The 55882-nt window shown below is 63.8% G+C and carries 58 protein-coding genes and 2 tRNA genes (1 of these 60 running past the window's edge); 42 read left to right on the top strand and 18 right to left on the bottom strand.

All coding sequences use genetic code 11. The annotated features are described in order from the left end of the window. From LY284_RS07115 to LY284_RS07055, 13 genes are all read left to right on the top strand, one after another. Nucleotides 1–1059, top strand: the 3' portion of a protein-coding gene (locus LY284_RS07115) for an EAL domain-containing protein (RefSeq protein ID WP_041730290.1). The gene continues 543 nt to the left of window position 1, outside the view; 1059 of the gene's 1602 nt are visible here — the last part of the coding sequence; its start codon lies beyond the left edge, outside the window; it ends in the stop codon at nt 1057–1059. 49 nt (nt 1060–1108) lie between these two features. Continuing rightward, complete coding sequence (locus LY284_RS07110; protein ID WP_014191028.1) at nt 1109–1510, top strand: hypothetical protein; 402 nt, start codon at nt 1109–1111, stop codon at nt 1508–1510. 248 nt (nt 1511–1758) lie between these two features. Next, a complete protein-coding gene (locus LY284_RS07105) occupies nt 1759–2448 on the top strand; it encodes an ABC transporter permease (protein ID WP_014191029.1) in 690 nt (229 codons plus the stop codon). Between the two features lie 22 nt (nt 2449–2470). Then, nucleotides 2471–3196, top strand: coding sequence for an ABC transporter permease (locus tag LY284_RS07100; RefSeq protein WP_014191030.1), 726 nt, complete (start codon nt 2471–2473; stop codon nt 3194–3196). Nucleotides 3197–3214: 18 nt separating this feature from the next. Further along, entirely contained in the window at nt 3215–4042 is an 828-nt protein-coding gene (locus LY284_RS07095; RefSeq protein WP_045450441.1) for an ABC transporter ATP-binding protein, read from the top strand. A 43-nt stretch (nt 4043–4085) separates the two neighbouring features. Then, a complete protein-coding gene (locus LY284_RS07090; protein WP_231927731.1) occupies nt 4086–5057 on the top strand; it encodes a GlxA family transcriptional regulator in 972 nt (323 codons plus the stop codon). Between the two features lie 127 nt (nt 5058–5184). After that, nucleotides 5185–6411 carry an aspartate aminotransferase family protein gene (locus LY284_RS07085; protein WP_014191033.1) on the top strand — a complete coding sequence of 409 codons (1227 nt, stop codon included), beginning with the start codon at nt 5185–5187 and terminating at the stop codon, nt 6409–6411. 16 nt (nt 6412–6427) lie between these two features. After that, nucleotides 6428–7474, top strand: coding sequence for an arginine/ornithine succinyltransferase subunit alpha (gene aruF, locus LY284_RS07080; protein ID WP_014191034.1), 1047 nt, complete (start codon nt 6428–6430; stop codon nt 7472–7474). Beyond that, nucleotides 7471–8499, top strand: a complete 1029-nt coding sequence (astA, locus tag LY284_RS07075) for an arginine N-succinyltransferase (RefSeq protein WP_014191035.1) — start codon at nt 7471–7473, stop codon at nt 8497–8499. The genes aruF and astA overlap by 4 nt, the downstream gene beginning before the upstream one ends. A 12-nt stretch (nt 8500–8511) precedes the next feature. Further along, nucleotides 8512–9984, top strand: coding sequence for a succinylglutamate-semialdehyde dehydrogenase (gene astD / locus LY284_RS07070; RefSeq protein WP_041730292.1), 1473 nt, complete (start codon nt 8512–8514; stop codon nt 9982–9984). Nucleotides 9985–10011: 27 nt separating this feature from the next. Continuing rightward, nucleotides 10012–11352, top strand: a complete 1341-nt coding sequence (astB, locus tag LY284_RS07065; protein WP_014191037.1) for an N-succinylarginine dihydrolase — start codon at nt 10012–10014, stop codon at nt 11350–11352. After that, the gene (gene astE / locus LY284_RS07060; protein WP_041730294.1) at nt 11336–12352 is read left to right on the top strand and encodes a succinylglutamate desuccinylase; all 1017 of its coding nucleotides are present in this window, start codon (nt 11336–11338) and stop codon (nt 12350–12352) included. The genes astB and astE overlap by 17 nt, the downstream gene beginning before the upstream one ends. A 243-nt stretch (nt 12353–12595) precedes the next feature. Beyond that, complete coding sequence (locus tag LY284_RS07055; RefSeq protein ID WP_375294237.1) at nt 12596–13411, top strand: ABC transporter substrate-binding protein; 816 nt, start codon at nt 12596–12598, stop codon at nt 13409–13411. A gap of 59 nt (nt 13412–13470) precedes the next feature. Here the strand turns inward: LY284_RS07055 and LY284_RS07050 are convergent, their stop codons facing one another. Genes LY284_RS07050 through LY284_RS07035 form a run of 4 tightly spaced genes read right to left on the bottom strand, consistent with a single transcriptional unit; the run spans nt 13471 to nt 18224 of the window. Beyond that, a complete protein-coding gene (locus tag LY284_RS07050) occupies nt 13471–14334 on the bottom strand; it encodes an HlyD family secretion protein (RefSeq protein WP_014191040.1) in 864 nt (287 codons plus the stop codon). Nucleotides 14335–14375: 41 nt separating this feature from the next. Then, complete coding sequence (locus LY284_RS07045) at nt 14376–14579, bottom strand: DUF1656 domain-containing protein (RefSeq protein WP_014191041.1); 204 nt, start codon at nt 14577–14579, stop codon at nt 14376–14378. Continuing rightward, a complete protein-coding gene (locus tag LY284_RS07040) occupies nt 14566–16767 on the bottom strand; it encodes an FUSC family protein (protein WP_014191042.1) in 2202 nt (733 codons plus the stop codon). Before LY284_RS07040 ends, LY284_RS07045 begins: the two co-directional genes overlap by 14 nt. Nucleotides 16768–16769: 2 nt before the next feature. Continuing rightward, a complete protein-coding gene (locus LY284_RS07035; RefSeq protein ID WP_231927716.1) occupies nt 16770–18224 on the bottom strand; it encodes an efflux transporter outer membrane subunit in 1455 nt (484 codons plus the stop codon). A 228-nt stretch (nt 18225–18452) separates the two neighbouring features. On the opposite strand from LY284_RS07035, the gene LY284_RS07030 reads away from it, so the two are divergent. Both LY284_RS07030 and LY284_RS07025 read left to right on the top strand, forming a co-directional pair. Next, nucleotides 18453–19391, top strand: coding sequence for a LysR family transcriptional regulator (locus LY284_RS07030; RefSeq protein ID WP_014191044.1), 939 nt, complete (start codon nt 18453–18455; stop codon nt 19389–19391). Nucleotides 19392–19512: 121 nt separating this feature from the next. After that, nucleotides 19513–19677, top strand: a complete 165-nt coding sequence (locus tag LY284_RS07025) for a hypothetical protein (RefSeq protein WP_175582455.1) — start codon at nt 19513–19515, stop codon at nt 19675–19677. A 9-nt stretch (nt 19678–19686) separates the two neighbouring features. Here the strand turns inward: LY284_RS07025 and LY284_RS07020 are convergent, their stop codons facing one another. From LY284_RS07020 to wrbA, 5 genes are all read right to left on the bottom strand, one after another. Then, nucleotides 19687–20397, bottom strand: a complete 711-nt coding sequence (locus LY284_RS07020) for an SOS response-associated peptidase (RefSeq protein ID WP_014191045.1) — start codon at nt 20395–20397, stop codon at nt 19687–19689. A gap of 49 nt (nt 20398–20446) precedes the next feature. Next, complete coding sequence (locus LY284_RS07015) at nt 20447–21250, bottom strand: metallophosphoesterase (RefSeq protein ID WP_014191046.1); 804 nt, start codon at nt 21248–21250, stop codon at nt 20447–20449. Then, nucleotides 21247–22701, bottom strand: a complete 1455-nt coding sequence (locus tag LY284_RS07010; protein WP_014191047.1) for an FAD-binding oxidoreductase — start codon at nt 22699–22701, stop codon at nt 21247–21249. Before LY284_RS07010 ends, LY284_RS07015 begins: the two co-directional genes overlap by 4 nt. A 160-nt stretch (nt 22702–22861) precedes the next feature. Beyond that, entirely contained in the window at nt 22862–23257 is a 396-nt protein-coding gene (locus tag LY284_RS07005) for a DUF2069 domain-containing protein (protein WP_014191048.1), read from the bottom strand. Beyond that, nucleotides 23254–23874, bottom strand: coding sequence for an NAD(P)H:quinone oxidoreductase (wrbA, locus tag LY284_RS07000; protein ID WP_014191049.1), 621 nt, complete (start codon nt 23872–23874; stop codon nt 23254–23256). The genes LY284_RS07005 and wrbA overlap by 4 nt, the downstream gene beginning before the upstream one ends. Before the next feature lie 106 nt (nt 23875–23980). Here wrbA and LY284_RS06995 point away from each other — a divergent pair, with 106 nt between their 5' ends. Further along, a complete protein-coding gene (locus tag LY284_RS06995; protein WP_014191050.1) occupies nt 23981–25288 on the top strand; it encodes a YihY family inner membrane protein in 1308 nt (435 codons plus the stop codon). On the opposite strand, the gene LY284_RS06990 is transcribed toward LY284_RS06995, so the two are convergent. The 3 genes from LY284_RS06990 to LY284_RS06980 all read right to left on the bottom strand — a co-directional run bounded on the left by LY284_RS06990 (nt 25289) and on the right by LY284_RS06980 (nt 27916). Further along, nucleotides 25289–25609, bottom strand: a complete 321-nt coding sequence (locus LY284_RS06990; RefSeq protein WP_014191051.1) for an Mpo1-like protein — start codon at nt 25607–25609, stop codon at nt 25289–25291. A 136-nt stretch (nt 25610–25745) separates the two neighbouring features. After that, nucleotides 25746–26582: an alpha/beta fold hydrolase gene (locus tag LY284_RS06985; protein ID WP_041730300.1), complete on the bottom strand. Its 837-nt coding sequence runs from the start codon at nt 26580–26582 to the stop codon at nt 25746–25748. Continuing rightward, on the bottom strand, nt 26579–27916 hold the full coding sequence (locus LY284_RS06980; RefSeq protein WP_041731003.1) for an O-acetylhomoserine aminocarboxypropyltransferase: 1338 nt from the start codon (nt 27914–27916) through the stop codon (nt 26579–26581). The genes LY284_RS06985 and LY284_RS06980 overlap by 4 nt, the downstream gene beginning before the upstream one ends. Nucleotides 27917–28164: 248 nt before the next feature. Between LY284_RS06980 and LY284_RS06975 the strand changes: the two genes are divergently transcribed. From LY284_RS06975 to aroC, 3 genes are all read left to right on the top strand, one after another. Beyond that, complete coding sequence (locus tag LY284_RS06975) at nt 28165–28617, top strand: CBS domain-containing protein (RefSeq protein WP_014191054.1); 453 nt, start codon at nt 28165–28167, stop codon at nt 28615–28617. A 198-nt stretch (nt 28618–28815) separates the two neighbouring features. Then, a complete protein-coding gene (locus LY284_RS06970) occupies nt 28816–30753 on the top strand; it encodes an MFS transporter (protein ID WP_233385418.1) in 1938 nt (645 codons plus the stop codon). Nucleotides 30754–30817: 64 nt separating this feature from the next. Continuing rightward, nucleotides 30818–31924, top strand: a complete 1107-nt coding sequence (gene aroC, locus LY284_RS06965) for a chorismate synthase (RefSeq protein WP_014191056.1) — start codon at nt 30818–30820, stop codon at nt 31922–31924. Nucleotides 31925–31967: 43 nt separating this feature from the next. Here the strand turns inward: aroC and LY284_RS06960 are convergent, their stop codons facing one another. After that, nucleotides 31968–33641, bottom strand: a complete 1674-nt coding sequence (locus LY284_RS06960) for an electron transfer flavoprotein-ubiquinone oxidoreductase (RefSeq protein ID WP_014191057.1) — start codon at nt 33639–33641, stop codon at nt 31968–31970. Nucleotides 33642–33821: 180 nt separating this feature from the next. On the opposite strand from LY284_RS06960, the gene LY284_RS06955 reads away from it, so the two are divergent. After that, on the top strand, nt 33822–34595 hold the full coding sequence (locus LY284_RS06955; protein WP_014191058.1) for an SDR family oxidoreductase: 774 nt from the start codon (nt 33822–33824) through the stop codon (nt 34593–34595). An 18-nt stretch (nt 34596–34613) separates the two neighbouring features. Further along, nucleotides 34614–35051 (top strand): thioesterase family protein, encoded by a 438-nt coding sequence (locus tag LY284_RS06950; RefSeq protein ID WP_014191059.1) that lies wholly within the window; start codon nt 34614–34616, stop codon nt 35049–35051. A 7-nt stretch (nt 35052–35058) separates the two neighbouring features. Here the strand turns inward: LY284_RS06950 and LY284_RS06945 are convergent, their stop codons facing one another. Beyond that, nucleotides 35059–35604 (bottom strand): LuxR C-terminal-related transcriptional regulator, encoded by a 546-nt coding sequence (locus tag LY284_RS06945; RefSeq protein ID WP_014191060.1) that lies wholly within the window; start codon nt 35602–35604, stop codon nt 35059–35061. A 220-nt stretch (nt 35605–35824) separates the two neighbouring features. On the opposite strand from LY284_RS06945, the gene LY284_RS06940 reads away from it, so the two are divergent. From LY284_RS06940 to LY284_RS06875, 14 genes are all read left to right on the top strand, one after another. Beyond that, on the top strand, nt 35825–36529 hold the full coding sequence (locus tag LY284_RS06940; protein ID WP_014191061.1) for a CoA transferase subunit A: 705 nt from the start codon (nt 35825–35827) through the stop codon (nt 36527–36529). Nucleotides 36530–36531: 2 nt separating this feature from the next. Further along, nucleotides 36532–37173: a CoA transferase subunit B gene (locus LY284_RS06935; protein ID WP_014191062.1), complete on the top strand. Its 642-nt coding sequence runs from the start codon at nt 36532–36534 to the stop codon at nt 37171–37173. A gap of 229 nt (nt 37174–37402) precedes the next feature. After that, the gene (locus tag LY284_RS06930) at nt 37403–38323 is read left to right on the top strand and encodes an alpha/beta fold hydrolase (RefSeq protein ID WP_014191063.1); all 921 of its coding nucleotides are present in this window, start codon (nt 37403–37405) and stop codon (nt 38321–38323) included. A gap of 63 nt (nt 38324–38386) precedes the next feature. Then, a complete protein-coding gene (locus LY284_RS06925; protein ID WP_014191064.1) occupies nt 38387–38740 on the top strand; it encodes a RidA family protein in 354 nt (117 codons plus the stop codon). A gap of 24 nt (nt 38741–38764) precedes the next feature. Next, entirely contained in the window at nt 38765–40987 is a 2223-nt protein-coding gene (locus LY284_RS06920) for a bifunctional (p)ppGpp synthetase/guanosine-3',5'-bis(diphosphate) 3'-pyrophosphohydrolase (protein ID WP_014191065.1), read from the top strand. Between the two features lie 96 nt (nt 40988–41083). Beyond that, nucleotides 41084–41160, top strand: a tRNA-Val gene (locus tag LY284_RS06915). A 295-nt stretch (nt 41161–41455) separates the two neighbouring features. Further along, on the top strand, nt 41456–43363 hold the full coding sequence (gene thrS, locus LY284_RS06910; protein ID WP_045450444.1) for a threonine--tRNA ligase: 1908 nt from the start codon (nt 41456–41458) through the stop codon (nt 43361–43363). Nucleotides 43364–43410: 47 nt separating this feature from the next. Next, entirely contained in the window at nt 43411–43938 is a 528-nt protein-coding gene (infC, locus tag LY284_RS06905; RefSeq protein WP_074168877.1) for a translation initiation factor IF-3, read from the top strand. Nucleotides 43939–44169: 231 nt separating this feature from the next. Beyond that, nucleotides 44170–44367, top strand: a complete 198-nt coding sequence (gene rpmI / locus LY284_RS06900; protein WP_004191477.1) for a 50S ribosomal protein L35 — start codon at nt 44170–44172, stop codon at nt 44365–44367. Nucleotides 44368–44392: 25 nt separating this feature from the next. Next, nucleotides 44393–44752 (top strand): 50S ribosomal protein L20, encoded by a 360-nt coding sequence (gene rplT, locus LY284_RS06895; protein WP_008350196.1) that lies wholly within the window; start codon nt 44393–44395, stop codon nt 44750–44752. 201 nt (nt 44753–44953) lie between these two features. After that, a complete protein-coding gene (pheS, locus tag LY284_RS06890; protein ID WP_041730307.1) occupies nt 44954–45967 on the top strand; it encodes a phenylalanine--tRNA ligase subunit alpha in 1014 nt (337 codons plus the stop codon). Between the two features lie 84 nt (nt 45968–46051). Then, nucleotides 46052–48484, top strand: a complete 2433-nt coding sequence (gene pheT / locus LY284_RS06885) for a phenylalanine--tRNA ligase subunit beta (RefSeq protein WP_014191070.1) — start codon at nt 46052–46054, stop codon at nt 48482–48484. A gap of 62 nt (nt 48485–48546) precedes the next feature. Further along, nucleotides 48547–48951 carry an integration host factor subunit alpha gene (locus tag LY284_RS06880; protein ID WP_014191071.1) on the top strand — a complete coding sequence of 135 codons (405 nt, stop codon included), beginning with the start codon at nt 48547–48549 and terminating at the stop codon, nt 48949–48951. A 91-nt stretch (nt 48952–49042) separates the two neighbouring features. After that, nucleotides 49043–49423 (top strand): MerR family transcriptional regulator, encoded by a 381-nt coding sequence (locus LY284_RS06875; RefSeq protein WP_014191072.1) that lies wholly within the window; start codon nt 49043–49045, stop codon nt 49421–49423. 106 nt (nt 49424–49529) lie between these two features. Here LY284_RS06875 and LY284_RS06870 read toward each other — a convergent pair whose 3' ends face one another. The 4 genes from LY284_RS06870 to LY284_RS06855 form a co-directional block, all read right to left on the bottom strand. Beyond that, the gene (locus LY284_RS06870; protein WP_233385416.1) at nt 49530–49910 is read right to left on the bottom strand and encodes a hypothetical protein; all 381 of its coding nucleotides are present in this window, start codon (nt 49908–49910) and stop codon (nt 49530–49532) included. Nucleotides 49911–49995: 85 nt separating this feature from the next. Beyond that, complete coding sequence (locus LY284_RS06865; RefSeq protein ID WP_014191073.1) at nt 49996–50250, bottom strand: hypothetical protein; 255 nt, start codon at nt 50248–50250, stop codon at nt 49996–49998. 87 nt (nt 50251–50337) lie between these two features. Then, nucleotides 50338–50414 (bottom strand) — tRNA-Pro (locus LY284_RS06860). Nucleotides 50415–50548: 134 nt separating this feature from the next. Beyond that, the gene (locus LY284_RS06855; protein WP_255724161.1) at nt 50549–51349 is read right to left on the bottom strand and encodes an AbiJ-NTD4 domain-containing protein; all 801 of its coding nucleotides are present in this window, start codon (nt 51347–51349) and stop codon (nt 50549–50551) included. 575 nt (nt 51350–51924) lie between these two features. Between LY284_RS06855 and LY284_RS06850 the strand changes: the two genes are divergently transcribed. From LY284_RS06850 to LY284_RS06820, 7 genes are all read left to right on the top strand, one after another. Next, a complete protein-coding gene (locus LY284_RS06850; protein ID WP_233385407.1) occupies nt 51925–52551 on the top strand; it encodes a recombinase family protein in 627 nt (208 codons plus the stop codon). 110 nt (nt 52552–52661) lie between these two features. Beyond that, a complete protein-coding gene (locus LY284_RS06845) occupies nt 52662–53255 on the top strand; it encodes a hypothetical protein (RefSeq protein WP_233385398.1) in 594 nt (197 codons plus the stop codon). Nucleotides 53256–53702: 447 nt separating this feature from the next. Further along, nucleotides 53703–54545, top strand: coding sequence for a hypothetical protein (locus LY284_RS06840; RefSeq protein ID WP_233385390.1), 843 nt, complete (start codon nt 53703–53705; stop codon nt 54543–54545). Between the two features lie 5 nt (nt 54546–54550). Continuing rightward, nucleotides 54551–54826: a hypothetical protein gene (locus tag LY284_RS06835; protein ID WP_233385388.1), complete on the top strand. Its 276-nt coding sequence runs from the start codon at nt 54551–54553 to the stop codon at nt 54824–54826. 20 nt (nt 54827–54846) lie between these two features. After that, nucleotides 54847–55017: a hypothetical protein gene (locus LY284_RS06830; protein WP_233385379.1), complete on the top strand. Its 171-nt coding sequence runs from the start codon at nt 54847–54849 to the stop codon at nt 55015–55017. Nucleotides 55018–55047: 30 nt separating this feature from the next. Next, complete coding sequence (locus LY284_RS06825) at nt 55048–55245, top strand: hypothetical protein (protein ID WP_233385371.1); 198 nt, start codon at nt 55048–55050, stop codon at nt 55243–55245. An 82-nt stretch (nt 55246–55327) separates the two neighbouring features. After that, a complete protein-coding gene (locus LY284_RS06820; RefSeq protein ID WP_233385369.1) occupies nt 55328–55777 on the top strand; it encodes a hypothetical protein in 450 nt (149 codons plus the stop codon). Nucleotides 55778–55882: the final 105 nt, after the last annotated feature.

Raw genomic sequence — 55882 nt, 5'->3', positions numbered from 1 at the left:
GGCGTCGGCGTCATCAACACCGAAGTGAGCCGCGTGATCGCGACCACGCCCGCCACCGACGCCGCCGCGATTCTCGCGGTGTATCGCACCGCGCGGCGGCCCGCCGCCGCGCCCGCATGCGACTGTCAGCCGTACGTCGTGCGGCGTTCCGCGTCGATGCCGCTCGCGGTCGTGGTGAGTGCGCCGCAGCAGAGCTTGCGCCAGCGTGCCCGCGCGCTGCCCTGGGGCTGGCTGCTCGGCGGCCTTGCGGCGGGACTGCTGGTCGCGGGCTGGGCGGCGTTTTTCATCGTGCGCAGGCTGTCGCCGCGCGGCCAGTTGAGCGATGCCGTGCGGCGGCATCAGTTCATCGTCGCGTATCAGCCGATCGTCGATCTCGGCACGCGGCGCTGCGTCGGCGCCGAAGCGCTCGTGCGCTGGAAATACCACGACCGCATCGTGCGGCCCGATCATTTCATTCCGCTCGCGGAGCATCGCGGGCTGATCCAGGCGATCACCGATCAGGTGCTCGACACGATCCTGCTCGAACTCGGCGAGTTTCTTAAGCGCTACCCGGAGTACTACGTGTCGGTGAATCTCTCCGCGCCGGATCTCACCACGCGGCGCTTTCTGGACGTGCTCGGCCCCGCCATCGCGCGACAGGGCGTGCGGCCGCAGCAGATCCGCATCGAGGCGACCGAGCGCAGCTTTCTCGACGCCGATGCCGCCAAGGAAGTGATCAGCGCGTTCCGGGACGCGGGCCACGCCGTCTATCTCGACGATTTCGGCACCGGCTATTCGAGCCTCTCGCATCTGCAGACGTTTCGCATCGACGGGCTGAAGATCGACAAGTCTTTCGTCGATACGATCGGGCAGGACGCGGCGTCGTCGAGCGTGGCGTCGCATATCATCGATATGGCCGCGACGCTCGACGTGCAGGTGATCGCCGAGGGCATCGAGCGCGAGGAGCAGGCGGTGTATCTGCATGCGCGCGGCGCGCGCTTCGGGCAGGGCTGGCTCTTCTCGCCGCCGCTTTCCGCGGCGGAATTCATCCGCTATGCAGGCAAGACGCGCGGCGCTTGATCGAGACTGAATCGTCCTTATTTAGGATGTTTCCAGACGAGGCCCCACCATGAACGATCAGACAGCCACCGCTTTTCTGCGCGACGTGCGGCATCCGCTGCTCGCGCTTCATCGCAGCGTGCTCGCGCATCTGCGCGCGCGCCACGAGGCCGAGTTCGGGCCGGTTTCGCCGGGCGAATTCCTGCAGATCGTGATCAACGGCTCGGCGTATCGCTGGCTCACGCCGCTCTCGACCCTGATCGCCGCCCTCGACGATGTCCTCGACGACGACGAAGCCACCGCCGAGGCGCGCATCGGGCACGCGAAGGCCGTCGCCGGCATGTTCAGCGCCGGCACGCGCGATCCCGTTTTCGCGGAGCAATTCCTGCCCTTGCTGCAGGACAGCCCCGACATCGCGGTCGCGAACGGGCAGGTTGCGCAGCTCGTGCGGTCTATCGAAAAAGCGACCTGAAAAGCGCAATTTCCGCACGCCGCGCGCGTGCGGGTTTTCCAGCCTGTCCCGTGCGCGGCGCGTTGCGCGGCGGGCGCCGGACCGCGGCGCGGCTCGCTTCGCCGCCGTGCTGCAATGCAACAAGAACGCGCCCTCGCAATTGAGCGTTTGATTTTCGCTTGCGAGTATCGCCGCCAATCGACGGAGCGGCGTTCACATTCAGTCACGCGCGCTCCGCTTCTTTCCACGAAAGACGATGGAGGCGCCTCTTGTTCCTATACGGCTTCGGTCCGCTCCTTTGGGCGGGCGCCAAAGAGACGCTCGCGCTCGCGGTGCTGTCTCTCGCGGTCTCGGTGCTGCTCGGCCTCGCGGGGGCATCCGCGAAACTGTCGCGTCATGCGCCGCTGCGCGGCATCGCCACCGCTTACACGACGCTCATCCGCTCGGTGCCCGATCTCGTCCTGATGCTGCTGCTTTTCTACAGCATCCAGATCACGGTGAATCATCTCACCGATGCGTTCGGCTGGAATCAGTTCGACATCGATCCCTTCACCGCCGGCGTGCTCACGCTCGGTTTCATCTACGGCGCGTATTTCACCGAGACGTTCCGCGGCGCGTTTCTGGCGGTGCCGCGCGGCCAGCTCGAAGCGGGCAGCGCTTACGGCATGAGCGGCATGCGCGTGTTCGGCCGCATTCTCTTTCCGCAGATGATGCGTTTCGCGCTGCCGGGCATCGGCAATAACTGGCAGGTGCTCGTGAAGGCGACGGCGCTGGTGTCGATCATCGGTCTCGCCGATGTCGTGAAGGCCGCGCAGGACGCGGGCAAGAGCACCTTCAACATGTTCTTCTTCATTCTGATCGCGGCGCTGATCTATCTCGCGATCACGAGCGCATCGAACCTCGTGCTGATGGCGCTCGAACGGCGCTATTCGATCGGCGTGCGGCATGCCGAACTCTGACCCACGCTAAACGAGACAAGCCATGATCCAGATCCTTGCCGAATACTGGCGCCCGTTTCTCTATTCCGACGGCATGCGCGCCTCGGGCCTCGTCGTCACGCTGTGGCTGCTCGTGGTGTCGATCGCGCTCGGCTTCTGCGCGGCGGTGCCGCTCGCCTGCGCGCGGGTATCGAAAAACCGCTGGCTCTCGACGCCCGTGCGCCTCTACACCTACGTGTTTCGCGGCACGCCGCTCTACGTGCAACTGCTCCTGCTCTACACGGGCATGTACAGCCTCGAATTCGTGCGCACGCAGTCGCTGCTCGAAGCGTTCTTCAAGAGCGGCTTCAACTGCGCGATTCTCGCGTTCGCATTGAACACCTGCGCCTACACGACGGAAATCTTCGCGGGCGCGATCCGCGGGATTTCGCACGGCGAAGTGGAGGCCGCGCGCGCCTATGGCATGAGCACCTTCACCATGTACCGCCGCGTGATCCTGCCGTCCGCGCTGCGCCGCGCCTTGCCTTTGTACAGCAACGAAGTGATCCTGATGCTGCACGCGACGACCGTGGCCTTCACCGCGACCGTGCCGGACATCCTGAAGGTGGCGCGCGACGCCAATTCGGCGACCTATCAGTCGTTCGAATCGTTCGGCATCGCGGCGCTTCTGTATATCGCGATTTCGTTTGCGCTGGTCGCGGCGTTCCGGCGCGCCGAGCAGCGCTGGCTCGCGTACTTGCGGCCGGCCGGCGCGGCCCGCCGCGTCTGAGAGTTAGAATTCGAAGCCATGCACCACACCCTGTCATCACCCGAGGAGAAAGCGTTGGAGCCAACCGCCAAAGACGTCGCGATCAAGCTCGTCGCCGAGGACATTCACAAGCGCTACGGTGACAACGAAGTGTTGAAGGGCGTCTCGCTCGCGGCCAAAGCGGGCGATGTCATCAGCATCATCGGTGCGAGCGGCTCGGGCAAGAGCACGTTCTTGCGCTGCATCAACTTTCTGGAGCGGCCGAACGCGGGGCAGATCATCGTCGATGGCGAAGCCGTGCGCACGAAAGCCGACAAGTCGGGCAATCTCGAAGTCGCCGATCACAAGCAGTTGCAGCGCGTGCGCACCAAGCTCGCGATGGTCTTTCAGCATTTCAATCTGTGGTCGCACATGACCGCCATCGAGAACGTGATGGAAGCGCCCATTCACGTGCTCGGCGTGTCGAAGAAGGAAGCGGAAGAGCGCGCGCGCGAGTATCTGGAGAAAGTGGGCCTGCCGCCGCGCGTGGAGAAGCAGTATCCGTCGCATCTGTCGGGCGGGCAGCAGCAGCGCGTCGCGATTGCGCGGGCGCTTGCGATGCATCCCGATGTCATGCTCTTCGACGAACCCACGTCCGCGCTCGATCCCGAACTCGTCGGCGAAGTGCTGAAGGTGATGCAGCGTCTTGCCGAGGAAGGACGCACGATGATCGTCGTCACGCACGAAATGGGTTTCGCGCGCAATGTGTCGAATCACGTGATGTTCCTGCATCAGGGCCGCACGGAAGAAGAGGGCGCGCCGTCCGACGTGCTCACCACGCCGAAGAGCGAGCGCCTGCGTCAGTTCCTTTCGGGCAGTCTCAAGTAACGTGACGCTGCAAGTTGCGATCGTCGCGCTGCCGCCGGTGTCGATGAGCGGCATCGCGCCGATCGTCGATACGCTGTCGCTCGCCAACGAAATCGACGGCCATCGTCTCTACGAGTGGCGCATCTGTTCGTGGGACGGCCGCCCCGTGCCGCTTTCCGGCGGCGCGCAGCTTCCCGCCGACTGCGCGTTCAACGATGCCGTGCGCTGCGACTGGCTCATCGTCGTGTCGGAGCGCTATCAGCAGTTCGCGGACTACCGGCTCTTTCTCGCGAGTCTCGCGCGCGTGGCGCCGCGCACGCCGCTCGTGTCCGGCATTCATCATGGCGTGTGGTGGCTCGCGATGGCCGGGCAACTCGCGCAATATCGCGTCGCCGTGAACTGGGAGACGTACCAGCAGTTCACCGAGCAGTTCGAACGCGCGATCGTCAGCCAGCAGATTTTCGAAATAGACCGCGACCGCGCGACCTGTTCGGGCGGCCAGGCGAGCATCGATTTCATGCTCGCGATGATCGCCCGCGATCACGGGCAGGATCTCGCCGAACGCATCGCGGACTCGCTTGGCGTCGGCGTATTGCGCGCGGGCACGGAGCGTCAGCGCATTCCGTTCGTGACCGCGCCGGGCGAGCGTCATCCGCGTCTGAACGATGCGCTGCAACTGATGGAAGCGAATGTCGAAGATCCGCTCGCCACCGATGAAATCGCGAGTCTCGTCGGCATTTCGCGCCGTCAGCTGGAACGGCTCTTCCGGCAATATCTCGGCGCGATGCCGTCGAAGTATTACCTCAACCTGCGGCTCACGAAGGCGCGCACGCAGTTGCAGCGCACGAGCAAGTCCGTCGTGCAGATCAGCCTCGCGTGCGGATTTTCATCGGCGGCGCATTTTTCCAATGCGTATCGCGACCGCTTCGGCGTGACGCCGCGCGAAGAGCGCCGCAACTGGATCGAGAAGCAGCGCGGCGGGGCCATCGACGAGCCGCGCGGCGGCGCGCTCATCGAGCCGCCGGGCTCGGCCTGAAAACGGCCTGAAAACTGCAAAAAAGCCTATCGAAGCATGTCGCGATCGCGCAAGACGGATTGCGCGCGATTGCCTAATATCGAACCTATCGCACGAAAAACCGATGCTCAAAACCGAGGAGTGGCTCATGACCGACATCAATGTGAATCGCGGTACGTTCGACGAAGTGATGGTTCCGGTGTTCGCGCCGGCCAATTTCGTGCCCGACCGGGGCCGCGGCTCGCGCGTGTGGGACACGGAAGGCCGCGACTATGTCGATTTCGCCGGCGGCATTGCGGTGACGGCGCTGGGCCACGGTCATCCCGAACTGCTGAAAGTGCTGCATGAGCAGGGCGAGAAGCTCTGGCATATCGGCAACGGCTATACGAACGCGCCGGTGCTGCGCCTCGCGAAACGCCTCACCGAGCTCACCTTCGCCGACCGCGCGTTCTTCGCGAACTCGGGCGCGGAAGCGAACGAAGCGGCGCTCAAGCTCGCGCGCCGCTATGCCATCGACAATCACGGCAACGATAAGATCGAGATCATCTCGTTTACGCAGTCGTTTCATGGGCGCACGTTCTTCACGGTGAGCGTCGGCGGCCAGCCGAAGTATGCGGAAGGCTTCGGTCCGCAGCCCGCGGGCATCCGTCATCTGCCGTACAACGATCTGCCGAAGGCGCTCGAAGCCATCGGCCCGAAAACCTGCGCGGTGATCGTCGAGCCGGTGCAGGGCGAAGGCGGCGTGCTGCCCGCTGATCCGGCGTTCCTCAAGGGCCTGCGCGAAGCGTGCGACAAGCACGGCGCGCTGTTGATTTTCGACGAGGTGCAGACCGGCGTCGGCCGCACGGGCACGTTCTACGCGTACATGCAATACGGCGTCACGCCCGACATCCTCACGAGCGCAAAGGCGCTTGGCAACGGCTTTCCGATCGGCGTGATGCTCACGACCAACGAGATCGCCGCGCACTTCAAGGTCGGCGTGCACGGCACGACGTACGGCGGCAATCCGCTGGGCGCGTCGATCGCGGAGAAGGTCGTCGAACTCATCAGCGATCCGAAACTGCTCGAAGGCGTGAACGAGCGCAGCCGCGCGATCAAGGCGCATCTCGCCCGCATCAACGAGCGCTTCGGCCTGTTCAGCGAGATTCGCGGCCGCGGTCTCCTGATCGGCGCGGAACTGAACGAAACGTACAAGGACCGTGCGAAGGACGTGCTCAATGCGGCGGCGGCGAACGGCGTCATCATGCTGATCGCCGGGCCGAACGTGCTGCGCTTCGCGCCGTCGCTCATCATGCCGATGGCCGATCTCGACGAAGGCTTCGCGCGCATCGAGAAGGCGATCGAGCAGGTGGTCGGCACGGCCGCCGTCAAGTAAGGAACGGAACCCGATCATGCTCTTCGTCCGTCCCGCAAGACTCGCCGATCTCGACGAGCTCGAACGCATGGCGCGCGCCGCGGTTCCGGTGCTGCATTCGCTGCCGCGCGACCGGCGCGCGCTCGAAACGCGCGTCGCGCTCTCGGAAGACTCGTTTCGCGCCGAAGTGGAATTTCCGGGCGAGGAGTTCTATCTCTTCGTGCTGGAGGATGCGCACACGGGCCGGCTGCTCGGCACGTCGAGCATCGTCGCATCGGCGGGTTATTCCGAGCCGTTCTACGCGTTTCGCAACGATGCGTTGATCCACGCGTCGCGCGAGCTCAAGGTGAACCGCAAGATCCACGCGCTCACGATGTCGCACGAACTGACGGGCAAGAGCCGCCTGACGGGCTTTTATATCGATCCGTCGCTGCGCAACGAAGCGAGCGAAGCGGCGGCGCATCTGCTGTCGCGCGCGCGCATGATCTACATCGCCGCGAACCGCAAGCGCTTTTCCAGCGAAGTGTTTTCGCTGATGCTCGGCGTCAGCGACGAGTCCGGCGCATCGCCGTTCTGGGAAGCGGTCGGCCGCAAGTTCTTCGGGCGCGATTTCGAGCAGGTCGAAATGGAGTCGGGCGGACGCAGCCGCACGTTCATCGCGGAAGTCATGCCGAGTTATCCGCTCTACGTGCCTCTGTTGCCCGGCGAAGCGCAGCGCGTGCTGGGCGAGCCGAATGAAAGCACGCTGCTCGCCTACGACATTCATCTCGAGGAAGGCTTCGAGCCGGATCGTTTCGTCGATATCTTCGATGCCGGCCCGGTGCTCACGATCGCCGTCGGCAAAAGCGCGTCGGCGGCGTCAGGCGAGCTGCGCACGGTGCGCGAAGCCGCGTCGGAGAGCGGCGCGCCGTATCTCGTCGCGGCGGGCGGCGCGCACGAATTCCGCTGCATCGTGGCCGCGCTCGCCGGCACGCGCGCCGACGGCGCCGCGCTCGACCCCGCCGCGCGCGCCGCGCTCGGCGTCGAAGACAAGGACACGGTGCGTTGCGTGCCGTTGCATCAGGCATCGGGAGAATTGCAATGATCGTCGTGCGTTGCACGCAACCGGGCGACGTCGATGCGCTCGTCGGGCTCGCCTCCGAAACGGGGCCGGGCCTCACCACGTTCAAGCCGGACCGTCCGGCCTTGGCCGCGCGTGTCGAGCGGGCGCGCCGCACGCTCGAAGATAAGGCGCAAGCTTTCGAAGCGGGCTATTTCTTCGTGATGGAAGACACCGCGACGGGCGATGTCGCGGGCGTGTGCGGCATCGAAACGGAAGTCGGTCTGGAGCAGCCTTTCTACAACTATCGCGTATCCACGGTCGTGCATGCGAGCAAGGACATGGGCGTGTGGACGCGCATGTCGCTGCTCAACATCTCGCACGATCTGACGGGTTACGCGGAGGTGTGCTCGCTCTTTCTGAGCCCGCGTTATCGCACGGCGGGCGTGGGCGGTTTGCTGTCGCGCTCGCGCTTCATGTTCATCGCGCAGTTCACGGATCGTTTTCCGCAGCGCCTGTGCGCCGAACTGCGCGGCCATTTCGATGAAAACGGCGAGTCGCCGTTCTGGAACGCGGTCGGCTCGCACTTCTACCAGATCGATTTCAACGAAGCGGATTACCTGAGCTCGCACGGCAAGAAGTCGTTTGTCGCCGAGCTGATGCCGCGCTATCCGGTGTATCTCGATCTGTTGCCCGATACCGCGCAACACGCGGTCGGCGTCACGCACAAGGACACCGCGCCCGCGCGCAAGATGCTCGAAGCAGAAGGGCTGCGTTACGAGAATCACGTCGATATTTTCGATGCGGGCCCGGTGCTCGAATGCCACGTCGCGGATCTGCGCACGGTGCGCGAAAGCGTGCTGGCGCGCGTGAAGATCGGCGAGCATGGCGCGGCGGGCGACGCGAAGAGCCTCGTGTCGAACACGCTGCTCGAAGACTTCCGCTGCGGCGCGACGACGGGCGCGGTCGCCGATGGCTATTTCACGCTGACATCGGAAGAAGCGGCCGCATTGCGCGTGAACGAAGGCGATCAGGTGCGCGTGCTGACATCGTATCCGCGGGCCAAGTGAATGAGAGACGACATGGAAATTTCGAACCAGTTGTATATCGGCGGTCAGTGGCAGGAAGGCAAGGGCGCGGCGTTCGCATCGCGCAATCCGGGCACGGATGACACCGTCTGGCAGGGCACGAGCGCGTCGGCGGACGACGTGGACCGCGCGGTGTCGGCGGCGCGGCGCGCGTTCGCGTCGTGGTCCGCGCTGTCGTTCGAGGAACGGGTGGCCGTCGCGAAACGCTTCGCCTCGCTGCTCAACGAGAATAAGGAAGCGCTCGCGAACATCATTGGCCGCGAGACCGGCAAGCCGCTGTGGGAGGCGCGCACGGAAGTGGCCTCGATGGCCGCTAAAGTCGATATCTCCGTGCAGGCGTACCACGAGCGCACCGGCGAGAAGCGCGCGCCCATGGCCGATGGCGTCGCGGTGCTGCGGCATCGTCCGCATGGCGTCGTCGCGGTGTTCGGGCCGTACAACTTTCCGGGGCATCTGCCGAACGGACATATCGTGCCGGCGCTGATTGCGGGCAACGCGGTCGTGTTCAAGCCGTCCGAATTGGCGCCCGGCGTCGCGGCGGCAACCGTCGCGCTATGGATTCAGGCCGGCCTGCCCGCGGGCGTGCTCAATCTCGTGCAGGGCGAGAAGGACACGGGCGTCGCGCTCGCGAATCATCGGCAGATCGACGGGCTGTTCTTCACCGGCAGCTCGGATACCGGCACGCTGCTGCACAGGCAATTCGGCGGCCGTCCCGAGATCGTGCTCGCGCTGGAAATGGGCGGCAACAATCCGCTCGTCATCGCGAACGTCGAAGATATCGACGCGGCCGTGCATCACACGATTCAGTCGGCGTTTCTGTCGGCGGGGCAGCGCTGCACGTGCGCGCGCCGTCTGTTCGTGCCCGACGATGCCTTCGGCGAGCGCTTCATGCAGCGCCTGATCGACGTGAGCGCGAACATCCGCGTCGGCAAGTACGACGAGGAACCGCAGCCGTACATGGGCGCGGTGATCTCGGCGCGCGCGGCGGCGCGTCTGGTTCAGGCGCAGGCCGACTTGATCGAACGAGGCGCGAAGCCGTTGCTCGACATGACGCAGCGCGCGCCGAACCTCGGCTTCGTCTCGCCCGCGATCCTGGACGTCACGAACGCCCGCGACGTGCCGGACGAAGAGCACTTCGGCCCGATGGTGCAGGTCGCGCGCTACAAGACCTTCGATGAAGCGATCGAGCGCGCGAACGACACCGCCTACGGCCTGTCCGCGGGCCTGCTCGCCGACGACGAAGCCGCGTGGAAGCATTTTCAGCGCACGATTCGCGCGGGCATCGTCAACTGGAACCGGCCGACCAACGGCGCGTCGTCGGCGGCGCCGTTCGGCGGCGTCGGACGTTCGGGCAACCAGCGGCCGAGCGCGTACTACGCGGCGGACTACTGCTCGTATCCGATGGCGTCGGTGGAAAGCGCGCAACTGCAGATGCCGGCGAGCGTTTCGCCCGGTCTTGCGTTTTAAGTCACGTTTCAAGCAGCGGGAATGACCATGCAGGCAACCGAAGCGAACTTCGACGGGCTCGTGGGCCCGACGCACAACTACGCGGGGCTGTCGTTCGGCAACGTCGCGTCGCGCAGCAACGAGAAATCGACGGCCAATCCGAAAGCCGCCGCGAAACAGGGCTTGCGCAAGATGAAACAGCTTGCGGATCTCGGTTTTCATCAGGGCGTGCTGCCGCCGCTCGAACGGCCGTCGATCAAACTGCTGCGCGACGTCGGCTTTACGGGCGATGACGCGACCGTGGTCTCGCGCGCCGCCCGCGAAGCGCCGGAACTGCTCGCGGCGGCGAGCTCCGCATCGGCGATGTGGACGGCCAATGCCGCGACCGTGAGCCCATCGGCGGATACGGCGGACGGCCGCGTGCACTTCACGCCCGCGAATCTCGCGGCGAAGCTGCATCGCGCGATCGAGCATGGCGAGACGCGCCGCTCGCTTGCCGCGATCTTCGCCGACGAATCGCGCTTTTGCATTCATCACGCGCTGCCCGGCACGCCCGCGCTCGGCGACGAAGGCGCGGCGAATCACACGCGCTTTGCGCGCGAGTACGGCGAGAAGGGCGTCGAATTCTTCGTGTACGGGAAAAGCGAATACGGCGGCGGTCCGCAGCCGCAGCGTTATCCCGCGCGTCAGACGCTCGAAGCGAGCCGCGCGGTCGCGCGCCTGCACGGTCTCGCCGACGAGGCCACCGTGTTCGCGCAACAGTCGCCCGACGTGATCGATGCCGGCGTGTTCCACAACGACGTCATCGCGGTCGGCAATCGCACGACGCTCTTTTGTCATGAGCGCGCGTTCGTCGATCAGCACGCCGTCTACGATGCTTTGCGCGCGAAGCTCGACGCGCAGGGCGCGGCGTTCACCGCGCTCGAAGTGCCGGCGAGCGAAGTGAGCGTGGAAGACGCGGTCTCGTCGTATCTCTTCAACAGCCAGTTGTTGTCGCGCGCGGATGGCCGGCAAGTGCTGGTCGTGCCGCAGGAATGCCGCGAGAATGCGCGCGTGGCGGCGTATCTGGATTCGCTCGGCGGCCGCAAGACGCCGATCGACGAAGTGCTCGTCTTCGATCTGCGCGAGAGCATGAAAAACGGCGGCGGCCCGGCGTGCCTGCGCTTGCGCGTCGTGCTGAACGTTGCCGAGCGCGCGGCGGTCAATCCGCGCGTATGGATGAACGACACGCTTTTCACGCAACTCGATGCGTGGATCGACCGGCATTATCGCGATCGTCTCGCACCCGCCGATCTCGCCGATCCGAAGCTGCTCGGCGAATCGCGCGCCGCGCTCGACGAACTGACGACCCTTCTCGGGCTGGGCTCCGTTTATGACTTCCAGCGCTGATTCGTCCTTGCTCGACGACTTTCTCGCGTTCACGCTCGCGGGCGGGCGGCCTTCCGTCGAAAGCGGCGTGACGGCTTCGGGCGTGCGTTGGGCGTGGCAGGGCGAGGGCGTCGTGCTGCTCGAACCGCCGGGCGCGCCGACGCACAGCGTGCTCGCCTCGGCGGGCGTTCACGGCGATGAAACCGCGCCCATCGAAATGCTGTCTATGCTCGTCGCGGACATCGCGAACGGCCGCGCGCCGCTTGCCGCGCGCATGCTCGTGATCCTCGGCAACATCGACGCGATGCGCGCGGGCGAGCGTTATATCGAGGACGATCTCAATCGCCTTTTCAGCGGCCGTCACGCGAGTTTGCGCGATAGCCGCGAAGCGCCGCGCGCCGCGGAACTGGAGCGCGCCGCGCTCACTTTCTTCGATGACGCCGCGCATCCGAAGTGGCACATCGACATGCACACGGCGATTCGCGCGTCCGTGTTCGAGCAGTTCGCGCTGCTGCCTCACACGGGCGCGCCGCTCGCCCGCGCGATGTTCGACTGGCTGCGCGATGCGCGTCTGCAAGCCGTGCTGCTGCATCGGGAAAAGGGCAGCACGTTTACGCATTTCACGGCGCAGGAAGCGGGCGCGCTCGCGTGCACGCTGGAACTCGGCAAGGTGCGGCCGTTCGGTGAAAACGATCTCGCGCGCTTCGCGGCATCGGATGCGGCGTTGCGCCGGCTGATCGCGGGCTCGGCGGCTTCGGAACGCGCACCGCTGCGCGTGTTCACGGTCGTCGCGCAGATCGACAAGCGCAGCGAGCGTTTCGTGCTGAATGTCGCGAGCGATGTGCCGAACTTCACGGCATTCCCTGCGGGCACCGAACTCGCGCGCGACGGCGAATATTGCTATCGCGTGTCGCACGATGAAGAGCGCATCGTGTTCCCGAATCCGAAAGTGAAGCCGGGCCTGCGCGCCGGCTTGATGGTCGTCGATACGACCGACGCCACGCTCGCTTCGCTATCCTGAATGGCCGGTGCGCGTATGCACGCTCTTGCACTTGCATGAGCGCGACACCCGCTTGCCAAATCGCGATACGCCGCATTCGGCGTATCGCGCCTTCGCCCGCGCTACAATCGCGCCCCAATGTTTGACGCGGCGCATCATTAGGCGTTTTCTTGCTTGATCGCGAACTTTTGCACCGCGATGCTTCATCGACGGCGAGAAGCCGCATCGGACATTCGATTGAACCGCACTTGGAAGGAGATGGAGTTGAAAGAATCGCATTGGATCAGCCGCAAGCTCGCCGCGTTCGCGGTTCTGGGCGTAACCGTCGCGACGGGCGCTGCCGCGCTGAATGCGCACGCGGCCGAGAACATGAAGGAACTGCGCTTCGGCGTCGAAGCGTCGTATGCGCCGTTCGAATCGAAATCGCCGGGCGGCGAGCTGATGGGCTTCGATATCGACATCGGCAACGCGGTGTGCGCGAAGCTGAAGATGAAATGCGTGTGGGTCGAGAATTCGTTCGACGGCCTGATTCCCGCGTTGCAGGCGCGCAAGTTCGACGGCATCAACTCGGACATGACCATCACCGACAAGCGCAAGGTGGCGATCGACTTCACCGATCCGATCTACACGATCCCGAATCAGCTCATCGCGAAGAAGGGCAGCCCGATTCTGCCGACCGTCGATGGCCTCAAGGGCAAGCGCGTCGGCGTGTTGCAAGGCTCGATCCAGGAAACGTACGCGAAGGCGAAATGGGCGCCCGCGGGCATCGACGTCGAGTCGTATCAGGCGCAGGATCAGATCTACGCCGATCTGGCCTCGGGCCGTCTCGATGCCGCGTTCCAGGATGCCGAGGCGGCGTCGAAGGGCTTTCTGAAGCAGCCGCAGGGCGCGGGCTTCGCGTTCGCGGGTCCGGCCGTGACGGACGACAAGCTGCTCGGCTCGGGCGTGGGCTTCGGCGTGCGCAAGAACGACAAGGCGCTGAAGGACGCGCTCAATCGCGCGCTGAAGGAACTGAAGGACGACGGGACCATCGATCGCTTCGCCGCGAAGTATTTCGATGTGAAGGTGGTGTTGAAGTAAGGCCGCGTGGCGGTATATGAATAGCCCGCTCGGGAGCGATCCGGAGCGGGCTTTTTTTATCACATCGACGGCGTCACGATCACCGTCGCCGTCGTCCCCGCGCTCAGCAGCACGCCGTCCGGCACCTCGTCGATATGCACGCGCACCGGGACGCGCTGCGCGAGCCGCACCCAGTTGAAGGTCGGGTTCACATCGGCGAGCAGTTCGCGGCTTTGCGGATTGTCGCGGTCGTAGATGCCGCGCGAAATGCTCTCGACGTGCCCCTTGAGCTCGCCGCCGCTCATCAGCCGCACCGACGCCTTGTCGCCGATGCGCACATGCGGCAGCTTCGTTTCCTCGAAGTAGCCGTACACCCAGAACGAGTGACTGTCCACGATCGCGAGCTTGGCCGCGCCCGCCGTCGCGTAGTCGCCGCGAAACACGTTCAGGTTCGTCACGTAGCCGTCCACCGGCGAGAACACCTTCGTGCGTTCGAGGTTGAGCTTCGCGGCATCGAGCGCGGCCTGCGCCTGCTGCAACTGCGCCTGTGCGGTCGATGCGGTCTGCATCGCGTTTTCGCGCGCTTCCTTCGATACGACGAGGCTGTCCATGTCGGCGCGGCGCGCGGCGTCCGCACGGCGCATGCGCAGCTCGGCCACGCGCGCCGCGACATTCGCCTGCGCCTGCTCGACGGCAATCTGATAATGCGACGGATCGATCTCCATCAGCAGATCGCCTTTCTTCACGAGCTGGTTATCGCGCACGGGCAACTGCACGACCGCGCCCGACACGTCCGGCGCCACGTTGACGACATCCGCGCGCACGCGGCCATCGCGCGTCCACGGCTCGTCCATGTAATGCACCCACAGCACGCGCCCGATGACGAGCGCGGCCGCAAAAATCGCAATGGTCAAAACCAGGCCGATGATTTTTCTGAGAATCATGATGCAACTCTTTTTCAGCTTGTATAAATGGATGCCGCCGATCAGCGATACGCATAGAGCCCGAGCGCGCCGCAGATGCAGACGAGCAGACTCGCGCGAAAGAGCGCTGGATGCCATACGACGCGATAGAGGCCCGTCAGCGAGAGCGCGCGGTCGACGATCCACGTGATCATCGCGCCGGCGATGAAAAGCAGGAGGATCGTCGGCACATAGGCTTCGAGGATCGAGACGTTACGCGGCAGCATGGGGCGCTCCTTCGGGCGTGTCGTTACGCTCGCGCGCATCGCGTGCGAATGGCGCGAACGGCGATTCGTGATCGAGCAGCGCGGTGCGGATGAAATGCAGATGACTGACGATGCGTTGCAGCCGATGCCGTTCCTCGCGCGATGAACCGGTTTCGAGAAGCAGCGTCTGCGTCTCGGCGATCGCCCGCACGGCAGCGGCGAGCGCGGCCTGAAAACGCGTGGCGTTCGGCCGGTCGAACAGTCGCGCGACGGCGTCGAGCGTCGCGTCGACGGCGCGCCGCCACGGCAGCGACGCGGCGTGGCGCGGCTCGCCCGGGAGCGCCGCGATCTCGCGCCGCAAATCGATCACCGCATTGCCGAATTCGAGCACGGCGAAGAGCCATTGCAGCGCGTCGCGTTGCTGTTGGGGGCGGCTCGCGGGCAGCGCGTTGATCTGCGCGAGCAGATCGCGCGTGCGGCTTTCGAAGTGCGTCGAGAGGCTCGAAAGACGCCCGCGGCGCGCGCTCACCACCTCGCGCCGCAAGTCGCCGAGCAACAGATGACGCAGCCACGGCGCGTCGGTCGGCAGCAGCACGGCGAACGCGATCGCCACGACGATCATCGACAGCACGAGCGCGAGCGCATCGTTCATGAAGCCGGTCGGATCGTAATGGACGAGATTGTCCGGCCCCGCGAGAAAGCAGAAGAAGATGCAATAGCCGATGCCCACGCCCGCGAGCGTGCGCCGCGTGCTCAGATACGCGCCGAGGAGCAGCGCGGGCGCGAGCGCGGCGCACATCAGCGCGAAGCCGTCGATGTGCGGAAACACGCCGAACACGACGATCATGCCGGCGATGGCCGCGAGCAGCGTGCCGAACGCCATCTGCGCGGACATCAGCGTGGGCCGCGGCGAAGACGACGCGAGCGCGCACACGGCCGCGGCGTTGAGCACCATCGTGCCGCCGCTCGGCCACGCGCTTTCGATCCAGAACGCGGAGAGCACGAGCATCACGGCCGCGCCGCGCAAACCCGAGATGGCCGCCGCGAACATGTTGGTCTTCGGCACGTAACGCGCGATCCAGTGCTCGCGTTCGTGCGACGGCGCAGTCAGCGACGCGTAGGTGTCGGCGTAGGCGAGCATGTCGTCGACGAAGCGGTAGAGCAGTTCCGCTGCGGTATCGAATTCGAGTTGCACGAAGTCCGGATTCGCTTCGAGTTCGCTGCGCGCCTCGCGCACGCGCCTGGGCAACGCCGCCTTGTAATCGCGCAACTGGGCGGCGGCGCGCGCGGCGTCGGCAGCGTTCCTGACCGGCTCGCCCGAGAGGGAAAAGAGCGGCGGCACTTCGCGAAAGAACGGCTCCAGTGCGGCGATGGTCGTTGCCGATGCGCTTTCGCGCAGCCGGTTCATCAACTGGTGCAGCGCGTGAAAGCGCGTGGACGCGCTCATGAACTCGCTGTTCAGGCGCGCGAGCCGCCCGCCGCGCATGCGCGACTCGGGGTTTTCGAACACCGCGACGCTGCGCGCTGCCTCGAAGCCGACGATATCCGAGACAAACGCGAGATTCGTCCGCTCGATCTGCGCGCGCTCCATGTTGCCCGACAGCGCGCGGCACACGTAATCGACGAACTGCGTGAAGCGGCGGCGCACCGTGTTGCGCACTTGCTCGCCCGCATGCTGCGGAAAGATGAGCGCGCTCACCGCGCCCGCGCAGACGATGCCGAGCGTCACTTCGCTGACGCGCGTGAGCGCCGTCAGATACGCGCCCTCGGGATGCTGCGCCGCCGGAATGCCGATCAGCGCCGCCGTGTAGCCCGCGAGCACGAAGCCATACGAGCGGAAGTTGCGGTTGCGCGCCGCGCCCGCCGTGCAGACGCCGACCCAGAGCGCCGTCGCCGACAGGAACAGGACCGGCTGCTGCGAGAACAGGCTGATGAAAATCATCATCACGACGAGGCCGACCATCGTGCCGCAGAAACGATAGAAGCTTTTCGCGAGCACCATGCCGCTTTGCGGCTGCATCACGACGAAGACGGTGGTCATCGCGGTGCGCGGCTGCGCCATGTCGAGGCGCATCGCGATCCACAGCGACAAGAGCGCCGCGAGCACGGCCTTGAAGATATAGACCCACGCGAGGCCGTCGGTGCGCGCCCAGTCGAGCAGGGCATGCGCGAGCGGCCGGCGTTCGATGAAGGAAGCGGGCGTGGCCATGCTCAGTCCCGCTTCGCTTTCGAGAACGGCCCGATATGCTGCGACGGCGCGAGCGCGGTCGCCTCCGGCCCGTTCGACGGATCGTCGAGGCCGCCGCCGAGCGCCGACGTGAGCGTCGCATATGAAGCGAGCCGCTGCGCGCGCACGCGCGCCTGGCCGTCCTGCGCCTTCAGCAATTGCGTTTGCGCGATGAGCACGTTCAGATAATCGGTGAGCCCGCGCTTGTAGCCTTCGTTGGCCAGATCGTAGTTCTTGCGCGCGACCGCGACCGAGCGGCCGGACGCTTCGAGCTGCGTGTCGAGCGAATGCACGCGCACGACTTGATCGGCGATATCTTTCAGGGCGGCGACGAGCGTCGCGTTGTAATGATCGACGGCCTGATCGTATTGCGCCGAGGCCGCGCCGAGTTGCGCGCGCAGGCGCCCGCCTTCGAAGATCGGCAGCGAGATCGCCGGGCCGAAGCTGTAGCCGGACGCATCGCGCGTCAGGAAGCTGAGCAACGCGCCGCCCGCAAAAGCCTGCGTGAGCGACGCCGCGAGATTGATGTTCGGATAGAAACCGGCCTTCGCGACATCGATGCCGCGCGCCTGTGCCGCCACCATCCAGCGCGCCGCGACGATATCCGGGCGATGACCGACGAGCTCGGCCGGCAGCGCGGAAGGCAGCGGCAGCGGCGTCGCGAGCGACAGCGCCGGACGCGTGAGCGCCTCGCCCGCGCCCGGGCCTTCGCCCGCGAGCGCGGCCAGCTGATTGCGCGCGAGCAGGATTCCTTCCTTGTAGATATCGACCTGGCGCTCGTATTCGGGCAAGGGCGTTTCGGCCTGCGTCAGTTCCAGTTGCGTGCCGAGGCCGCCTTTGAGCCGCCGCCGCGCGAGATCCGCGATGCGCTCCTGCTGCGCGAGCGTGTCCTCGGCGATATCGAGCAGCGCAAACGACTGCGAAAAGCCGATATACGCGCGCACGATATTCGTTTCGAGCTCGAGTTGCGCGGCGCGGGCATCGGCGGCGCGCACGTGGGCGACGTCGAGTGCGCGCTCGGCATTGTTGTCGTCGCGGTGCCAGAGATCGAGGTTGTAGGACAGCGTGAGGCCGGCGGTGTTGTCCCAGGTCGTCGTGTCGGCGAACGGGCCGGGGCCGTAGAAATCGTTGTTGGGCCAGTTCTTGCGCGACACGCCCATCGCGCCATCGACATGCGGCAGCAGTTCCGAGCGCGCGACGCCCGCCTGTTGCTGCGCCTCGCGCACGCGCGCCGCCGCCATCGCGAGCGTCGGGTTGCCGCTCGTCGCACGCGCGATCCACTGGTCGAGCTGCGGATCGCGATAGGCCTGCCACCATTGCGCGTCGGGCCACTGGGCGTCGGCATTGGCGGCGCGGATCGCGCTGCCGGCGTCGAGCGTGGCGGCATCCTTGAGCGAATCCTGCGGCGCGATCTTGCCGGTGCTCGCGCATCCGGCCATTATCAAGATTGTTGTAAGAACCGCGGCTGTAGCAGTCTTACGGAACACTCGCCCTCGCACGATTCACTCCCGAATTCGAATTAGATCCCAGGAGGCGATTATATTTTTACGGAGATTGTCGAATAACCCGTAAGAATGCAAAGCATTTTTACGAATGGTGTGATAATCGTTGTTGCCAATCGTGCAACAATTTGAGTCACAAACAGTTCTTGAAGTCGGGAAGGCAGTATGGACACGCTCCAAAACATGCGCGTATTCGTACGGGTCGTCGAAGCGGGCAGCTTCACGGCGGCGGCGCAGCATCTCAACACCACGACGGCTTATGCCTCGCGGGCCGTGTCGGACCTCGAAGCGCATTTGCGCGCGCGCTTGCTGAATCGCACGACGCGGCGCATCGCGCTCACCGAAGCGGGCGAGCGGTACTTGCAACGCTGCGAGCAGATCCTTGCCTATGTGGATCAGGCGGAAGCCGAGGCCGGCGACGCCCACGCGCGTCCGTCGGGCAAGCTCAAGGTCCACTCGATGACGAGCTTCGGCCAGCATTACGTCGTGCCGATGATCTCGCGCTATCAGCAGCGCCATCCGGCGGTGCAGGTCGAGCTGACGCTCGCGCAGCGCATGCCGGATCTGCTCGACGAAGGTTACGACGTGTCCGTGGTGCTGGCCTCGGACCTGCCCGATTCCGGGCTCGTGTCGGCGCGGCTCGGGACGGTGTTCAGCATCGCATGCGCGTCGCCGGCCTATATCGAGAAGCACGGCGCGCCGCACGTGCTCTCCGATCTCGTGCGCCACACGTGCCTGCATCTGATGACGCCGGTGTTTCCGCCGGACCGCTGGGTCTTCGACGGCCCCAACGGTCAGGAGACGGTGAGCCTCGGCCCGTCGACGTTCACGGTAAACGTCGCGGAGGCGATGGGCGCGGCCATCCGCGAGGGCATGGGCATTGGCGTGCTGCCGACGTCGTCCGCGCTGCCGGGCCTGCGCGCGGGCACGCTCGTGCGCGTGCTGCCGCAATACACGATGCAGGAGCTGAACGTCTACGCGCTGTATCCGTCGCGCCAGTATCTCGACGCCAAGATCCGCACGTGGGTCGAGTTTTTGCGCGACGCGCTGCCCGACACGCTCGCCGCGGATGCCGAATCGCTGAAGGAATTCGTCGTCGCCTGAAGGGTGGAAGCGGCGTTCGGTTACGAAAAAAAGCGCGGCGCAACACTTGCTTACTCACAGTTTGTCCGCAGCTTGATACTTTCAGGGCTGTTCAATCGCATCTTTTACCGGGGCAAGTCAAATGAGTACGCCACTTCTTTTCGCACTGGCCGCGCTTCTCGTGCTGATCGCCGTTCCGGCGTCGCGCGATCTCTTCAACGCCATGCGCGCCCAGTCGGAACGCGACGCGAAGCGGCGTCTGGTGCCGGTGCGCATCAAGGACGAACGCGACCCGTACGACCGCTAATCGCCTTTTTCAGAGCAGGGTTTCCAGCGGTTCGATGAGCCGCGGCTCATCGTTGGTCGCGCGATTCACATCGGTCGAAACGCGATGCCAGACGAAGTGCGACGCCGGCACGCCGTCCGACCTGACGAGCGCGGCCACGTCTTCGAGCGACGCGCCGGCATCCAGCCAGCGCCGCGCGACGGTTGGCGAGAACACGAGCGGGCGGCGATCGTGGACATCGACGAGTCCTTCGTCGGCGGCGGCCGTCACGATGACGAAGCCTGCGCCGGGCGCGGCGGCGTCCTCGTCGCTCAGGATGCTCGTGAGCGCGGCGAGATACATGGGCTCGTCATCCGCGCGCCGGATGAAGTAGGGCTGCTTGAAGGGCTTCGCCGCGGGATCGCCGGGGCGCGGCTCGATGCGCCATTCGAACCAGCCGTCGGCCGGCACGAGAATGCGCGCCTTCTTCCACAGATGCTTGAAATACGCACTCGTCGCGGCGGTCTCGACGCGCGCGTTGATCGTCTGCGGCAGCTTTTTCTGGATGGCCCACGGCGGGCAATAACCCCAATGCACCGCGCGGATGGTCTCGTCGGGATAGACGGCAAGCGGATGCGTGCCGGGCGAGAGGTTATAGCCGGGACGCCTGTCGGCCGCATCCACGAGCACGAACGGATTTTTCAGATGCAGGCGCTGCGCGTAATGCATCGGCAGTCGGTACTGGCTGATTCGGCCGCACATGGCGTTCCTCCGCAAAGTCCAACCTCGGTCTGATGCCTTGTCGATTTCCCTAAATCTCGACGACCTTGTCCCACGCGAAATCCGGATTTTCCCACTGCTGCGTGCGGCGGCTGAAATACCCGCGCGGATTGCACACGACGCGCGTGCCGCCCACGACGTAATCGAACGACGTATGCGTGTGCCCGTGAATCCACAGTGACGCGGGCGTGCGGGCGAGCGTCGGCAGATGGTTGACGAAGCCCGCCGAGACGAGATCTTCCGCATAGCGCGGCGCGAGACTTTCGCGCATCGGCGCATGATGCGTGACGACGATCGTCTGGCCCGCGAACGGCTTTGCAAGCTCGGCTTCGAGCCATGCGCGGGCCTGTTCGTGCAGCGCGAGGGAATCGTCCGGCGCGAACTCGCGCGGCTCGCCGTCGGGCTCGGGCCAGGCGAGCTGGATGAGGCCTTTGTAATCGAGCATGACCTTCGTGCACGCGGCCTTGGCGGCTTCGATCTCGTCAGCACCCGAGCCGAAGAGCGCGAAGTCGGTCCAGAGCGTCGTGCCGAGCACGCGCCACGCGCCGCGCCGGTCGACCAGCGACGCGTTATTCCGATAGTGCACGTTGTCGACGCTGCGCGCGGCGTCCTGCATCGCCGCTTCCATCGCGCCGAACTCGGCGTCGTAGTACTCATGATTGCCGGGCACGTAGATGACGGGCGTATCGGCATCGAAGTTTTCCGCCGCCCAGCGCAGCCCTTCGGCGTGGTTATGAATGTCGCCCGCCAGGACGACGAGATCGGCCTCGGCATAGGGAATCGCCAGCGGCTCGTCGCATTCGAGATGCAGGTCCGACAGCACGCGAATCTTCATGCGAGGTTCTCCTTGCCGGGCGCGGCGCCAAGACGCACGACCTTGCCGGGGTTCATCAGATTGTCCGGATCGAGCGCGGCCTTGATGGCCTGCATGAGCCGCACTTCAACGCTCGATTTGTAGTGCATCGCTTCATCGACCTTCAACTGGCCAAGGCCATGCTCCGCGCTGATGCTGCCGCGATGCCGGTGCACCTGGTCGTACACCAGTGCGTTGATCGGCGTCTGATGCTCGACGAGGAACTGCTTCTGGTCGACGCCTTCCGGCGCCTGCACGTTGTAATGCAGATTGCCGTCGCCGAGATGGCCGAACGTCACCATGCGCGCGCCGGGCACGGCCTTCGCGATGATCGCATCGGTTTCGTCGATGAAGCGGCCGATGCTCGAAATGGGCACGGCGATGTCATGCTTGATGTTCAGGCCTTCCTCGGCCTGCGCGAGCGGAATGTGCTCGCGCAAGTCCCAGAACGCGCGCGATTGCGCGAGGCTCTCCGCGACCACCGCGTTCTCGACGATGCCTTTTTCCAGCGCGTCTTCCATCAGCCGTTCGAAGAGGGCGCGCGCATGGGCTTCGCTTTCGCTGTCGGAGAGTTCGAGCAGCACGGTTTGCGCGTGCGGCTCGCCGAACGGATAGCGCAGTTGCGGAAAGTGCCGGCCGACGAGGCGCATCGAGAAATCGGACATCAGCTCGAAGCCGGTCAAAAGCGCGCCCGCGTGATGTTGCGCCAGCGAAAGAAAGTCGAGCGCGGCGTGCGGCGAGGCGAGGCCGGCGAGCGCCGTGACTTTTGCGACCGGCGCGGGATGCAGCTTCATCACGGCCGCGGTGATGATGCCGAGCGTGCCTTCCGCGCCGATGAAGAGATCGCGCAGGTCGTAGCCGGTGTTGTCCTTGCGCAGGCCGCGCAGGCCGTCCCAGATTTCGCCTTGCGGCGTGACGACTTCGAGGCCGAGGCATAGCTCGCGCGTGTTGCCGTAGCGCAGCACGCCGGTGCCGCCCGCGTTCGTCGACAGATTACCGCCGATGGTGCAACTGCCTTCGGCCGCGAGGCTCAGCGGAAAGAGGCGCTGTGCGGTTTGCGCGCGCGCCTGAATCTCGGCGAGCACGACGCCTGCTTCCACGGTGATCGTGTTGTTGTGCGGATCGATGCCTCGAATGCGGTTGAGCCGCTTGAGGCTGATGACGGCCTGCGCGCCGCTTGCATCGGGCGTCGCGCCGCCGGCGAGTCCGGTGTTGCCGCCTTGCGGCACGATCGCAATGTGATGCTCGCGCGCGAGCCGCACGACCGCGGCGACCTGGTCCGTATCGGCGGGCAGAAGCACGGCGCACGCCTCGCCGCGGTAGCGCTTGCGCCAGTCGACGAGATAGGGCTCGGTATCGGTCGAACTAGTCAGGACGTGCGGCGCGCCGAGCACATCGGCGCAAGCGGCGAGGAAAGCTTGAGATGCAGTCATGAGGAAATGAACAGAGATCCGGATAGAGCGTAGTCCACAGTATCGCGCAGGCAGGCCGCGCGCGACCCTCGTCCGAATGGCATAGGGTCGCGCGCTGGCCGCCGATTCGTGCTACAAAGCTGCACGCCCCGGCGGATTCGTCGCGAAAAAAGCGGACAGACTAGCTTTTTTTCGCACGTGCGTTCATGCGCGCGGTTCGCTTGAACGGCGCGACATAGGCGAGCGCACAGACGAAAAACGCCACGGCGAAGAGCGCTTCGAGCCAGGCGAGCGACGCGGACAACCCCGCATCGGTCATGCCGCGCACGATGCCTTCGGCGAGATAGAGCAGCACGAGCATCGACGCCCATTGCAGCGTGTAAAGGCGCTTGCGCGCGACGCCCGGCAGCGCGCACGCGAGCGGCAGCGCCTTCAAAGCGAGCGCCCACGCGCCGGGGCGCAGCGGCGCGAGCCACAGTTCCCAGAGAACCGTGAGCGCGATGAGCGCAACGAGGCTCGCGAGCGCGCCGAATGCGAACGCGGAATTCGGCCGCGATGCCTGCGCGGGCGAACTCATGCCGAACGGGCGCCGCGCACGAGGTTGAGCGCGGTGCGCGCGAGCCGCGCGCCGAGGGCGATGGCGAGCGCTTTTTCGTCGGCGGAGATGCCGTGGCGCTGGTTTTCATCGCCGCCGGCCCGCGCGTGATGCGACGCGCCGTACGGCGTGCCGCCGCTTTGCGTGGTGGTGAGCCGCGATTCGGTGTAAGGGATGCCGACGATCATCATGCCGTGATGCAGCAGCGGCAGCATCATGGAAAGCAGGGTGCTCTCCTGGCCGCCGTGCAGGCTGCCGGTCGAGGTGAAGACGCTCGCGGGCTTGCCGGCGAGCGCGCCGGAGAGCCACTGCGGCGTGGTGCCGTCGAGGAAATACTTGAGCGGCGCGGCCATGTTGCCGAAGCGCGTCGGCGAGCCGAGCGCGAGACCTGCGCATTCTTCGAGATCGCGCAGCTCCGCATAGGGCGGGCCGTCGGCCGGAATGTCGGGCCGCGTGGCTTCGCAGACGGTGGAGACCGGCGGCACCGTGCGCACGCGCGCCTGCATGCCGGGAACGCTGTCGACGCCCTGGGCGATCGCGAGCGCAAGCTCCCGGGTCGCGCCGTGGCGGCTGTAGTAAAGCACGAGGATGTCGTTCATAAGGCTTTTTTAGTGAACGGCTATTATAGGTATTGAGTGATTTTCGTGGCGCGGCGCGGCCTCAGTGCGAACTCGGCGCACGGCGCCGCCACGACGGGAGAAGCGTTTGCAGCATTCCTTCATCGATCTCGCCGCGGTCAGGCGTCTCGCGAGCTTCGTCGCGCGGCGGCTCGGCGAAGACCGCGTGGCGCAGGTGGCGGGCAGCCTCACGTTCACGAGCGTGCTGTCGCTCGTGCCGCTCGCGACGGTCGCCTTCGCGCTCTTCACCGCGTTTCCGATCTTCGGCTCGTTTCAGGCGTCGCTGCAGGATTTTCTCGCCGTGCACCTGATGCCGCCGCAGATCAACGACCAGATCTTCAAGTATCTGAACCAGTTCGCGTCGAAGGCGAAGGGGCTCACGACCGTCGGCATGATCATCCTCTTCGTGACGTCCGTCATGACGATGATGACGGTCGAGTCCGCGTTCAACGTCATCTGGCGCGTGAAGAAGGCGCGCCCGATCGCGCAGCGCGTGCTCGTCTACTGGTCGATCATCACGCTCGGGCCGATTCTCTTCGGCTGCAGCCTGTCGATCTCCTCGTATGTGTTCGCGCATTCGGTCGCGTTCGCCGGCTCGCACAATCTGATGCCGCCGATCGTCGAATGGGCGCTGACCGGCGTCTCGCTGCCGCTCACCGCGCTCGCGTTCACCATCATTTACGTCTACATGCCCAACTGCCGGGTCGAGTGGCGCGACGCGATCGTCGGCGGGATCATCGCGGCCATTGCCTTCGAGCTCGGCAAGCGCGGCTTCGGCTCCTATGTCCGGCGCATTCCAACCTACACCGCCGTGTACGGCGCGTTCGCCGCGCTGCCGGTGTTCCTGCTGTGGGTCTATCTGTGCTGGATGATCGCGCTCGTCGGGGCAATGGTCACGTCCGCGCTGCCCGCGATTCGCACCGGGCAGTATCATCGGCGCGATTTTCCGGGCAGCGATCTGCTCGATGCGCTCGAAATTCTTGCGCGGCTCGTCGAGGCGCGCGACGAGGGCAAGCCCGGCTATACGGCGCTGCAACTCTCCGGCTTCGCGCGCTGCGATCTGGACACGTCTACGCGCCTGATCGCGCGGCTCGATGCGCTCGGCTGGATCGGCCGGCTGGAGGATTCGCGCCAGCCGCGCTATGTGCTGATCGCCAATCCGAGTCAGATCACGGTGACGATGCTGTTCGAGCAGTTCGTGATCGACCGGGCGGAGCTGGAGTATCAGTTGAAGCTCGATGCGGCGCAGGTGGATTGCAGCGCGCTCATGAACGCGCTCGAGAACGAGAAGCTCGAAATCACGCTCGGCTCGCTGATCGCCGCGCGGGCGTCGGCGCTCACGAGCGCGCGCATGCGTGACCTGCCGCGCTCGTCGATGCCCGAGCAGCCCGCGTGACTAAATCGAAATCTTGCCGACGCAGATGTCCTTGAACATCACCCAGTCGCCCATCAGGCTATAGATGGGGTGGCGAAACGTCGCCGGGCGATTCTTTTCGAAGAAGAAATGGCCGATCCATGCGAAGCCGTAGCCGCAGACGACGGCCGCGGGCAGCCAGAGCCAGTCGCCGGTCGCGACCGCCATCGCGAGGCAGCCGATCACGCCCAGCGAGCCGACGAAGTGCAGCCTGCGCGAAACGACGTTGCGGTGCTCGTCGAGGTAAAAGGGATAGAACTCGGCGAAATTCGCGAAATGTTCTCCGTGTGCGGTGTGCGCCATGACGGCCTCCCTGATGATGCCTGCCGGTGTCAGATGACGAGCCAGCAAGATTCATTCTGCGACGGTCGTGCGCGCCGTGCAAGCGGGGGCAGCGGGCTTGTGTGGCGCACCGTGCGAGGCGTTCAGTCCGCTTGGGTCAGGCTTTGGCGCAGCCGAGCGCGAACGCGAAAAGCGCGTCGAGCGTGGCGTCGGGCTGCTCGGACATCAGCGCGTGGCCGGCGTCCAGCTCCACCGTCTGCACGGCCGCGCCTGTCTGCCTGAGCGCATCCACGAGCGGGCGTGCGGCGCGCGGCGGCGTCATCGCGTCGCGCCTGCCGCTCACGACGCACACCGGACAGCGCACGGCGGCGGCACGTTCGAGCGCATCGGCGTAGCTGTTGCAGGCGCTGAAATCGGTATGGAAAAGCTGTGCTTCGCCGCGCAGGCTCACGCGCTCCATCAGCCGCTGATTCACGCCTTGCAGCCAGAACCCCGGCGCGGGGCTCGACGGCTTGGCGGCGATCGTCGAATGCGACCACTGATTGACCATGTCGATCGCTTCGGGCTCGTGCTCGCGGGCGGCGTCGAGCAGCGTGTCGGAGACGTGCATCGGCGCGGCGGTCGCGAGAAGCGCGAGCCCCATCGCGCGCGCGGGATGGCGCGCGGCGGCGTCGAGCGCGATCAGCGAACCCATGCTGTGGCCGACGAAAAGCGCCTTTTGCACGCGCACGGCGTCGAGCACCGCGATCACCCAGTCCGCGAGCGCGCCGATGGTGGACAGCGCGGGTCCGCCGGTGCGTCCGTGGCCCGGCAGGTCGAGCGCGAGCACGCCGAAGCCGTGATGCGCGAAATAGCGCGTTTGCAAGGCCCACACGCTGTGATCGTGCTCCGCGCCGTGAATGAACACGACGGCGGGGCGCGCGGCGTCGAAGGTCTTGCCGCCGGTGTAGGCATACGTCGCGCGGCCTTTCGCGCCTGCCATGTCGATGTTCATGCGCGGCTCCCGAGCGGCGCGGGCGCGTTCGCGTCCTGGCCGCTTTCGGCGGCTTTTTGCGCCGCCTTCAGTCCGCGCCTGAGATCGTCGATGAGATCGTCCGGATCTTCGAGGCCGATCGACAGGCGCACGCACCCCGGCCCGATGCCAGCGGCCGCGAGCGCGGCGGCATCCATGCGGAAGTGCGTCGTCGAAGCGGGATGGATCACGAGCGAGCGTGCGTCGCCGACATTGGCGAGATGCGAAAAGAGCGTGAGCGTTTCGATGAACTTGCGCGCCGCCGGCACGCCGCCCTTGATATCGAAGCTGAACACCGCGCCCGCGCCGCGCGGCAGCAGGCGGGCGGCGAGCGCGTGATCGCGGTGCGTCGGCAGTTCGGGATAGGCCACGCCCTCGACCGCCGGCGATTTCAGCAGGAACTCGATCACCTTGCGCGTATTCGCGACATGCCGATCCATGCGCAGCGGCAAAGTTTCAATGCCTTGAAGCAGTTGCCACGCCGCCTGCGGATGCAGGCACGCGCCGAAATCGCGCAGGCCTTCGCGACGGGCGCGCAGCAGGAACGGCGCGACGGTGCTTTCCTCGGCGAACACCATGCCGTGAAAGCCCTCGTAAGGCTCGGTGAATTCGGGGAAACGTCCGCTCGCCGCGAAGTCGAACGTGCCGCCATCGACGAGCACGCCGCCGATCGTCGTGCCGTGCCCGCCGAGGAATTTCGTCGCGGAGTGATAGACGAGGTCCGCGCCATGTTCGAACGGGCGCAGGAGGTAAGGCGTCGTGAACGTGGAATCGACGAGTAGCGGTACGCCGTGCTCATGCGCGATCTCCGCTACGCCCGCGATGTCGAGCACGTCGAGCCCGGGATTGCCGAGCGTTTCACCGAAGAAGAGCCGTGTTTCAGGCCGCGCGGCGGCGCGCCACGCGTCGAGATCGTGCGGCGGCACGAAAGTCGTCTCGATGCCGAAGCGCCGCAGCGTGTAATGCAGCAGATTGTGCGAGCCGCCGTAGAGCGCGCTCGATGCGACCACGTGCGAGCCCGCGCCCATCAGCGTCGCGATCGCCAGATGCAGCGCGGCCTGGCCGCTCGCCGTGCCGATCGCGCCGGCGCCGCCTTCGAGCGCGGCCACGCGTTCCTCGAACACGGCCACGGTCGGATTCGAAATGCGCGAATACACATGCCCCGAGCGCTCCATGTTGAAGAGCGCGGCGGCGTGATCGGAGTCGCGGAACGTGAACGACGTGGTCTGATAGATCGGCGTCGCGCGCGCGCCGGTGGCGGGGTCGGGCGCGGCGCCCGCGTGCAGCGCGAGCGTGTCGAAACGATTGGCTGGCATCATGGACGGCCGGCGCGCCTGAGGCGGCATGCGGCGAAAATGAGGGTCAATCATCGTAACATCGGATGCGCGCGCCCAAACCTAGGGCGAACGCGCGGCCGCGAATCGTGCAAAGCCTTGTCCGTTCGGCCAGTGCGGGCGATCCGGCGGCGCGCCCGGCTTTCCTTTTGCGGGTCTTTCCGATAGCATCGACTCATCGTTTCATCAACGTTTGGGCACAGGCACCGGCATTTCGCGAGGAGACAGTCATGCGAGTCAGCGACATTCTTAAAGTAAAGGGCAACACGCTGTTCACGGTGACGCCGGACACGCCGGTCTCCGACGCGGTCGACACCATGGCGGCGCACGACATCGGCTCGCTCGTGGTCATGGAGTACGGCGACCTGGTCGGCATGCTGACTTTCCGCGAAATCATCCTGACGCTGCACAACAATGGCGGCGCGGTCGGCACCACGACCATCCGCAAGATCATGGACGACCATCCGCTCACCTGTACGCCGGAAACGGACGTCAACGAAGTGCGCCGCATGATGCTCGAACATCACGTGCGTTATCTGCCGGTCATGGAAAAGCGTCAGCTGATGGGCGTCATCTCGTTCTACGACGTGGCCAAGGCCGTCGTGGAAGAGCAGGGCTTCGAAAATCGCATGCTGAAGGCGTATATCCGCGACTGGCCCGAGCAGCAGGAAGAAGCGCGTTGAAATTTGACGATGTGCCGCGAAGTTCCGCGCTTCGCGGCATTGCCGATATCTTGCGCAGAGTTCATCATTCGCAGCGCGCCGACGGCGCGTTTTTTTTCGTCTGGCCGAGGCGCGTCATGGCGCTTTCGAGCCCGCTTTCGCTCCATCCGGATTCGTTCGCCCTCGCGATCAACGCCGGACTTCCATATCCCGCAAGACATGAGTGACAAACCGATGCGCGCCGAGTCGCGCACTGCCCGGCGTTCGCACGAAGGCGACAGCCAGTTCCGCCTGATGCGCGAGCGCCGCTTCGCGCCGTTCTTCTGGACGCAATTTCTCGGCGCGATGAACGACAACGTCTTCAAGGTCGGATTCACGTCGCTGGTGACGTTCCAGGCCGGGCGCTTTTCCGGCGTCGATCCGAAGACCGCCGCGTTTCTCATTTCCGCGATCTTCATCGTGCCGTTCGTGCTCTTTTCCGCGACCTCCGGCCAGATCGCCGACAAATACGACAAGGCCGTGCTCGCGCGCCTCGTGAAGAGCTTCGAGATCGTCGTGATGCTGATCGGCGGGGCGGGCTTCGTGCTGCACAGCGCGCCGCTGCTCTACGCGTGCACGTTTCTGATGGGCGTGCATTCGACCGTGTTCGGGCCGGTGAAGTACGCCTATCTGCCGCAGCATCTCGACTCGCACGAGCTGGTCGGCGGCAACGGGCTCGTCGAGATGGGCACCTTCGTCGCGATTCTGATCGGCACGATCATCGGCGGCGCGGCGGCGGGCGCGTCCGAACATGGCGCGATGCTGCTGGCCGTCGCGTGCATCGCGTTCGCGGTCATCGGGCGCGTCGCGTCGACGTTCGTGCCGAAGTCGGAGGCGTCGCAGCCCGATCTGCGCATCAACTGGAATCCGATTTCCGAGACGTGGCGCAATCTGAAGCTCGCGAAGCAGGACCGCACCGTGTTTCTGAGCCTGCTCGGCATTTCGTGGCTGTGGTTCGTCGGCGCGACCTTTCTGACGTCGTTCTTCAATTTCGCGAAGGACGTGCTGTCGGCCGATCCGGATGTGGTGACGATTCTGCTCGCGACGTTTTCCATCGGCATCGGCACCGGCTCGCTGTTGTGCGAGCGGCTCTCGAAACGCCGCGTCGAGATCGGTCTCGTGCCGCTCGGGTCGATCGGCATCAGCGTATTCGCGATCGATCTGTTCTTCGCCAGCCACAACATCGCGCCTGCCGGGCACCTGCTCGGCGTGCCGGAATTCCTGCAGGTGTGGAAGCACTGGCGCATTCTCGCGGACCTGTTCCTGCTCGCGATGTTCGGCGGCTTCTACAGCGTGCCGCTCTATGCGCTGATCCAGGCGCGCAGCCAGCCTACGCACCGCGCGCGCATCATCGCGGCGAACAATATTCTCAACTCGTTCTTTATGATCGTGTCGGCGCTCATGGCGCTCGCGCTCACGTCGTTCGGCGTCGGCATTCCGGGGCTCTTTCTGACGACGGCGCTGCTCAATGTCGTCGTCGCCGTGTATATCTATTCGCTCGTGCCGGAGTTCTTGCTGCGCTTCATCGCGTGGATGCTGGTGCACACGTTCTATCGCATCCGTCTCGTTGATGCCGAGCGCATTCCGTCGCACGGCGCGGCGGTGCTCGTGTGCAATCACGTCAGTTTCGTCGATGCGGTGGTCATCATGGCCGAAAGCCCTCGGCCGATCCGCTTCGTGATGGATCACCGGATCTTTCGCACGCCGGTACTCGGCCGGCTGTTCCGCCGCGTGAAAGCCATTCCGATCGCACCCGCGCACGAGGACGCGCGCATGCTCGAACGCGCCTACGACGAATGCGCGAAGGCGCTGAGCGAGGGCGATCTCGTCTGCATCTTTCCCGAAGGGAAGCTGACGCGTGACGGCGAGATGAATCCGTTCCGGCGCGGCATCACGGAAATTCTGAAGCGCCACCCGGCGCCCGTCGTGCCGATGGCGCTGCGCGGGCTCTGGGGCAGCGTGTTCTCGCGCCACGAAGATGCGCAGTGGCCGCGGCCGATGCATCGCGGCGCGATGACGCGCCTCACGCTCGCGGTCGGCGAGCCGATCGCGCCGGAAGACGCGACGCCCGCGTATCTGCAGGACGTCGTGTCGGCCTTGCGCGGCGCGCGGCGTTAAGCCATAACGGGCGGCGCTGGCATAATAGCGGTTTCCCCCGACACTTTTTTTCAGGTCGACGCTCATGTCCGGCAATACCCTTGGCACGCTCTTCACCGTCACGAATTTCGGCGAATCGCATGGACCGGCGATCGGCTGCGTGATCGACGGCTGCCCGCCGGGCATGGCGCTCACGGAAGCCGATATCCAGGTCGAACTGGACCGCCGCCGTCCGGGCACGTCGCGCCACGTGACGCAGCGTCAGGAACCGGATCAGGTCGAGATTCTTTCCGGCGTGTTCGAGGGCGTGACGACAGGCACGCCCATCGCGCTTTTGATTCGCAACACCGATCAGCGCAGCAAGGACTACGGCAACATCGTGGAGACGTTCCGCCCCGGTCACGCGGACTACACCTATTGGCAGAAGTACGGCGTGCGCGACTATCGCGGCGGCGGCCGTTCGTCGGCGCGCCTGACCGCGCCGACCGTCGCCGCGGGCGCGGTCGCGAAGAAATGGCTGCGCGAGAAGTTTGGCCTCGAAACCCGTGGATGCATGAGCGCGCTGGGCGAAATCGGGATTCCGTTCGTGGACTGGCAGCACGTTCGCGAGAATCCGTTCTTCTCGCCGAACGCGGAGATCGTTCCGCAGCTCGAGGAATACATGGACAACCTGCGCCGCGACGGCGATTCGGTCGGCGCGCGCATCGAAGTCGTGGCGACGGGCGTGCCCGTCGGTCTGGGCGAGCCGCTCTATGATCGTCTCGACGCCGACATCGCCCACGCGATGATGGGCCTGAACGCGGTGAAAGCGGTCGAAATCGGCGCGGGATTCGCGAGCGTCGAGCAGCGCGGCTCTCAGCATGGCGACGAGATGACGCCCGAAGGTTTCGCGACCAACAACGCGGGCGGCATTCTCGGCGGCATTTCGAGCGGGCAGGACATCCGGGTGTCGATCGCGATCAAGCCGACGTCGAGCATCCGCACGCCGCGCCAGTCGATCGACAAGGCAGGCGCGCCGGCTACGGTCGAAACCTTCGGCCGTCACGATCCGTGCGTCGGCATTCGCGCGACGCCGATCGCGGAAGCGCTGCTCGCGCTGGTGCTGATGGACCATGCGCTGCGTCATCGGGCGCAATGCGGCGATGTGATCGTCGATACGCCGAAGATCGCCGCGCAGATGCCGGCGAAGTAAAAGAAAAGGGCGCCGGTTTCGGCGCCCTTTGTCCTTTCAGACGTTACATGTTCGGATAGTTGGGCCCGCCGCCGCCTTCCGGCGTGACCCACACGATGTTCTGCGTCGGATCCTTGATATCGCACGTCTTGCAGTGCACGCAGTTCTGCGCGTTGATCTGCAATCGCTCGCTGCCGTCGTCGGACTTGACGAACTCGTACACCGCGGCGGGACAGTAGCGGCTTTCCGGTCCCGCATAGGTGCGCAGGTTCACGTTGACCGGCACGTTCGGATCTTTCAGCGTCAGGTGCGCCGGCTGATTTTCTTCGTGATTCGTGTTCGAGATGAACACCGAGGAGAGACGATCGAACGTGAGCTTGCCATCGGGCTTCGGATAAACGATCGGCTTGCACTGCGACGCCGGCTTCAGCATCTCGTGATCCCAATGCTGATGGTGCAGCGTCCACGGCACGTTGCCGCCCATCACTTTCTGCTCTAGCCCCACCATGAAGGTGCCGAGGTACAGGCCCTTGCTCATCCACTGCTTGAAGTTGCGCGCGCGATGCAGTTCGGTCTTGAGCCAGGACGTATCGAAGGCTTCGGGGTAGGCCGTGAGTTCGTCGTTCTGGCGGCCCGCCTGCACGGCGTCGAACGCGGCTTCGGCGGCCATCTTGCCGGACTTGATCGCGGCGTGACTGCCCTTGATGCGCGATGCGTTCAGGAAACCCGCGTCGTCGCCCGCGAGCGCGCCGCCGGGGAAGGCGAGCTTCGGCAGCGACATCAAACCGCCCGCCGTGATCGCGCGCGCGCCATAGGAAATGCGCTTGCCGCCTTCGAGGAACGCACGGATCGACGGATGCGTCTTGTAACGCTGGAATTCCTCGAACGGCGACAGATACGGATTCGAATACCCCAGCCCGACGACGAAGCCCACGACCACCTGGTTGTTGTCCATGTGATAGAGGAACGAGCCGCCGTAGGTATCCGGTTCGAGCGGCCAGCCGGCGGTGTGGATGACGAGGCCGGGCTTGTGCTTGACCGGATCGATTTCCCACAATTCCTTGATGCCGATGCCGTACACCTGCGGATCGGAATTCTGGTTGAGCTTGAATTTGTCGATCAGCTGACGGCCAAGATGCCCGCGCGCGCCCTCGCAGAACAGCGTGTATTTCGCGTGCAGTTCCATGCCGAGCTGGAAGTTTTCGGTCGGCTCGCCGTCTTTGCCCACGCCCATGTTGCCCGTGACGACGCCGCGTACCGAACCGTCTTCCGCGTACAGCACTTCGGCGGCGGGAAAGCCCGGGAAAATCTCGACGCCCAGCGCCTCGGCCTGCTGACCGAGCCAGCGCGTGACATTGGCGAGCGAGATGACGTAGTTGCCGTGATTCTTGAAGTTGTCCGGAAGCAGCCAGTTGGGCACTTGCTTCGCGTCGTTCTGCGACAGGAACAGGAAGCGGTCTTCGGTCACTTCGACATCGAGCGGCGCGCCTTTCTCTTTCCAGTCGGGAATCAGCTCGGAGAGGCCGCGCGGGTCCATGACCGCGCCGGACAGGATGTGCGCGCCGACTTCGGAGCCTTTCTCCAGGACGCACACGCCGATCTCGACGCCTTTTTCCTCCGCCAGTTGCTTCAACCGGATGGCCGCCGACAAACCGGCTGGTCCGCCGCCGACGATCACGACGTCGTATTCCATCGATTCGCGGGGACCGTATTGCTCGATGAGGCTCGCCGGGGTCATCAATGCTCCTATGTGCCGTTAGAATGCCCTTTCGGGATCGCGTATTGTCAGGGAAGGTCAGGCGGGCTGCAACCAACCCCACCCCATTTAGCACGATCGTACTATAGTTATGTTGCGATGCGGTATCCGTGTCAACGCTAGCGCTGACACGCCGAATCAACCATAGAACAAGGAAGCACAATGGGCCGTTCGATCAACCTGGAAGGCAAGGTCGCGCTGATTACCGGCGCGTCCAGTGGCTTGGGCAAGCGCTTCGCGCAGGTTTTGTCGTCGGCGGGCGCCAAAGTGGTGCTCGCGAGCCGGCGCACCGAGCGTCTGAAGGAATTGCGCGCCGAGATCGAGTCGTCGGGCGGCGCGGCGCACGTGGTGTCGCTCGACGTGACCGACTATCAGAGCATCAAGGCCGCGGTCGCGCACGCGGAAACGGAAGCGGGCACGATCGACATCCTCGTCAATAATTCGGGCGTGTCGACCACGCAGAAGCTGACGGATGTCACGCCGGCCGACTTCGAATTCGTGTTCGATACGAACGTGCGTGGCGCGTTCTTCGTCGCGCAGGAAGTCGCCAAGCGCATGATCATGCGCGGCAACGGACCGGCCAAGCCGGCCTATCGCATCATCAACGTGGCGTCGGTGGCCGGTTTGCGGGTGTTTCCGCAGATCGGCGTGTATTCGATGAGCAAGGCCGCCGTCGTGCAGATGACCAAGGCGATGGCGCTCGAATGGGGCCGCCACGGGATCAACGTGAACGCGATCTGCCCGGGCTATATCGACACCGAAATCAATCACCATCACTGGAAAACCGAGCAGGGCCAGAAACTCATTTCGATGCTGCCGCGCCGCCGCGTGGGCTCGCCGGAAGATCTCGACGGCCTGTTGCTGCTGCTATCCGCCGATGAATCGCAGTTCATGAACGGCTCGGTCATTTCGGCCGACGACGGTTTTTCGCTCTGACTTTCTTAAACGCAACTGATGACCACGGATAACACCTTTCACACCGTCTTCGACCTGTCCATGCCGATCCGCTGGGGCGACATGGACGCCTTCGGCCACGTCAACAACACCGTCTATTTCCGCTATATGGAGCAGGTGCGAATCTCGTGGTTCGATCAAATCGGCATCATGGGCGGCAACGGCGAGGGCCAGGGTCCGGTGATCGTGAACGCCTCGATGGAGTTTCTGAAGCAGCTCCACTATCCCGGCGACGTGATCGGCCGCATGTCCGTAGGCAAGCCGGGCCGCAGCAGCTTCGATACGCGCTTCGAACTTTTTCGGGCCGATGACCGCGCGACGCTCTATGCGCGCGGCGCCGCGAAGATCGTGTGGATCGACTACGCCGCGGGCAAGTCGGTGCCGATTCCGGATTTCCTGCGACAGACCATCGAAACGAGCACGCCGGTCGCGCTCTGATCGCGCATCACGTGCCGAGCAGCCGCTGCAGAAGCTCGGTGGCGTTGCCCGTGTCGTACTTTCGCATGAGCCGCGCGCGATAGATATCGACCGTGCGCGGGCTGATGTCGAGTACGCGGCCGATCTGCTTGCTCGTCTTGCCCGTCACGAGCTGCGCGGCGATTTCCCGTTCGCGCGGCGTCAGTTCGATGGCGACCCGCCGCGTCGCGCTCAGATCCTCGAAGGTCCAGACGCCCGCCGCGTGCGGCGCGGCCTGGTCGAGCGCGCGTCCGGTCACGTGGCACCAGAACAGTTCGCCGTTCCTGCGCTTCATGATCCGGTCGTCGCTGTAGGTGCCTGACCGGCTGATATGCGCGGCGATCCGCTCGCCGATGCGCGCGAACTCGTCCGGCGACGGATACAGTACTTCGAACGACTTGCCGATGAGCGTCTCGCGCGTATAGCCGAAGATCGCGCAGAGCTGTTCGTTGCAGTCCTCGATGGAGCGCTCGCGCGAAAGCACGAGCCCGACGGGCGCGAGTTGAAACGCGGTTTGATAATCCAGTGCACGCATGTGAAATCGGGGCCGCGCGCTACTTGATGCCCGGCAAAAGCAGCCGGGGAACCAAACGCGCGCGGGCAATGACTTATGTATTTTTGCGTATTGTGCCGGATCGACGCGCCAAAGTACTCTTGTGCCACGCCAAAAGGCCGCCTGACGCGCGTGCGACAGCGCCGCGGCGGCGTCAATAAGCCGATTTTCAGTTGGTTTCAAACATGGAAGGGACACTCAGATGAACAAGGTCTATCCGAGCGCGAAGGCTGCGCTAGAGGGCATCGTCAAGGACGGGCAGACGTTCGCCGTCGGCGGTTTCGGGCTGTGCGGCATTCCCGAGGCGCTCATCGCCGCGCTGCGCGACACGGGCGTGAAAGACATCACCTGCATCAGCAATAACGCGGGCGTCGACGGCTTCGGCCTCGGTCTCCTTCTGGAGACGCGCCAGATCAAGAAGATGATTTCGTCCTACGTCGGCGAAAACAAGGAGTTCGAGCGGCAATATCTCGCCGGCGAACTCGAGCTTGAATTCACGCCGCAGGGCACGCTCGCCGAAAAGTTGCGCGCGGGCGGCTCGGGCATTCCGGCGTTCTTCACGAATACCGGTTTCGGCACCGTGATTGCCGAAGGCAAGGAAACGCGCCAGTTCGGCGAGAACCATTATGTGCTCGAGCATTCGCTGACCGCCGATGTCGGTCTCGTGAAGGCGTGGAAGGCCGACAAATCCGGCAACCTGATCTATCGCCGCACGGCGCGCAACTTCAACCCGATGTGCGCGATGGCGGGCAAGATCACCGTGGCCGAAGTGGAAGAAATCGTCGAAGTGGGCGAGCTGGATCCGGACCATATCCACACGCCCGGCATCTTCGTGCAGCGCCTCGTCCTGAATGCGCATCCGGAAAAGCGCATCGAACAACGTATCGTCCGCGCGAAAGGAGAGTAATCATGGCTTGGACTCGTGACCAGATGGCCGCGCGCGCGGCGAAAGAATTGCAGGACGGCTTCTACGTGAACCTCGGCATCGGGCTGCCGACGCTCGTCGCCAATCATGTGCCGGAAGGCATGGAAGTGTGGCTCCAGTCGGAAAACGGCCTGCTCGGTATCGGGCCGTCGCCGTATGAGGAAGAAGTCGACGCCGATCTCATCAATGCGGGCAAGCAGACCGTGACCACATTGCCGGGCTCGTCGATTTTTTCGTCGGCGGATTCGTTCGCGATGATCCGCGGCGGCCACATCAACCTGGCGATCCTCGGTGCGATGCAGATCAGCAAGAAGGGCGATCTCGCGAACTGGATGATTCCCGGCAAGATGATCAAGGGCATGGGCGGCGCGATGGACCTCGTTGCCGGCGTGAAGAAGGTGGTCGTGCTGATGGAGCACGTCGCGAAGGGCGACCAGCACAAGATCCTCGAAGAATGCTCGCTGCCGCTGACGGGCGTGGGCGTCGTGGATCGCATCATCACGGATCTCGGCGTGATCGACGTCACCGACAACGGCCTGAAGCTGGTCGAACTGGCGGACGGCGTGACGGTCGAGGAAATCCAGAAGAAGACGGGCGCGCCGCTCGATGTCACGAGCGTGAAGTGACATCGCGCCGCCATTTGGGCGGCGTGTGGGCGGTACCAGGCGGTATGTTCCAGGCGGGCGAGGCTTTCAGGGCTTCGCCCGTTTTGCTTTTGGCGGGATCGGCCGCATGTGACGAGGGGGGCGCCCCGTTGGAGGGCGTCCGTTGGGGCTCGTCCGTTCGGCCAGCGCTCGCTCGGTGTGACGCAAGGCGCTTTACAATCGTTTGGACTCTTCCACGAGGATATTTTCCATGACCACACCGATCGTCGTCGAACCCGTGCATTCCGATCTTTGCGAGCCGCGCCAGCGCTTCGTGCAATGCGCGAGCCCCGCGGGGCTGCATCGTATCGCCTATACGGAATGGGGCGATCCGGGCAATCCGCGCGTGCTGCTCTGCGTGCACGGACTGACACGCTCGGGGCGCGACTTCGACAAGCTCGCGCAGGCGTTCGCGCACGACTATCGCGTGGTGTGTCCGGATGTCGTCGGGCGCGGCCTGTCTGACTGGCTCGCCGATCCGCGCTATTACGGCGTGGCGCAGTATGTCGCCGACATGGTCACGCTGATCGCGCGGCTGAACGTGGAGACGGTGGACTGGTTCGGCACATCGATGGGCGGCCTCATCGGCATGGCGCTCGGCGGTCTGCCCAATACGCCGATCAGGAAGATGCTGCTCAACGATGTCGGGCCGCATATCGAGCCGATCGCGCTGGCGCGCATCGGCGACTATCTTGGCAAGCCCACGCGCTTCGCGTCGCTCGACGAAGGCGTGCGGCATGCGGCGGCGCTCGCCGCGTCGTTCGGGCCGCTGACCGACGAGGAGTGGACGAGCATCAACACGCCGCTCCTGCACGAGCGCGATGGCGCATGGGGCTTTCGCTACGACCCGGGCATCGCGGCGCCTTTCGGGGCGGCGACCGAGGAGCAGAACGCGGCCGGCGAGGCGTTCCTGTGGCAGTCGCTGGCGTCGATCAGAACGCCTGTGCTCGTCGTGCGCGGCGAGACGTCGGACTTGCTGTCGCGCGAGACGGTCGCGCAGATGGTCGAGCGGGGCCAGGCCGTGAGCAGCGTCGAAATACCGGGCGCGGGACATGCGCCGGCGTTTCTCGTCGCCGATCAGATCGCCGTCGCCAGGGGGTTCTTCCTCGGCGATGGCGGCAGCGGGGCATAATATTGGGCTGAGCGTGCGTCGCTCATGCCGGTTTTTTCATCTTTCATCGATCAGGAACACACAATGGCAGTCATTCGTCATCACGTCGGCCCGCGCCTCTCCGAGACCGCGATCCACAATGGCACGGTGTACCTCGCCGGCCAGATCGCCGAGGACACGGAGCAGGACATCACCGGTCAGACGCGCGAAGTGCTCGGTCATATCGACCGCTTGCTCGAAGAAGCGAATAGCGACAAGTCGCATTTGCTGAACGTGCAGATCTATATCGCCGACATGGTGCATTTCTCTGGCATGAACGCCGTCTGGGATGCGTGGGTCGCGGAAGGCAACACGCCGCCGCGCGCCACGGTGGAGTCGAAGCTCGCCAATCCGGCGTGCCTCATCGAAATCTGCGTAATCGCCGCGCAGCGCGGCTGATTCTGCCGTAGTGGTTGCAATCGCATGACCGAGACCGCCGTCCCCTCCGAAACCCTGCCCGAGCCGTCCATCGACGGCGCGCTCGCGTTCGTGCGCGAGCACGCCGGGGACGCGCGCGTCTCGACGGGCGAACTGCTCGCCGATCATGCGGTGGGCACCGCGCGCATCGTGCAGACGCTCAACGTCGACGCGCACGCGGTCGCGGCGGCGGCGCTCTTCGTGCTCGCGCCACATCTCGACGATCCGGACAAGGTCATCGCCGAGCGCTTCGGCCCGGAAGTGCAGCGGCTCGTCGGCGATGTGAGAAAGCTCTTGCGGTTGGGCTCGGTCAGCTCGCGCGCCACGCTCGCGGACCTGCCCGAGAACACGCGCGATGCGCAGGCCGCGCGCCGCGCGCAGGTGGAAGCGCTGCGCAAGATGCTGCTCGCGTTCGCGCAGGACATTCGCGTCGTGCTGATCCGGCTTGCATCGCGCGTGCAGAGCTTGCGCTATCACGCCGCGCACAAGATCGATCCGTCGCCGGACGTGCCGCGCGAGACGCTCGAAATCTATGCGCCGCTCGCGAACCGGCTCGGAATCTGGCAACTCAAGTGGGAACTGGAGGATCTGTCGTTCCGCTTCGAAGATCCGGTCACGTACAAGCGCATCGCGAAGCTGCTCGACGAGAAGCGTGTCGAGCGCGAGAGCTATGTGACCGAGGCGATCGCGCGTTTGCAAAAAGAGCTCGACACCGCCCACATCAGGGCGGACGTGAGCGGGCGGCCGAAGCATATCTACAGCATCTGGAAGAAGATGCGCGGCAAGCATCTCGACTTCTCCGAGCTGAACGACGTGCGCGCGTTTCGCGTCATCGTCGGCGACATCAAGGACTGCTACACCGTGCTCGGCATCGTGCACAACCTGTGGCAGCCGGTGCCGCGCGAGTTCGACGACTACATCTCGCGTCCGAAGCCTAACGGCTACAAGTCGCTGCATACAGTCGTGATCGGCGACGACGGGCGCGCGTTCGAGGTTCAGATCCGCACCTACGAGATGCATCAGTTCGCCGAATACGGCGTGGCCGCGCACTGGCGTTACAAGGAAGCGGGCACGCGCGGCTACGCGGGCCAGGTGACGGCGAGCGAGAAATACGACGAGAAGATTGCCTGGCTGCGCCAGCTTCTCGCGTGGAAGGACGATGTCGAAGGCGATCAGCCGGGCTGGCAGCATCTGCGCGACGCCACGCTCGACGACGACCACATTTACGTGCTCACGCCGCAGGCCCGCGTGATCGCGTTGCCGCACGGCGCGACGGCCATCGATTTCGCGTATCACCTGCACAGCGAGCTCGGGCATCGCTGCCGCGGCGCGCGCGTCGACGGTGCGATGGTGCCGCTCAACACGCCGCTGCACAACGGGCAGACGGTCGAGATCGTGGCGGTGAAGGAGGGCGGGCCGTCGCGCGACTGGCTCAATCCGCAACTCGGCTATCTGCACAGCGCGCGGGCGCGGCAGAAGGTGCGCTCGTGGTTCCTCGCGGCCGACGCTGCCGAGAACATCGCGGCGGGGCGGACGATCGTCGAAAAAACCTTGCAGCGCGAAGGCAAGACCTCGGTCAGCCTGGAGCAGCTCGCGGCGAAACTCGGCTTCAAGACGCCCGAAGAGCTTTACGCGGCTGTTGCGAAGGACGAATTCAGCCTGCGCAACATCGAGCACGCGCTCTCCGACACGCCGCCGCCCGAGCCGGAGCCGGAAGCGCCGGAGCAGTTCGAAAAGCGCAGCAGCGGACAGAGCGTCGCGCACGGCGCATCGACGGGCGTGCTCGTCGTCGGCGTCGATGCGCTGCTCACGCAACTCGCGCGCTGCTGCCGTCCCGCGCCGCCCGACGCGATCGCCGGTTTCGTCACGCGCGGCAAGGGCATGTCCGTGCACCGCACGGATTGCGAGACGTTCAAGCGCATGGCGCAACGCTCGCCGGAGCGCGTGCTGCACACCACGTGGTCCGCGGACGTGATGGACGGGCGCGGGTCGTCCGTGTATCCGGTGGATCTCGCGGTGGAATCGGCGGATCGGCAGGGCCTGCTGCGCGATATCTCCGAAGTGTTCGCGCGCGAGAAGATCAATGTGATCGGCGTGAAAAGCCAGAGCCGCAGGAACATCGCGTATATGCAGTTCACCGTGGAGGTGTCGAACGCCGCGCAGATTCAGCGCGCCTGCACGCTGCTTGGCGAAGTGCAGGGCGTGATTCGCGCATCGCGGCGCGCGTAATCGGGCGGCGTTGAACGGATCGGCGAATATTTTCGATTTTCCTGAAGATAAGCACTTGCCAAGATCTGAAACGCTCCATATAATCTCACTTCTTTCAGGCTCGTAGCTCAGCTGGTTAGAGCACCACCTTGACATGGTGGGGGTCGTTGGTTCGAGTCCAATCGAGCCTACCAACGAAAACGAAATTCAGCGGACTTCGGTTCGCGGGGTTTCAAACCGCAAGAAGCGCTCAGCGCAAAAGGCGAAAAAACATGGCACGTCGAACGTTGACCGAAACAACTTCGGAGCGACGCTAGTCGAGGACCTAATTCGCCTTCTGCCAATTTGTTTCGCGGTATGTGTGAAAAGTGAATGCGGCCCCTCGATAGCGGGGCCGCATTTTTTTTGCCTTGCGATTCTGGAAACGAAGATCGCGCGGCAATGCTTAATCGAAATCGCCTGGCGTGCGCCGGCGTCTTGGAGAACGATATGGTTTCGGTACGTTTGCCTGATGGGTCGGTCCGACAATACGACCACCCGGTGACTGTCGCGGAAGTCGCGGCATCGATCGGCGCGGGCCTTGCCAAGGCGGCGCTCGCCGGCAAGCTCAACGGTGAACTCGTCGATACGTCGTTTCTGATCGACAAGGATTCGTCGCTCGCCATCGTCACGGACAAAGACCCGGAAGGCGTCGATGTCGTGCGCCATTCGACCGCGCACTTGCTCGCCTATGCCGTGAAGGATCTGTTCCCCGAGGCGCAAGTGACCATCGGGCCCGTCATCGATAACGGCTTCTACTACGATTTCTCGTACAGCCGTCCCTTCACGCCCGAAGATCTCGAGAAAATCGAGAAGCGCATGCAGGAACTCGCGCAGAAGAACGAGCCGGTGTCGCGCCGCGTCGTGTCGCGGGACGAGGCCGTCGAGTACTTCAAGAGCATCGGCGAGGCGTACAAGGCGGAAATCATTTCGTCGATTCCCGAGAGCGATGAGATTCGTCTGTACTCGCACGGCAATTTCATCGACTTGTGCCGCGGGCCGCACGTACCGTCCACCGGCAAGCTGAAAGTCTTCAAGCTGATGAAAGTCGCGGGCGCATACTGGCGCGGCGATTCGAAGAACGAGCAGCTTCAGCGCATTTACGGTACCGCCTGGACCAAAAAGGAAGACCAGGACGCGTACCTGCACATGCTCGAAGAAGCCGAGAAGCGCGATCACCGCAAGCTCGCCAAGCAGCTCGACCTGTTCCACCTTCAGGACGAAGCGCCGGGCATGGTGTTCTGGCATCCGAAGGGCTGGTCGCTGTGGCAGCAAGTCGAGCAATACATGCGCCGCCGCGTGAACGAGGCCGGCTATCTCGAGATCAAGACCCCGATGATCATGGACCGTTCGCTGTGGGAAGCGTCGGGGCACTGGCAGAACTATCGTGAAAACATGTTCACGACCGAATCGGAGAAGCGCGATTACGCGATCAAGCCGATGAACTGCCCGGGCCACGTCCAGGTGTTCAATCACGGCCTGCGCTCCTACCGCGATTTGCCGCTGCGGTACGCGGAGTTCGGCTCGTGCCACCGCAACGAGCCGTCGGGCGCGCTGCACGGCCTGATGCGCGTGCGCGGTTTCGTCCAGGACGATGCGCACATCTTCTGTACCGAAGATCAGTTCATCGCGGAATCGATCGCGTTCAATACGCTGGCGATGAGCGTGTACAAGGATTTCGGGTTCGATCACATCGACATCAAGCTGTCGCTGCGCCCCGAACAGCGCGCCGGCACCGATGAAACCTGGGATCGCGCGGAACAGGGCCTGCGCGAGGCGCTCACCGCCTGCGGCCTGCAGTGGGAAGAACTCGCGGGCGAGGGCGCGTTCTACGGTCCGAAGATCGAATACCACATCAAGGATGCGCTCGGCCGCTCGTGGCAGTGCGGCACGCTGCAGCTCGACATGGTGCTGCCGGAGCGCCTCGGCGCGGAATATGTCGCAGAAGACAACAGCCGCCGCCGCCCGGTGATGCTCCACCGCGCGATCGTCGGTTCGATGGAGCGTTTCCTCGGCATTCTGATCGAGCACCACGCCGGTGCGATGCCGCCGTGGCTCGCGCCGATCCAGGCCGTTGTGCTGAATATTGCTGAAAGTCAGGCGGATTATGCTGGAAATCTGGCCCAATCGTTGCAAAAACAAGGGCTTAGAGTCGAGTCCGATTTGCGCAATGAGAAGATTAGCTATAAAATACGGGAGCACACGCTGCAAAAGGTGCCCTATTTGCTGGTCGTCGGGGACAAGGAGCGTGATGCGCAAACCGTAGCCGTGCGTGCTCGTGGCGGTGTCGATCTCGGCGTCATGCCGGTCGACGCATTTCTGGAGCGCCTGCAGCAGGAAGTGCGGGCGTTCAGGTAAGTCACTCGCAGCGCGGCTTGTTTTTTAATTTTTAGAGGAAACGTAACATCGCTACTGATAAGTCGTCACATCGCATCAACGGTGAGATTACTGCACCCGAAGTGCGCTTGGTCGGAGTGGACAACGAGCCGCTCGGAATCGTGAAACTGGCCGAGGCTTTCCGCCAATCGGAACAGCTCGACGTGGATCTCGTCGAAATCGCGCCGCAGGCTTCGCCGCCTGTCTGCCGTTTGATGGATTACGGCAAGTTCAAGTATTCGGAAGCGAAGAAGCAGCACGAAGCGAAGTTGAAGCAGAAGATCGTGCAGGTGAAGGAAGTCAAATTTCGCCCCGGCACGGATGACGGTGATTACAACGTCAAGCTGCGCAACCTCACGCGCTTCCTCGAAGACGGCGACAAGACGAAAATCACGTTGCGTTTCCGCGGTCGCGAAATGGCGCACCAGGAAATCGGCATGCGCATGCTTGAACGTCTGAAGACGGATCTGGACGAATACGGCCAGGTCGAGCAAATGCCGAAGATGGAAGGGCGCCAGATGATCATGGTGCTTGCCCCGAAGAAGAAGGGTAAGTAACGCAGGCAGTGAGACGATGGATCGCGCGCCGTCGCAAGACGGCTGGCGCGGCATTGTCTGAAGGTTTCAGAGGGGCGTCGCTCACGCGGCGCCGCTCATGAAATGCGGCGGTTCTTCACTGAGCCGAACGCAAACAAGTGGAGCGTGGGTTTCGAAGGGCGGGTAGGGATCTGGCCAGCACGGGAAGATCAGCCGCACACCCATGACCATCTAATAAACTGGAGTAGTTTCATGCCGAAGATGAAGACCAAGAAGAGTGCTGCAAAGCGCTTCGTGGTGCGTCCGGGCGGTACCGTCAAGCGCGGTCAAGCGTTCAAGCGCCACATTCTTACCAAGAAAACCACCAAGAACAAACGCCATCTGCGTGGCGCCACGGCCGTTCATGATTCCGATCTGAACTCCGTCCGCGCAATGCTGCCGTTCGCCTAACCTCATCTAACTTAAGGAGAGCAACATGCCTCGAGTAAAACGTGGGGTTACCGCACGGGCCCGTCACAAGAAGATCATCCGTCTGGCCAAGGGTTATCGTGGCCGTCGCAATAACGTCTATCGCATCGCCAAGCAGGCGGTCATGCGCGCGGGCCAGTACGCCTACCGCGATCGCCGCAACAAGAAGCGTGTGTTCCGCGCACTGTGGATCACGCGTATCAACGCGGCGGTGCGTCAGCACGACATGACCTACAGCGTGTTCATCAACGGCCTGAAGAAGGCGTCGATCGAACTCGACCGTAAGGTGCTGGCTGACATGGCTGTGTTCGACAAGGCTGCTTTTGCTGCGATCGTGAAGCAGGTGAAAGCCGCCGTTGCAGCCTAATTGCGAAATTAGTACTGCGTGGTTCGCCTCTTCGCCGCCAAGTTGTTGAAGGCGGCGGCAAGGCAGAAAACGGGGCTCTCACCGAGCCCCGTTTTTGTTGGTCGGACGGTTTTGCGCATGGCTTGTGAATAGGGTGATGTCGTAGTCAGGCAGGCCACGCCCAAAACCGAACTTAGTCAGAACTTCGAAAAGATGGGATCAATGGATCTGGACCAGATTGTCGCCGACGCGAAAAGCGCCTTTGAACACGCCGCCGATACCACCACGCTCGAAAACGAGAAGGCGCGGTTTCTCGGCAAGTCCGGCGCGCTGACCGAGTTGCTGAAGGGCCTGGGCAAGCTCGATCCGGAAGCGAAGAAGACCGAAGGCGCGCGCATCAATCAGGCGAAGCAGCAGGTCGAGGGGGCGCTCAACGCGCGCCGCCAGGCGCTTGCCGATGCGCTCCTGAACCAGCGTCTCGCGGCCGAAGCCATCGACGTCACGCTGCCCGGACGCGGCGCGGGCGCCGGCACGCTGCACCCGGTCATGCGCACGTGGGAACGCGTCGAGCAGATTTTCGGCACGATCGGCTTCGACGTGGCCGACGGTCCCGAAATCGAAACCGACTGGTACAACTTCACCGCGTTGAACAGCCCGGAGAACCATCCGGCGCGCTCGATGCAGGATACCTTTTACGTCGACGGCCGTGACGCCGATGGCCGGCCGCTGCTGCTTCGCACGCACACGAGCCCGATGCAGGTGCGCTACGCGCGCATGAACAAGCCGCCGATCAAGGTGATCGTGCCCGGCCGCACGTATCGTGTCGACAGCGACGCCACGCACTCGCCCATGTTCAATCAGGTCGAAGGCTTGTGGATCGAGGAGAACATCAGCTTCGCCGATCTGAAGGGCGTCTATACCGATTTCCTCAAGAAGTTCTTCGAGCGCGACGACATTCTCGTGCGCTTCCGTCCGTCGTATTTCCCGTTCACGGAGCCGTCCGCCGAAATCGACATGATGTTCGAGCACGGCAAGAACGCGGGCAAATGGCTGGAGATTTCTGGTTCCGGTCAGGTGCATCCGACCGTCATCCGCAACATGGGCCTCGATCCGGAGCGCTACATCGGCTTTGCGTTCGGCAGCGGCCTCGAGCGCCTGACGATGCTGCGCTATGGCGTGCAGGACTTGCGTCTGTTTTTCGAGAACGACCTGCGCTTCCTGCGCCAGTTCGCGTAAGACGCGCTTAGCCCGCGGCGTCCGGTTTCGAGGCAATGCCCAAAGCCGGACGAGAGACTCCAAACATTTCGAACGTAGACACACATGCAATTCCCAGAATCCTGGCTCCGCAGTTTCGTCGATCCGAAGCTCTCCACCGACGAACTCGCGCATGCACTGACGATGGCCGGTCTCGAAGTCGAAGACCTGCGTCCGGTCGCGCCGCCGACCACGAAGATCGTCGTCGGGCAGGTGCTCGAAGTGGCGAAGCATCCGAACGCCGACAAGCTCAATGTCTGTCAGGTCGATGCCGGCACGGGCGGGACGTTGAACATCGTGTGCGGCGCGCCGAATGTGTCGCCGGGCATCAAGGTGCCGGTCGCGCTCATCGGCGCGGAACTGCCGTCGGCCGAAGCGGGCGGCCCGCCGTTCGCGATCAAGCCGACCAAGCTGCGCGGCGTCGATAGCCAGGGCATGCTGTGCTCGGCGCGCGAACTGAAGCTGTCCGAAGATCACAGCGGCTTGCTGATCCTGCCGGCCGATGCAAAGGTCGGCCAGGACATCCGCGAGACGCTCAATCTCGACGACACCGTGTTCGAGATCAAGCTCACGCCGAACAAGGCGGATTGCCTGTCGGTGTTCGGCGTCGCGCGCGAGACCGCCGCGATCACCGGTGCGCCGCTCAAGCCGCTCGACATGCCTGCCGTCGAAACGAAGCTCGACGAAACGCTGCCCGTGAAGGTGCTCGCGCCGGACCTGTGCGGCCGCTTCTCGGGCCGCGTGATCCGCGGCGTGAACGCGCACGCAAAGTCGCCGCAATGGATGGTCGAGCGTCTGGAGCGCGCGGGCCAGCGCAGCATTTCCGCGCTCGTCGACATCTCCAATTACGTGATGCTCGAACTCGGCCGCCCGTCGCACGTGTTCGATCTCGACAAGATTCACGGCGCGATGGAAGTACGCTGGGGCAAGAAGGGCGAGTCGCTCAAGCTGCTGAACGGCAATACCATCGAAGTCGATGAAACGGTCGGCGTGATCGCGGACGACCATCATCTCGAAAGCCTCGCGGGCATCATGGGCGGAGACAGTACGGCCGTCACGCTCGACACGACCAACATCTATCTCGAAGCCGCGTTCTGGTGGCCGGACTCGATCCGCGGTCGCGCGCGCAAGTACAACTTCTCGACCGATGCCGCGCATCGCTTCGAGCGCGGCGTCGATTATTCGACGACCGTCGAGCATATCGAGCGCATCTCGCGCCTGATTCTCGATATCTGCGGCGGCGAAGCCGGTCCCGTCGACGATCAGATCGTCAACGTGCCCGAGCGCAACCCGGTCACGATGCGCGTGTCGCGCGCGCATCGCATCATCGGCGTGGAGATCGGCGCGGAAGAGATCGCGCAGATTTTCACGCGCCTGAACCTCGCCTTCGAGCGCGACGGCGAGTCGTTCAAAGTCACGCCGCCGCCGTATCGCTTCGATATCGAGATCGAGGAAGACCTGATCGAGGAAGTCGCGCGCATCTACGGTTTCGAGAAGATTCCGGCGCGTCCGCCGGTCGCGCGCAGCGAAATGCGCATCACGAACGAAACGAAGCGTTCGATCCACACGCTGCGGCATGCGGTCGCCGCGCGCGATTATTCGGAGACGGTCAACTTCAGTTTCGTCGATGCCGAATGGGAGAAGGACTTCGCCGGCAACGATAACCCGATCAAGCTGCTCAACCCGATCGCGAGCCAGCTTTCGGTCATGCGCACGACGACGTTCGGCAGCCTGATCGAAGTGCTGCGCCACAACCTGAACCGCCGCGCCGAGCGCATACGCGTGTTCGAGGCGGGGCGTGTGTTCCATCGCGACGCGTCCGTGAAGGCGGGCGAACTCGCGGTCGAAGGCTTCGCACAGCCGAAGATGATCGGCGGCCTCGCATATGGTCCGGTGATCGAGGAGCAGTGGGGCGCGGCGTCGCGCAACGTCGACTTCTTCGATGTGAAGGGCGACGTCGAAGCGCTCTTCGCGCCGGTCGCGCCGCGCTTCGTGACGGCCGAGCATCCGGCGCTGCATCCGGGTCGCAGCGCACGCATCGAAGTGGCGGGGCGCGCGGTCGGCTGGATCGGCGAGTTGCATCCGCGCTGGCTGCAAAAATACGACCTGTCGCATGCGCCGATCCTCTTCGAAATCGACGCCGATGCGCTGATGGATCGCGCGCTGCCGGCGCCCTCGGAAGTGTCGAAATTTCCGCCCGTGCGACGCGATATCGCAATTGTCGTGGATCAACACGTACCCGTTCAGGCGCTCATCGACGAGCTCGAAAACGCGCGTTCGGAGACCGCTTGCAGGCACGTCACGAGGGTTGCGCTTTTCGATGAATTTCGTCCAAAATCAAATACTTCCGGTGGCTTGGGAGCGCACGAGAAAAGTCTTGCCTTCCGTGTAACGTTGCAAGATACTGGCGGCACGCTTCAGGACGAAACGGTCGATACGGCCATTAAAACGCTGGTGGATCGCCTGGCTCGAGTACACGGCGCGCGGTTGCGCGGATAGCCTGCAGTTGGCCCCTCCGTCAACGCCCAAGTCTCAAACGTGGCAAGCGCCGTTCTACCGATATGAACCAAATGAACTCGAGTGATTTCGAAGCCCTTCTTTCGGCGCAGCGTAGCGCCATGACCCGAGATACCCAGACCTCGAGCGCGCCCGGCGACACGCCCACGCTCACGAAAGCCGAACTGGCCGAGATGCTGTTCGACCAGGTCGGTCTGAACAAGCGCGAAGCCAAGGATATGGTCGAAGCCTTCTTCGAAGTCATCCGCGATGCGCTGGAGAGCGGCGAGAGCGTCAAGCTGTCCGGGTTCGGCAATTTCCAGTTGCGCGACAAGCCTCAACGTCCGGGCCGCAATCCGAAGACGGGCGAGGCCATTCCTATCGCCGCGCGACGGGTCGTCACGTTTCATGCAAGTCAGAAGCTGAAGGCGCTGGTCGAAACGGGAGCGGAGACGGATCTCACTCGCTGATCTCGCTTCGGCGCGCGGACCATCCGCGCGCCACGCTCTTTTTGCCCACCGCGCTTCAATCGACATCACTTATAACGATGGTTGATCGACGATGGAAAAAGTCGTCTTGCCTCCGATCCCCGCCAAGCGTTACTTCACGATTGGCGAAGTCAGCGAGTTGTGTGGCGTCAAGCCTCACGTCTTGCGCTATTGGGAGCAGGAGTTCACGCAACTAAGGCCGGTCAAGCGGCGCGGCAATCGCCGTTACTATCAGCACCACGAGGTGTTGCTGATCCGGCGCATTCGCGAGTTGTTGTATGAACAAGGCTTCACGATCAACGGCGCGCGCAATCGCCTCGATTCGCAAGGGCGCGCAAACGGCGATGAAACCGAGATGATGGAAGCGCAGGCTGCGACGCAAGCGCAACCGGCCGTCGATGTCGATCAGTTGCGCAAGGACATTCTTCAGGTGATCGATTTGCTGGGCGGATGAACGCCTTCCGCCTTAACCCTGAATACACTCTGCAATGCCGCGATTCGTCGCGGCATTTTTTCGTCCGGACGATACGCGTGATGCGTGCGGCGCTTGCCGATTGCCCTCAAGACTCGATGGCGGAGCGAATGCGCTTCTGCTGACCAACTGCCGCCTGAGACTGGCGCTCCGGCATCGCGATGTTGATCGACCAGTAGACGATGCTTGGTCCGATGCCCCAGGGCGGATAGATGCGCCAGTCGCCGGCGCCGTGGTGGAAGAAGTAAAGCGCGAATAGACCGCCTGATTTCGGCGCGCTCACGCAGACGTAGCGGCTACCGCCTGGATAGATGCGCCCGAAACGGGAAACACGCGCACGGCTTGCCGGATGGAACCACCTCGCCACCTCGGCGCGCAACGCGGAAGAGGTTCGGTCAGATCGAATGCGCGGCAGTTGCGCCAGCGCTGAAACAGACAAAGGCATGGGGCGCCGTTCCTTACGTGTCACCTTAAGAGTAGGCCTTAAATAACTGACACACAAGTGTTTTTTTGGCTTTCAAGTATGATCAAAACGGCTCGCCGCAGCGTATGCGCTAGATGGTCATGCCCATCAATGCGGTCGTCTTCGTGACGGCTTCGTCCTCGGCGCGCACCTTGAGCATGGCGTCGGCCAGACGGTAATAGAATTGGGCGCGTTCTTCCAGCAGCGCGGACGATGCATCGCTCGGCAGGGCTTCGTCGGCCATGTCGCCGGCAAGCGCCTGTCCCGCGAAGTAGTCTCGCAACGACATGCCGTAGTTGCTGTTGCCGGGAAACGCGCGCGGGTTGTTGAGCTTGTTATACGCCATTGTTTTTGCTCGCCATGTTCGATACGACGGCCTCGACGGGCCAAAGAAAAAAGGCCCTCCGGCATAAGCCGGAGAGCCTTTGATTTCTGGTCGGGGCGAGAGGATTTGAACCTCCGACCACCTGCACCCCATGCAGGTACGCTACCAGGCTGCGCTACGCCCCGTATGCCTTTGCGGGCGATCCGACGTTACCGCTGAATCATCCGCCACGATCCTGAACTGCGCTGTGTGGCAGCAGGTTGTGTAGCAAAGAGACGCGATTGTAGCAGACGATTTGGTGGGGCGGAAGCCCGCCCAGTCAAGCGAGTGTCTTTAGGTAATTCACGAACGCGCTACACACGATCAGGAAGTACTTCGCGTCGTCCGCTGTCAGGTTCGGCTCGTCCATAAGCGCGTGGCGAATACCATCCGCGTCGTTCGTGTATCCGTATAAGGATGAGTACGCCGACTTCAGTGCGCTGTGCAGAGCCCCTTTCTTCCCCAGAATCCCTAGCGCTTCGCCAAGTGTGGCCTTCTCTTTACCGCAGATAACCCGCGCTGCCGCCTCGACCGCAGAGATCGACTCTTTGATGGAATTGCGGTAATCGGGATGCTGGCGATTACTGAGGAGAGCAAGAGCCGTGGCGAGATGTTCGCTGGCGGCCGCAAACGGACCTTTGAGCGCCAGCGACATTTCTAGCGCCTTCACCTCAGCGTCGGAGGTGACGGGCACAATCTGCCCTTCAATGACGCGATACGCAGCAAGTTCAGCCATAAGCACGCCGTTCACTAACTGCGCCAACCTTCCTTGCTTATCCCGCTGGATCAGAAAATCCAGTAAGTCATAAACGCGATTCCATTCTGAATTGAAGAAATAGTCGCGAACTTGCTTCCACGCTGCGGCATCGCCGTCTTGGAAGTCGTAAATCTGAGGCATCGAGTCAGCAGGGAGCTTCCAGAATTCTCGCCAAATAACAGGATGCAATGTGCGCGGGTCACGATTCCGCTTCCAATCACACAACGCATTCCAAAGCGAATTGCGCAGTTCGTGTGGCATAGCATCAGGCTTCAACGTCTCAGGGAGCGCAACGAGTCCCAACCGCTGACTGAATGACGGCATCTTTAGAAAACCTTTAGCGAGACGCTGGCAGAATTAAGTCCGATATTTTAGCCCAGCCCAATTTTGCTTCAGCTATTCGCGGGCACTTACGCCGCCCACGCGCCTGCCTGCGCCCCCCGTACGCCGCGCCTGCGTTCTTCTCTGGATCGTCTTTAGTTGCTGGCAGCCTTGAGACATCGGCGTACGAGGCTGATCGATTCGAGGGTCAAGTCACGACGCTCAGCGAGCGCGTCGCGTGAGTCGCGCAATACTTTCAGCACTCGCAGTGCTAACTGCGTGTCGCAACCCTCTGCAGTCATCAGTTTTATCAACCGTATCTGGCGTCGTACGCGGCCGTTCGCTGCTGCGACGGCTGCGTCAATTCTCGCCGGGGCGTGTGAATCATTTTGAAGGTTCATGCTGGCTCCTCGGTCGTGTCACATCGAGTCTAGCAATCCGTGGGACAGGTCCGCTTGCGCGTCAGTACTGAAAGGGCATACCTGACTCGACACACTGGTTTTGGTACTGCAAATAGGACTTGCGCAACCCTAATAGTACCGGTACTATGAATTGACATCAACAGTACCGGAGACCTCATGACAACTATCCGCGCCTACATGCGGGCGTCCACTGATGAACAGGATGCGCAGCGCGCCAAGGGAGCCTTGCAGGCATTCGCCAAAGAACACGGCGTCAAGGTGCATGCGTGGTATCCCGAGAACGAGTCTGGGGCGAGCCTGAAGCGCCCGGAGCTATTCCGGCTGCTAGGCGATTGCGAGCCGGGTGACGTTCTCCTGCTGGAGCAGGTGGATCGGCTATCACGTCTGAATACCGAGGACTGGCTGAAACTGCGCGATGACATCTCTGCTCGTGGCGTGCGCGTCGTTGCTCTCGATCTGCCGACATCGCATCGACACATCAAACCGAAAGACGGTGACGATTTCACTGATCGGATGCTGGATGCAATCAACGGGATGCTGCTGGACATGCTTGCGGCGATTGCCCGGAAGGATTACGAGGACCGCCGCCGCCGTCAGGCAGAAGGTATCGCCAAGGCGAAGGTGACGCCCGGTAAGTACAAGGGGCGCGTGATCGACACAGCAAAGCGCAAGTCAATCCGCGAAGCGCTGGCAAAGGGTATGTCGTGGCAGTGGATTCAGACAAACCTCAACTGCTCGCGGGCGACCATCGCATCTGTCGCCAAGGAGAGTGTAGCCGAGTAGGGCGCTGGCACCGCACGCCGTAGCAACCCGGTTAACTCTTGGCAGGGAACGACCGGGCAACCCTTGACCACGCGGGCCAGCGCGCTCGCACGATACCGTAAAAGAAGATCATGAACCAGAACAACAATGCAGCAACCTTCGAACCGTCCATCACGCGCTGCTTGCCGCACGACGCTTACAGCGAGGGCGCGTTCTTCGCTGAAGTCGATTGGGGCTGGCTGATGTCCATTGGCGACGAGCCGACCGCCGAGGAAGTCGAGATGATGGGTGTCCGCCCGTCCAGCATGGCCGAACACTGCGCTGTGTCGTGGGCGTTCGTCTCGCAGATCGTCTTCCCGGCATGGCAGGGCGACCGGGAGGCGCAGATGGAGTTCTATGACGGCTATGAGGGCCGGGCGAGCGAGCTTGCGGACGCTGGCGAGGCCGGGTACGAGGCGCTTGCCGAGGCCGGGACGGTGGTGGACACCGCTGGCTGGCAGCTACAGGGCGCACCGTGGGCGGCAGACGCCAACGACGACGAGAAGGCGCTGCGGGCAGTCCGTGCGGCTTGGGCTGGCGCTGCGGCATGGCAGGCCGTAGCCGAGGCGACGGGCGAGAAACACGCCGAGCTTCGGGCTATCGAGGCACTGATCCGGGCAGAGGCCGCTGGCGAGTGCGTGCTGGACTGCCGGTACGTGACGGCGACCGTCGAATACGCTCAGTAATGATTCCAACACCTTCATCGGCTCCGCGCTGGTGAACGGCATCCAGTAACCCGTAAGGCCCGTCCCACAAGGGCGGGCAATTACGCACGACTTGAAAGACACAACAAACAGGGATTCAATCGATGGCACCGGACTATCTCGTGCCGTGGCTCAACGCGTCCAGAAGGCTGATCGGTGGCGCGGTGCTACGGTTTCAGAGTCCGACGCAGGGGCGCGCTCAGGCCCGCCACCCTCGGAGGGCGTTGAACGCTTCCCGAGCATTCTGTATCACCCATCGAGCGAGTGTTCTTATAAGGCTTGGTGTAAGGCAAATGTAATGTATCGCCGGTGGCAGGTGTGCATAAATAGGCACATGTGCCATTTCATCGCCCGCAAACCCTTATAAGACCGTTCGCCCGCCGATCCACAGGTGACACCTAGTAGGCACCTTTACCATCTGGAGGACGATTGACCGTGATGAACAGCCGCGATTTGCGGCAGGAACACGCCGCGTACGCTTCCGCGAACATGGCGAACGCAGCAGATCAGCAGGCCCGGATGTACGCCGAGGACGGCACCAACCTCGCCATCGTGACGAAGGTGCACGTCCTTGACGGATACAAGAATTGGCCCGGCACGTTGGCTAAGGCGCTAGTCGCCAGTCCCGAATTGTCGGTAGGCACCCGGCAGGACATGGCCGATTTGATTCGGTCAGAACTTCAACACCCGGATGCTTTCCCACCGACTCGTCTATCCAAGCCACTCAGCGATAAGGCTCGGCAGGTGGTGGCATCGATCCTTAGCGACGCCATGTACGACGCGTCCACTCTCACGAATGGCCTGAGTATCCGCGACGCAGTGAAGGCCGGGAAGCAGGGCGGATCGGACGCTATCGAGTGCGCCATCAGCACCTCTTTCCATCCAGACGGAGTGACCTTCATTGAGAAGGTTCCGAGAGATCGCGAAACCGGCCAGTGCGGCAAGTTCTATCCGTACGTCTCGATTACTTCCTACGATGAAAAGCCATGGCATCGCCTCGGCATCCGGTTCGCAGGACAAACGCTTCCCATGACCGTCGTTCTCGCAATGCGAAGTCTTGGTCTTCAGCAGTTTCAGGATGCTGATGCGAAAGCGATGGCTAGCGCGAGCAACGATCAGCGAGCGATCCGCGACGCCCTGATCCGCGCTGGTGAGACGAGAGCCGACCGGCCCATTTGGACAGAAGAAACCAACAAACAGAAGAACGCGAAGCGCCGTCATTGGGACCGTGAGCTTCGGCGCGCCATCAACACTGAGGAAACGACCGAATGATTAGCTTGGACTATCTCGCGCTGGAAGGGCTAGCGGACGGGGAACTGACGCCCGACCAAGCACGACTTCGCGCAACCGTCTTGCTCGTGCAATGCCTCGGCTCCGAACGTGCAGCGGAGTTCTCGAATGCGACGATGGACGACTACTTCGCTGCCGTCAGCGAACCGGATGCTGCGGATTACGCAGACGAGCAGACTGCCATCATGGAGCTAGTAAGCGGCGCATGGCCGCACCTCTTAGTGAAGGCGCGTGAAGTAGAGCGCGGCCTGAACGCCGATTAAACCTAGAAATGGAGAACGGAATGAACCGACCAAATACCAAGAAGCAGTGGAAGCAATGGGTGAGCGACCGGGAGATCAATGGCCGCAGTATGACGCCCGCGATGATCCGAGACGAGGATCATTCGAAGCGCATCAAGGAGGCACGAGAGGTGGAGGCTAACTTCTCGCTACCTTTCAACCTTAAGACTTGACGCCCGCTGTGGCGTTTGATGGAGATACACATGAAGACGATCGTTCATCCTCTGGAACACAACGTCGAGGCCCGCGCCTACTACGAGTCCCTGACACGTCGGGCGAGCAAAAGCGGCGTCTGTACGTGGCGCGAAGTCGTTGAGCAACTTACCGGCTCACTACCGACGTACGCAGCGCGCAAGCACAAGGCCCGCGAGAAGGCAGCAGTGAAGGCGGTTCAGCATTAACCATAGGCTCGCCCGTGGCCTTCCGCACGAGCAATTAAATAAGGAGTATTAAACTATGGCAGGTGGAGCACGAGTCGTCCGCATGGACGCAAAAGGTAACGAGATTCGGCAATTCGGCAGCGGTCTTCCGACTCGCGGCAGCGGCACGGCGCAGGCGTCCCGTAGCTGGTCGGTGGCAAAGGGCGGCGCAGGGGCGGGTGTGCAAAGCCCGGTGCAGTACGACCGTAACGCAGAGGACGCCATGCTGGCGGGATGGATGCCTCTCACCCTCCGGGCAGGTAATGGCGACGTGGTGTCGGTAAAGGACGACCCGGTGCGCTACGCAGAGGTTGCGGGCCTTCGCATCAGCCCTGAGCATATCGAGAACGTCCGGAAGTACCCGGAGCTTGCAGCGCACTTGCTGAACGAGTCGATCCGCGTCCGCAGCATGGCCCAAGCATCGACCGGCTACATGGCATCGACCCGCGTGCATGCGTCGCTCGGCCCGAACTATCCGGCTGACGCTAAGGCATCGGCGTTCATCGCGCTGTGATCGAGCCGGTTCCGACCCACATCGACGGCGAGCGCATTCCAGCGAGCGTGCGCGTCAAGCTGTTGCAAGAGCGTCAAGAGCGCCATGCCGCTGCGTTCAGGAAGC

This window comes from Caballeronia sp. PC1 (genome assembly GCF_021353155.1).
Classification (GTDB): Bacteria; Pseudomonadota; Gammaproteobacteria; order Burkholderiales; family Burkholderiaceae; genus Caballeronia; species Caballeronia cordobensis.
This window is presented reverse-complemented; position numbering and strand designations above follow the sequence as displayed.

Coding starts and splice junctions, on each gene's coding strand:
- LY284_RS07110 (WP_014191028.1), top strand. CDS start 1,109: ATGAACGATCAGACAGCCACCGCTTTTCTGCGCGACGTGCGGCATCCG.
- LY284_RS07100 (WP_014191030.1), top strand. CDS start 2,471: ATGATCCAGATCCTTGCCGAATACTGGCGCCCGTTTCTCTATTCCGAC.
- LY284_RS07095 (WP_045450441.1), top strand. CDS start 3,215: ATGCACCACACCCTGTCATCACCCGAGGAGAAAGCGTTGGAGCCAACC.
- LY284_RS07090 (WP_231927731.1), top strand. CDS start 4,086: ATGAGCGGCATCGCGCCGATCGTCGATACGCTGTCGCTCGCCAACGAA.
- LY284_RS07085 (WP_014191033.1), top strand. CDS start 5,185: ATGACCGACATCAATGTGAATCGCGGTACGTTCGACGAAGTGATGGTT.
- aruF (WP_014191034.1), top strand. CDS start 6,428: ATGCTCTTCGTCCGTCCCGCAAGACTCGCCGATCTCGACGAGCTCGAA.
- astA (WP_014191035.1), top strand. CDS start 7,471: ATGATCGTCGTGCGTTGCACGCAACCGGGCGACGTCGATGCGCTCGTC.
- astD (WP_041730292.1), top strand. CDS start 8,512: ATGGAAATTTCGAACCAGTTGTATATCGGCGGTCAGTGGCAGGAAGGC.
- astB (WP_014191037.1), top strand. CDS start 10,012: ATGCAGGCAACCGAAGCGAACTTCGACGGGCTCGTGGGCCCGACGCAC.
- astE (WP_041730294.1), top strand. CDS start 11,336: ATGACTTCCAGCGCTGATTCGTCCTTGCTCGACGACTTTCTCGCGTTC.
- LY284_RS07050 (WP_014191040.1), bottom strand. CDS start 14,334: ATGATTCTCAGAAAAATCATCGGCCTGGTTTTGACCATTGCGATTTTT.
- LY284_RS07045 (WP_014191041.1), bottom strand. CDS start 14,579: ATGCTGCCGCGTAACGTCTCGATCCTCGAAGCCTATGTGCCGACGATC.
- LY284_RS07040 (WP_014191042.1), bottom strand. CDS start 16,767: ATGGCCACGCCCGCTTCCTTCATCGAACGCCGGCCGCTCGCGCATGCC.
- LY284_RS07035 (WP_231927716.1), bottom strand. CDS start 18,224: ATGGCCGGATGCGCGAGCACCGGCAAGATCGCGCCGCAGGATTCGCTC.
- LY284_RS07030 (WP_014191044.1), top strand. CDS start 18,453: ATGGACACGCTCCAAAACATGCGCGTATTCGTACGGGTCGTCGAAGCG.
- LY284_RS07025 (WP_175582455.1), top strand. CDS start 19,513: ATGAGTACGCCACTTCTTTTCGCACTGGCCGCGCTTCTCGTGCTGATC.
- LY284_RS07020 (WP_014191045.1), bottom strand. CDS start 20,397: ATGTGCGGCCGAATCAGCCAGTACCGACTGCCGATGCATTACGCGCAG.
- LY284_RS07015 (WP_014191046.1), bottom strand. CDS start 21,250: ATGAAGATTCGCGTGCTGTCGGACCTGCATCTCGAATGCGACGAGCCG.
- LY284_RS07010 (WP_014191047.1), bottom strand. CDS start 22,701: ATGACTGCATCTCAAGCTTTCCTCGCCGCTTGCGCCGATGTGCTCGGC.
- LY284_RS07005 (WP_014191048.1), bottom strand. CDS start 23,257: ATGAGTTCGCCCGCGCAGGCATCGCGGCCGAATTCCGCGTTCGCATTC.
- wrbA (WP_014191049.1), bottom strand. CDS start 23,874: ATGAACGACATCCTCGTGCTTTACTACAGCCGCCACGGCGCGACCCGG.
- LY284_RS06990 (WP_014191051.1), bottom strand. CDS start 25,609: ATGGCGCACACCGCACACGGAGAACATTTCGCGAATTTCGCCGAGTTC.
- LY284_RS06985 (WP_041730300.1), bottom strand. CDS start 26,582: ATGAACATCGACATGGCAGGCGCGAAAGGCCGCGCGACGTATGCCTAC.
- LY284_RS06980 (WP_041731003.1), bottom strand. CDS start 27,916: ATGCCAGCCAATCGTTTCGACACGCTCGCGCTGCACGCGGGCGCCGCG.
- LY284_RS06975 (WP_014191054.1), top strand. CDS start 28,165: ATGCGAGTCAGCGACATTCTTAAAGTAAAGGGCAACACGCTGTTCACG.
- LY284_RS06970 (WP_233385418.1), top strand. CDS start 28,816: ATGAGTGACAAACCGATGCGCGCCGAGTCGCGCACTGCCCGGCGTTCG.
- aroC (WP_014191056.1), top strand. CDS start 30,818: ATGTCCGGCAATACCCTTGGCACGCTCTTCACCGTCACGAATTTCGGC.
- LY284_RS06960 (WP_014191057.1), bottom strand. CDS start 33,641: ATGACCCCGGCGAGCCTCATCGAGCAATACGGTCCCCGCGAATCGATG.
- LY284_RS06955 (WP_014191058.1), top strand. CDS start 33,822: ATGGGCCGTTCGATCAACCTGGAAGGCAAGGTCGCGCTGATTACCGGC.
- LY284_RS06950 (WP_014191059.1), top strand. CDS start 34,614: ATGACCACGGATAACACCTTTCACACCGTCTTCGACCTGTCCATGCCG.
- LY284_RS06945 (WP_014191060.1), bottom strand. CDS start 35,604: ATGCGTGCACTGGATTATCAAACCGCGTTTCAACTCGCGCCCGTCGGG.
- LY284_RS06940 (WP_014191061.1), top strand. CDS start 35,825: ATGAACAAGGTCTATCCGAGCGCGAAGGCTGCGCTAGAGGGCATCGTC.
- LY284_RS06935 (WP_014191062.1), top strand. CDS start 36,532: ATGGCTTGGACTCGTGACCAGATGGCCGCGCGCGCGGCGAAAGAATTG.
- LY284_RS06930 (WP_014191063.1), top strand. CDS start 37,403: ATGACCACACCGATCGTCGTCGAACCCGTGCATTCCGATCTTTGCGAG.
- LY284_RS06925 (WP_014191064.1), top strand. CDS start 38,387: ATGGCAGTCATTCGTCATCACGTCGGCCCGCGCCTCTCCGAGACCGCG.
- LY284_RS06920 (WP_014191065.1), top strand. CDS start 38,765: ATGACCGAGACCGCCGTCCCCTCCGAAACCCTGCCCGAGCCGTCCATC.
- thrS (WP_045450444.1), top strand. CDS start 41,456: ATGGTTTCGGTACGTTTGCCTGATGGGTCGGTCCGACAATACGACCAC.
- rpmI (WP_004191477.1), top strand. CDS start 44,170: ATGCCGAAGATGAAGACCAAGAAGAGTGCTGCAAAGCGCTTCGTGGTG.
- rplT (WP_008350196.1), top strand. CDS start 44,393: ATGCCTCGAGTAAAACGTGGGGTTACCGCACGGGCCCGTCACAAGAAG.
- pheS (WP_041730307.1), top strand. CDS start 44,954: ATGGATCTGGACCAGATTGTCGCCGACGCGAAAAGCGCCTTTGAACAC.
- pheT (WP_014191070.1), top strand. CDS start 46,052: ATGCAATTCCCAGAATCCTGGCTCCGCAGTTTCGTCGATCCGAAGCTC.
- LY284_RS06880 (WP_014191071.1), top strand. CDS start 48,547: ATGAACCAAATGAACTCGAGTGATTTCGAAGCCCTTCTTTCGGCGCAG.
- LY284_RS06875 (WP_014191072.1), top strand. CDS start 49,043: ATGGAAAAAGTCGTCTTGCCTCCGATCCCCGCCAAGCGTTACTTCACG.
- LY284_RS06865 (WP_014191073.1), bottom strand. CDS start 50,250: ATGGCGTATAACAAGCTCAACAACCCGCGCGCGTTTCCCGGCAACAGC.
- LY284_RS06855 (WP_255724161.1), bottom strand. CDS start 51,349: ATGCCGTCATTCAGTCAGCGGTTGGGACTCGTTGCGCTCCCTGAGACG.
- LY284_RS06850 (WP_233385407.1), top strand. CDS start 51,925: ATGACAACTATCCGCGCCTACATGCGGGCGTCCACTGATGAACAGGAT.
- LY284_RS06845 (WP_233385398.1), top strand. CDS start 52,662: ATGAACCAGAACAACAATGCAGCAACCTTCGAACCGTCCATCACGCGC.
- LY284_RS06830 (WP_233385379.1), top strand. CDS start 54,847: ATGAACCGACCAAATACCAAGAAGCAGTGGAAGCAATGGGTGAGCGAC.
- LY284_RS06825 (WP_233385371.1), top strand. CDS start 55,048: ATGAAGACGATCGTTCATCCTCTGGAACACAACGTCGAGGCCCGCGCC.
- LY284_RS06820 (WP_233385369.1), top strand. CDS start 55,328: ATGGACGCAAAAGGTAACGAGATTCGGCAATTCGGCAGCGGTCTTCCG.